The organism is Streptomyces ziwulingensis, assembly GCF_039542605.1.
GTDB classification, from domain to species: domain Bacteria; phylum Actinomycetota; class Actinomycetes; order Streptomycetales; family Streptomycetaceae; genus Streptomyces; species Streptomyces ziwulingensis.
The window spans coordinates 1-55,958 of sequence record NZ_BAABIG010000004.1; the positions used below are offsets into that span (position 1 = coordinate 1).

Below are 55,958 nucleotides of genomic sequence, written 5' to 3' on the forward strand. Positions count from 1 at the left end.
GCCCCGGGCGCTCGCGGGCGGGTTCGGGGACCCGGCGGCGGAGCCCGCCGCGGCACCGGCCGCGGCGCCCGGCCGGGCCGCGGACTCCGTCGTGGCGGCGGCGCCGGCGGCAGTCCGGCCGGTGACCGGGCCGGACGCGGCGCGCTGCCGGGCCTCGACGGGGTGGCGGCCGCCGGTGTCCGGCTCCAGTGGCGGGGCTACGAGGCTCAGGGCGGCCGCCGCCAGAGCCAGTGCGCCGGTCACCAGCAGCGGCTTGCGCGACCCCCGCCACCCGCCGGCCCAGGACCGGGGGCGCCGGTGCCGGCCGCGCGGGCCCCGGGTGGTGCCGGCACCGCCCGGCGATGGCGCCGGCCGCCGCGGATACGTGGTCATGGTCCCTCCCCGGTGCCGCCTCCCGGGCGACGCGGCACCAGGAGCGCACGCTATGCGCCGGAGCACGCGCTGACCCGTCCGGCCGAGCGGATGTCACCCGGACGAGTGGGCGCGTCCGGTGCGGGAACCGGTCCGGGCCCGCTTCTGCGGACGCGCTCGGCCTGCGATGATCGGAACGGTCAGAGGTGTTAACCGACGTTAACCGGGAGGGTGTCATGGGCGAGGAGCGGTTCGGGGAGTTCGTGCGGGTGCGGCGGCACGGGGAGGGGCGGGTCGCCGAGCTGGCGCTCGACCGGCCCCAGGCCATGAACGCCGTCTCCACCGCCATGGCCGAGTCCGTCACCGCGGCCTGCGCGGCGCTCGGCGCCGACCGGGACGTACGGGCGGTGGTGCTGACCTCGACCCACGAGCGGGCCTTCTGCGTCGGCGCGGACCTCAAGGAGCGCAACTCCTTCACCGACGCCGACCTGCTGCGTCAGCGCCCGGTGGCGCGGGCCGCGTACACGGCGGTGCTGGAGCTGCCGGTGCCCGCGCTCGCGGCCGTGCACGGCTTCGCGCTGGGCGGCGGGTTCGAACTGGCGCTCTCCTGCGACGTGATCGTGGCCGACCGCACGGCGGTGGTGGGGCTGCCCGAGGTCTCCGTCGGCGTGATCCCCGGCGGTGGCGGGACGCAGTTGCTGCCACGCCGGGTGGGGGCGGCGCGCGCCGCCGAGCTGGTCTTCTCGGCGCGGCGGGTCGAGGCCGGGGAGGCCCGCGAGCTGGGCCTCGTCGACGTGCTGGTCGAGGCGGGCCGGGACACGGAGGAGGCGCTGGCGCTGGCGTCCCGGATCGCCGCCCACTCCCCGGTCGGCCTGCGCGCCGCCAAGCGCGCGCTGCGGCTGGGACAGGGGCTGGACCTGCGGGCCGGCCTGGAGGTCGAGGACGCGGCGTGGCGGACGGCGGCGTTCTCGGGGGACCGCGCGGAGGGTGTGGCCGCCTTCAACGAGAAGCGCGCGCCGCGCTGGCCCGGCGAGTAGCGCCCAGTAGTGCCCAGTAGTGCCCAGTAGTGCCGAGTAGGGCCCAGCAGCGCCCACGGGCTCGGGCGGAGGCGTCGCGGTCACTGTCGGTAGCGGTGGCGACCGCGCTTGGCGTAGCCGATGTCCTGTTCCTCCCGAATTTACCTAGCCTGAGGAAATGGGTGAGGACAGACGTCTGGCGGCCGTCGTCGCGCTGGCGCAGGGGATGGCTGCCGCGCACGGCCCGCACGAGGCGTGGCGGGCGGCGGCCGGCGGCGCCTGCCGGGCGCTGGGCGGCAGCTTCGCCGCCCTGTCGGTGTGGGAGCGGGAACTGGGGCGGCTCCGGGTGCTGGTGAACACCGGTGCCCGGACCGAGGGCGAGGAGGAGTTCCCGGAGGACGAGTCCTACCCGGTGCACCAGTTCGCCGAGATCACCGAGTTCCTGCACGAGCGCTGGGCCGGCGGCGGCGAGCCGGACGCCTGGGTGGAGACGGCCGAGGGACCGGCGGCCGGCCGGTCCGGTGACGTCCGTCAGCGTGTCGCCGCCCTGCGCCGGCGCGGCCGGGGCTGCTGCGTCGTCGCCCCGATCGTGCTGCACGGGCGCGCCTGGGGCGAGCTGTACGTGGCGCGTCCGGCGGGCGGGCCGGTGTTCGCCCGCGACGACGCCGACTTCGCCACCGTCCTGGCCTCCGTGGTCGCCGCCGGGATCGCCCAGACCGAGCGGCTGGAGGAGGTGCGGCGGCTGGCGTACACCGACGCGCTCACCGGCCTCGCCAACCGCCGGGCCGTCGACGCCCGCCTGGACGAGGCCGTGGAACGGCACCGCCGGGAGGGGGTGGTCGTCAGCCTCGTCGTCTGCGACCTCAACGGGCTCAAGCGGGTCAACGACACCCACGGGCACGCCGTCGGCGACCGCCTGCTGGAGCGCTTCGGCTCGGTGCTGTCGCTGTGCGGCGCGATGCTGCCGGGCGCGCTGGCGGGCCGGCTCGGCGGCGACGAGTTCTGCCTGCTGGCGGTCGGGGCGCCGGCCGACGCCGTGGTCGAGGCCGCCGGCCAACTGTGCTGCCGGGCCGGGGAACTGGAACTGGGCGACGGGGTCGCCTGCGGGGTGGCGTCGACCGACGACCCGATCGGTCCGGTCCGTTCCGCCCGCCGCCTCTTCCGGCTCGCGGACGCCGCCCAGTACCGGGCCAAGGCCGAGCGGGCCACCGTGCCGGTCGTCGCCGGCCGCGCGGGCCCCGACGACCCCGTCGTACGGCTGGCCGACGAGCCCTCCCGGGAGGAGGGCGGTGAGCGTCGCCGGTTCCGGGGACGGCACGCACCGTGACGCACCGGTAAGGGGTGAAACCGCTGCCCGGTGATGACAACCCTCGCATTCACTGCGTACGCTCCTGAATATGGATATGCACACTGTGGTGGTGGGGACCACCGGCGTCACCGCGTCCGACGTCCTCGCCGTGGCCCGTGACGGGGCCCGCGTCCGGCTCTCGGACGAGGCGCTCGCGGCGCTGGCGGCGGCCCGCGAGATCGTGGACGCGCTGGCCGCCAAGCCCGAACCCGTGTACGGCGTGAGCACCGGCTTCGGCGCCCTGGCGACCCGGCACATCAGCCCCGGCCTGCGGGCCCGGCTGCAGCGCAACATCGTCCGCTCGCACGCCGCCGGCATGGGCCCGGCGGTCGAGCGGGAGGTCGTACGGGCCCTGATGTTCCTGCGGCTGAAGACCCTCTGCTCGGGCCGTACCGGCGTCCGCCCCGAGGTCGCCGAGGCCATGGCCGCCCTGCTCAACGCCGGCATCACCCCGGTCGTGCACGAGTACGGCTCGCTCGGCTGCTCCGGCGACCTCGCGCCGCTCTCCCACTGCGCGCTCACGCTGCTGGGGGAGGGCGACGCCGAGGGGCCGGACGGGACCGTGCGGCCGGCCGCCGAACTCCTCGCGGAACACGGCCTGCGCCCGGTGGAACTGCGCGAGAAGGAGGGCCTCGCCCTGCTCAACGGCACCGACGGCATGCTCGGCATGCTGGTCATGGCCCTCGCCGACCTCGACACCCTCTACCGGTCCGCCGACGTCACCGCCGCCCTGACCATGGAGGCGCTGCTCGGCAGCGACCGGGTGCTCGCCCCCGAACTGCACGCCGTCCGCCCGCACCCCGGGCAGGCCGCCAGCGCCGCCAACATGGCGGCCGTGCTCAAGGGCTCGGGGCTGACCGGCCAGCACCAGGACGACGCCCCGCGCGTCCAGGACGCCTACTCGGTGCGCTGCGCCCCGCAGGTCGCCGGCGCCGGCCGGGACACCCTCGCCCACGCCCGCCTGGTCGCGGAGCGGGAACTGGCCGCCGCCGTGGACAACCCGGTGGTCCTGGCCGACGGCAGGGTGGAGTCCAACGGCAACTTCCACGGCGCCCCGGTCGGGTACGTCCTGGACTTCCTCGCGATCGCCGTCGCCGACCTCGCCTCCATCGCCGAGCGGCGCACCGACCGGCTGCTGGACAAGAACCGCAGCCACGGCCTGCCCGCGTTCCTCGCCGACGATCCCGGCGTCGACTCCGGGCTCATGATCGCCCAGTACACGCAGGCCGCCCTGGTCAGCGAGTTGAAACGGCTCGCCGTACCGGCCTCCGCGGACTCCATCCCGTCCTCCGCCATGCAGGAGGACCACGTCTCCATGGGCTGGTCGGCGGCGCGCAAGCTGCGCACGGCCGTCGGCCACCTCGGCCGGGTCCTCGCCGTCGAGCTGTACGCCGCCACCCGCGCGCTCCAGCTCCGCGAGGGACTCACCCCGGCCCCCGCCTCGCGGGCGGTCGTCGAGGCCGTACGGCGGGCGGGGGTGGAGGGGCCGGGTCCGGACCGCTTCCTGGCACCGGACCTGGCCGCCGCGGACGCCTTCGTCCGGGACGGACGCCTGGTCGCGGCGGCGGAGACGGTGACCGGGCCGCTGCGGTAGCGCGGGATCTCCGCGAGCGCCGCACCGACGTCAAATGTCGGTCAAGAGTGGCAAAGGTCTGGTCAACCCTCAGAAGCCGAGGCGCTCGCGGCGTACCGAATACACCACGAACCCGGCTCCCATGGACAGAAAGGTCGCGCCGCCGACGACGTACGGAGTGCTGTCGAAACTGCCGGTGTCGGCCAGTCTGGTCGGCCGGGTGCCGGCGGTCTGCGCCTCCGGGTCCGCCGCGGTGTCCGCTTCGGTGCCCGGCCCGGTGTCAGCTTGGATGCCGGCATCCGTGGAAGTGGCTCTCGCCTGCTGGGTGACCTGCGAGGACGGGTTCGGCGCGGGCGTGTCTGCCGCACCGGTCCGCGAGGACGCGTTGGCGGACGGGACGAACCACAGGGCGCCCAGCAGGGCACCCGCGGCGGCGGCGGTCAGCAACGGACGGCGAGCGGATGACACGGAATATCGATCCCCCTTGTGGCGCTGGCGAATTGGCCGTGTGGGGCGATGTTAGTGAAAGGCGCGGGTCACGGGAAAGTCACGGGACGCCTCGGCCGTACGCTCCGGGCATGAGCACTCCTGAGACATCACGATTTGTACGGGTCCGCGTGGAGCTGGTCCTTGAGATCGAGGACGACGAGGCGGTCACCGGGGCCGCGCTCCAGCGGGTCGCCGACGACGTCGAGCTGCCCGAGGGGGAGCGGGGCCGTGCCGAGGACGCCGTGACCGCGGACGCCGCGGAGGCGCTGGCCTACCTCGTGGACCCGTTCGACCTGGTCAGCGAGGTGCCGGGGGTCGAGCTGCAGCAGGCGTCCTGGAGCTGCGAGCAGATCGACTACGACCCCGATTCGCCCGAGTGGGACCTCGACGAGGATGATGAAGGGGAAGACGCAGCAGGCGCAGCAGACGAAGAAGACGAAGAAGACGAAGAGGACAGCGAAGACGGCGAGGAGAAGACGGTCGGCTGACGCGCTTCGGGGAAAACGTGCCCCGGGCGGCAACCGCCGTCCGGGGTTTCGTCGTCTCAGCGGACGCACCGACCGAGATCCGCACCACCCGGCCGACCCGGCCAAGTGGTGTGCCCCACACCTGACGGCGAGGTGGAACGGGATGAACCGGTCGTAGCGTTGAACGTCCTGACGGGGAATCCCGGGTTTCCGCAATCGGTAGCGATGGAGAAGCGTGTGATGACGAACAGCAAGCGGCGCAAGGGCCTCGCGGCCGCGTCCGCTCTGCTCGGCGGGGTGCTGGTGCTCTCGGCGTGTTCCGGCGGCGACGACGACGCCTCGGGCGGGGGTGGTGACGCCTCCCAGTCCCAGCAGGTCGACAAGGCGGCGGCCGAGAAGACCTCCGAGGCCCAGATCAAGATCACGCCGAAGAACGGCTCGTCCAACGCCTCCATTAACAACGACGCCGCCGTGACCGTGAGCGAGGGCACGCTCACCGAGGTGAAGATGACCACCGCGGACGGCACCGCGGTCAGCGGCGAGATATCCGCGGACAAGACGAGCTGGAAGCCCAGCGCCCAACTGGAGCGGGCCACCAAGTACAAGCTGTCGGCCACGGCCGAGGACTCCGAGGGCCGCGCCGCCCACGAGAACTCGTCCTTCACCACGGTCTCCCCCGACAACAGCTTCATCGGCACCTTCACGCCGGACGACGGCTCCACGGTCGGTGTCGGCATGCCGGTCTCGATCAACTTCGACAAGGCGATCAGCGACAAGGCGGCCGTGCAGAAGGGCATCACGGTCACCAGCAGCGGCGGCCAGGAGGTCGTCTGCCACTGGTTCAACGCCAACCGCATGGACTGCCGCCCGGACGAGTACTGGCAGGAGGGCTCCACCGTCACCCTCAAGCTCGCGCTCGACGGCGTCGAGGGCGCCGAGGGTGTCTACGGCGTCCAGCAGAAGACCGTCACCTTCAAGATCGGCCGCAACCAGGTCACCTACGTCGACGCGAAGACCAAGCAGATGAAGGTCACGCAGGACGGCAAGACCGTCAAGACGATCCCGATCTCCGCCGGTTCCCCCGACAACAAGACCTACGAGGGCCAGATGGTGATCTCCGAGAAGTACAAGGAGACCCGGATGGACGGCTCGACGGTCGGCTTCACCGATGACGACGGCAAGGGCGAGTACGACATCAAGGACGTGCCGCACGCCATGCGGCTGAGCACCTCCGGCACCTTCGTCCACGGCAACTACTGGGGCGCCAAGTCCATCTTCGGCAGCGCCAACACCAGCCACGGCTGCGTGGGCCTGTCGGACACCAAGGGCGCGAACGACTCCGGCACGCCGGCCGCCTGGTTCTACGACCACTCCCTCATCGGTGACGTGGTCGTGGTCCAGAACACCGGCGACAAGACGATCGCCCCGGACAACGGCCTGAACGGCTGGAACATGGACTGGGCCCAGTGGAAGGCCGGTTCGGCGGTCTGATCCGACCCGCCCGAGCGGCCCGCGCCGGCCCGCACGGCCTCGATGCCGTCGTCCGCCCTCGAAAAGGGGCGGGCGGCGGCATCGGTCGTTTCCCGCCCCTACTCAGACATTTCCGTCCTTGCTCACAGGCTTTCCCCGCCTTCTCATGTTTCTCTTATCCGCGCCTTATGCGGCCATCACGCGCCGTCCCTACCTTGCGGCCATGTTCTTCACCTACCTGAGGCGCGAGCTGCGCCGCCGCAGAAAGGCGGCCCTCGTCGTCGCCTCCGGGCTCGCCCTGGGCATCGCGCTGGTCATCGTGGTCAACTCCGTCTCCGCCGGCATGGGCAAGGCTCAGGAGCAGGTCCTGCAGTCGCTGTACGGCCTGGGCACCGACATGACCGTCACCAAGGCGGCCGCCGCCCCGTCCGCCTCGGGCGGCGACTCCGGACGTCCGCGGTTCCAGTTCGACGCGCAGGACGGCGACTCCGACGACGAGCAGTCCAGCGACCGCGTCATGGTGCAGGGCTTCCAGACCCTCTCCACCGCCACCGTCGGCAAGGTCGCCGACCAGGACGGCGTCGCCGACGCGGTGGGCGGCCTCAGCCTCCAAGTCGTCAAGGTCAGCGGCCAGTTCACCCGGGGTCAGTTCCAGCAGGGCGGCAGCGGCCAGGGCGAGAGCCAGGGCCAGGGCGGCCCGAGCGGCCAGGGCGCCCCGCAGGGCGAAGTGCGGGGCGGCGGAGCCGACTTCGACGTCAACAGCTACTCCGTCTACGGCACCGACGTCACCGAGCCCGCCCTCGGCCCGCTGACCTCCTCGAAGATCACCAGCGGCCGTACCTTCAAGGTCTCCGAGACCGATGCCGAGGTCGCCGTCGTCGACTCGGCGTACGCCAAGGAGAAGAAGCTCAAGACCGGCTCCACGGTCACCGTCAAGGGCACCGCGTTCAAGGTGGTCGGCATCGCCACCGCCGACAGCGGCGACGCGGCCGCCAACCTCTACCTCCCGCTCAAGCAGGCCCAGACGCTCGGCGACGTGAAGAACAAGGTCACCACGGTCTACGTCCAGGCGTCCGACTCACAGCAGATCGACAGCGTCAAGTCGCAGATCCAGAAGAACATCTCCGGCACGACGGTCACCACCTCCGCCGACCTCGCCGACACCGTCTCCGGCTCGCTGTCCACCGCCTCCTCCCTCGCCACCAGCGTCGGCAAGTGGCTCTCGATCCTGGTCCTGGTGGCCGCGTTCCTCGTCGCCGGGCTGCTCACCTCCTCGGCCGTCTCCCGCCGGGTGCGCGAGTTCGGCACCCTGAAGGCGCTCGGCTGGAAGTCGGGCCGGGTGACCCGGCAGGTGGTCGGCGAGGCCATCGTCAACGGCCTGGTCGGCGGCGTCCTCGGTATCGCGCTGGGCCTCGCGGGCGCGTACGCCGTCACCGCGGTCAGCCCGGGCCTCCAGGCCCAGATCGGCGGCTCCACCGGCGGTGGCGGCACGGGCGGTGGCGGCGGCTTCGGCGGCGGTGGCGGCGGTGGTATGGGCGGCGCCGGCCGGCAGACCGCGTCGAAGACGCTGGAGGTCGCGCTCACCGCGCCGGTCAGCGTCACCACCATCGCCCTGGCCGTGCTCCTCGCGGTCGCCGGCGGACTGGTCGCCGGCGGCTTCGGCGGCTGGCGCGCCTCCCGGCTCCGCCCGGCCGACGCGCTGCGCCGCGTCGAGTAGCCACCCCGCCCCCCGCGTCTTCCGGGGCCTGCCGTCCACGACGGCGGGCCCCCTCCCCCGTCACGTTCCCCAGGAGTCGGACCATGTACGAACTCAGCGGCGTCACCAAGCTGTACACCCGCGGCAAGTCCACCGTGACCGCCCTCGACGGCGTCGATCTCACCATCGCCGCCGGTGACCGGCTCGTCATCCAGGGCCCCACCGGCGGCGGCAAGTCCACGCTGCTGCAGATGCTGGGCGCCCTGGACCGGCCCACCTCCGGCGAGATCGTCCTGGACGGCACCGACCTGGCCAAGCTCTCCGAGGCCCGGCTGACCCGGGTGCGCAGCGAGACCATCGGCATCGTCTTCCAGTCGTTCAACCTCATCCCCACGCTCACCGCGCAGGAGAACGTCGAGACCGCGCTCGTCCCGCTCGGCGTCAAGACCAAGGACCGGCGCGAGCGGGCCGCCGAGGCGCTGGCCTCGGTCGGGCTCGGCGAGCGGCTCGGACACCTGCCGAGCGAGATGTCCGGCGGCCAGCAGCAGCGCGTCGCCATCGCCCGCGCGCTGGTGAAGCAGCCCAAGGTGCTGCTCGCCGACGAGCCCACCGGAAACCTCGACGAGTCGATGCGCGACGAGATCATGGACGTACTGACCCGTATGTGGAAGGAGTTGGGGCTGACCTTCGTCATGGTCACCCACGACTCGGCGATAGCGAAGAAGGCCCCGCGGCTGGCGACCATCCGCAAGGGCAGGATCTCGATCCGGGAGAACGCGGAGGCGTGAACCGCGGGACGGGACGGCGGCCGCTCACCGGACCCGACCCGGTCCCGGAGGGCGCCGGCCACCGCTGACCCATCGGTGGCGTAACGGAGTTCGGGCGGGCACGTAACAGTCCGCCGACGGTTCTCTTACCTTCCTCTCATCCATTGAGCCCGTGATCACCCCCCGGCATACTGCAGTGACCGGGGGGTGCGCGCGTTCGTACAAGACCACCCCCGTCCGGGTGACCGGCTTATCGCCCGGCACATCGACCAGGGGGAACCTTGCGCAGACAAATGAAGAGAGCGGGCGTGGCCACGGTCGCCGCGGCCGCTGCCGTGGCACTCGCCGCCGGCATGACGACTCCGGCCGCGGCGAAGGGGGAGCGCCCGGCCGAGGCCGCGCCGGCCTCGCCGAAGACGGTGAAGCGCGTCACCCTGATCACCGGTGACCGGGTCGTGGTGGACGGGAAGGGCCGGGTCACCGGCCTGGAGCGGGCCAAGGGCCGTGAGCACATACCCGTGCAGGTCCGCAGGGCCGACGGGCACACCCTCGTCATCCCGGCCGACGCCGCCCGGCTGGTCGCCACCGGCAAGCTCGACCGGCGCCTGTTCGACGTCACCGAACTCAACCGCGCCACCACCCGCAAGGCCCAGCGCAACGGCCTGAAGGTCATCGTCGGCTACCAGGCGAGCGCTGCCGCCGCCGCCACGAAGGCGAAGGTCCGCGACGCGGGCACCCTGCGCCGGAGCCTGAAGTCGCTGAACGCCGACGCCGTGCAGACTCCGCACACGCAGACGCCGGACCTGTGGAAGGCGGTCACCGACGGCGAGAAGGCCGCCTCGGGCATCGCGCACATCTGGCTCGACGGCGTCCGCAAGGCCAGCCTCGACAAGTCCGTGGCGCAGATCGGCGCCCCGGCGGCGTGGGCGGCCGGCTACGACGGCAAGGGCGTGAAGATCGCCGTCCTGGACACCGGCGTGGACACCACCCACGACGATCTGAAGAACCAGGTCGTCGCCTCGAAGAACTTCTCCACCGCGCCCGACGCCACCGACAAGTACGGCCACGGCACGCACGTCGCCTCCATCGCGGCCGGCACCGGAGCCAAGGGCGGCGGCACGTTCAAGGGCGTCGCGCCCGGCGCCCAGTTGCTCAACGGCAAGGTGCTCGACAACGACGGCTACGGCGACGACTCCGGCATCCTGGCCGGCATGGAGTGGGCGGCCGAACAGGGCGCCGACATCGTCAACCTGAGCCTCGGCGGCGGCGACACCCCGCAGATCGACCCCCTGGAGGCGGAGGTCGACAAGCTCTCCGCCGAGAAGGGCATCCTCTTCGCCATCGCCGCCGGCAACGAGGGCGAGTGGGGCGAGCAGACCATCGGCTCCCCGGGCAGCGCCGCCGCGGCCCTCACCGTCGGCGCCGTCGACGACAAGGACGCGCTGGCCGACTTCTCCAGCACCGGTCCCGGCCTGGACGGCCAGATCAAGCCCGATGTGACCGCCCCGGGCGTCGACATCACCGCGGCCGCCGCGAAGGGCAGCCTCATCGCCCAGGAGGTCGGTGAGAGCCCGGCCGGCTACCTCACCATCTCCGGCACCTCGATGGCCACCCCGCACGTCGCGGGCGCCGCGGCCCTGCTCAAGCAGCAGCACCCGCAGTGGACGTACGCCGAACTGAAGGGCGCCCTCACCGCGTCCACCAAGGGCGGCAACTACACCCCGTTCCAGCAGGGTTCGGGCCGCGTCCAGGTCGACAAGGCGATCACCCAGACGATCATCGCCGACCCGGTCTCGGTCAGCTTCGGTGCGCAGCAGTGGCCGCACACCGACGACAAGCCGGTCACCGAGGAGCTGACGTACCGCAACCTCGGCACCGAGGACGTCACGCTCAAGCTGGCCTCGACCGCCACCGACCCCAAGGGCAAGGCCGCCCCGGCCGGCTTCTTCTCCCTCGCCGCCGACACGGTCACCGTCCCCGCGGGCGGCACCGCCTCCGTCGGCCTCACCGCCGACACCCGCCTCGGCGGCACCGTCGACGGCGCGTACTCGGCGTACGTGACGGCGACGGGCGGCGGCCAGAGCGTACGCACCGCCGCCGCGGTCCAGCGCGAGGTGGAGTCGTACGACCTCACGCTGAAGGCCATCGGCCGCGACGGCAAGCCGTCCGCGAACTACCAGGCCACCCTGGTCGGCCTCAGCGGCCTGGGCACCGACAAGGAGTACTCCCCCTACGAGGCCGACGGCACCGTCACCGTGCGCGTCCCCAAGGGCGGTTACGTCCTCGACTCCGCGGTCTACGTCAGCGCCGACCCGGCCGCCGACGAGGGCGTCGACTGGCTGGCCCAGCCCAAGCTGGACATCACCAAGAACACCACGGTGACGCTGGACGCGCGCAAGGCCAAGCCGGTCGACATCACCGTCCCCGACAAGGCCGCCAAGCAGGGCCTGGGCTCCGCCGACTACTCGCTGGACACCGCGGACTACGGCATGAGCTTCGGCTGGTTCGTCAGGTCCTACGCCGACTTCCGCACCGCCCACCTCGGCCCGCAGATCACCGACGGCTCGCTGAGCCAGCAGTGGGACACCCACTGGGCCAAGGGCGCCACGGAGCAGTACGACACCGTCGCGGGCAGCGTGGTCAAGCAGCTCGGCACCGGCTACACCCACCACTACAAGGCGAGTGAGCTGGCCACGGTGAAGGTCGGCATGGGCGCCTCCGCGAGTGGCAAGAAGGGTGACCTGAGCCCGTTGGGCTGGCTCCCGACCTCCTTCGGCGCCTCTTCGTTCAGCGTTCCGCAGACCCTCCCCGGCACCCGCACCCTGCACCTGTCCACCGCCTCCGGCGTCAAGTGGGACATGTCGTTCACCCAGTACGGCGGTGTCGACGACGAGGGCTACCTGATCGCGGACGCCGGCTACTCGCTCAACTCCGCGCAGACGTACAAGGCGGGCAAGAGCTACTCGGCGACCTTCAACACGGCCGTCTTCGGTCCCCGCGTCACCTCCGACTACGGTCTCTACCGCGACGGCAACAGCATCGGCGGCATGCTGCCGCTGTTCGCCGACGGCAAGGGCAACGCGGGCTCCTCGGACTTCACCTCGGCCACCACGACGCTCTACCGCAACGGCACCAAGGTCGGCTCGAACAAGGACCCGCTCTTCGGCGACGAGGAGTTCACCGTCCCGTCCGGTGACGCGGAGTACAAGCTGACGACGTCGGTCAAGCGCTCCGCCAAGGTCGCGGCGGCCTCCAGCCGCATCGACGCGACCTGGACCTTCCGCTCCAAGAAGACCGCCGACTTCACCATGCTGCCCGCCTCCTCGGCCCGCTTCGCCGCGACCGTGACGCTGGACAGCAAGAAGACGGCCGGCCAGACGGCCTCCATCCCGGTCACCGTCGAGGGCGCCGCCAAGGGCTCCAACCTGAAGTCCCTGGTGGTGTACGCCTCCTACGACACCGGCAAGACCTGGAAGAAGGTCACCGTCACCAAGGGCAAGATCAGCGTCAAGAACCCGGCGAAGGGCAAGGGCATCTCCTTCCGCGCCAAGATCACCGACAAGAAGAACAACACGTCGATGATCTCGATCCACAACGCCTACTACGGCAAGTGATCCGCTTCCCGTAGAGCACGGCCGAACGGCCCGTTCCGGACCCCGGGTCCGGGGCGGGCCGTTCTCTGTTCCCCGGCCTCGGGGTTTCGTAGGGTGGAGCGGGGGTGAGTGATGAGCGAGGAGCCGCGAGCCGACAGACCGGCCGGATCAGGACCGGCGGGAGAGAGAACCGGCGCGGGCGCGAGTGCCGGTGCGGGCGCGGGCGCGGGCGGGAGGATCGTGCGCACCGCTCCCGAGAGCGGCGTGGTCGAACGCCTGGCCGCCCTCCAGCACCTGTCGGGGAACACCGCCGTCGTACGCGTCCTGCGCGCACCGGGACGCCGGAGTGCGCCGACCGGAGCCTGACCGGTACGACCGGCTTGTCATCCGGGGCGCTGAAGTCTGCCCCGGCGGCCCTTCCTCCGAAACGTGGTCCGTCGTAGAACTGGCGGTCGAGACCGCGTGTCGTCGATTCGTCGAGGAGGTAACACCCGTGCGCTCCCTGGAAGGACAGGACCGCCGAACCGGTGACCGGACGGCGAGTCCGCCCCGTACCGGGCGGCCGCCCGCGGCGGTGACGGGCGCGTGGGTGAACCATCTCCAGCGTCTCGCCGCGGACCCGGGCAGCACCGCGCGGCCCGAATCGGCGCCCGGCCCCGCCCCGACCGCGACCGCGACCCCGACCGCGACCGCGACCGTGCAGCGGACCGGTCGGAGCACCGCCGCGGACGCGGCCGAGCAGTCCGCCCCGGCGGCGCAGTCGGGGGAGGAGGCCCGGGGCGAGGACCGGGGTGCCGAGGTGATCGCCCGGCTGAGCGTCTCGATCGAACAGCACACGGTGCAGAAGAAGATGAAGCGCAACGTCTTCGCGCCCGGCACCTGGTGGCCCGAGCAGTGGATGCGGGAAGGGCCGTCCCGGCTGCGGAAGGTCCTGGACCGGCGGGTGCTGCGGGGTGAGGTGTTCAGCGGGCAGGACCTCGCGGACATCCAGCACCTGTCCACCGTGAACCCGGAGTGGCTCGACAAGGTCGGCATCGGCACCTACGAGCAGGCCCAGCAGTACACCAACGGCCCGTTCAAGGACTGGCTGGGGCTCCCCGCGGGCAAGCGGGTGCTCACCGCGACCCTGGCCCTGCGCGCGAACCACCCGGTCGTCCGCGAGGCGGGCCAGGCCCCGCCGACCTCGCCGGACTACACCCTGGGGCGGTTCTTCACCACCCAGGCCCCCGGCGTCCCGCCCCAGGACAAGCGGGTGCTGGAGGAGGAGCGGGACGAGCAGATCCGCCAGACGGCCGTCGACACCCTGCACCCGGCCGGCCTCGCACCCGAACGCCGGCACCCCGAAGCTGGCTCCGAGGCCAACCAGCAGTTCGCGGCGAAGGACCGCGGCGCCCGCGAGATGCTCACCAACATCCTGCTGGTCCTGCGGCACGGGCTGCAGCTCTACGACGCGGGCCGCGAGGCACATGTGGACGACCACGGGCAGGACGTCATCCGGGCGCTCGCCCACGGCGGCCGGGTCAACATCCGCATCCCGGCCCTGAGCGCGGGCGAGTCGCCGACCGCGCTCACGGAGGCCCTCGGCATCACCCGGCCGCGGCAGGACAGGCCCGGCAAGAGCGAGCCCGCGCCCGGTGTGGAGCCCCGGGGGTTCGCCACCCACCGGATCGCGGTCGGAGAGAACAAGGGCGAGGAACGGGGGAAGTTCGAGGAGAAGGGCGAGATCCCCGCCTCGCTCACCAACATGCTCGCGCCGCCGGTGGCCGGCCTCGGACCGGACCGTCCGACCCTGCTGGGGCAGGACATCTCAGGCGGCGGCTTCGGCTCCAAGGACTGGAACGGCGACGTGGTCCTGCCGAACGGGTCCTACGGCCACATGCTGCTGGTCTTCCAGGCCCCGACCGGCAGCAAGGACGGCTACCTGATGGTCGGCATCGAGACCATCGGCCCGGGCAAGCCCAGCCCGGTCGGTTACGAGCACGACTTCCGTTCCAGCGAGGCCACGAGCAACCCCGAGAGCATCCTGCACGGCCACAAGGCGGACAAGGTCGGTCAGGGCAAGCTGAAGGTGAACCAGCGGTACGTGGACCTCGCGGAGATGGGCGCCCGGCACGAGAGCGGGGACTGGAAGGTCTTCCTGGACGAGATCAAGAAGCAGTGGGTCGAGAAGCTGGCGCGGACCGAGGACGGTTCACCCGAACGGGCGGCGCTGTTCCGGGAACTGGTCGGACCGCGCGCCGCGTGACGCCCGTCTCGTCCTGCCCCGTCCCGTCCCATTGCGTCCCGTCCCGTTGTGTCTCGTCCCGTTGTGTCTCGTCCCGTTGTGTCTCGTCCCGTTGTGTCTCGTCCCGTTGTGTCTCGTCCCGTTGTGTCTCGTCCCGGCCGGCCGGGGCCAGGCCGGGACGGGTCAGGTGGGCTGCCGGGCCGCCGCGTCCACTCCCCAGCTCGCCAGCAGCCGCAGCGCCTCCGCCGACGCCGAGCCCGGCTCGGCGTGGTAGACGCAGAGGAACTGCCCGGCGTCGTCCGGCAGATGAAGCGTCTCGTAGGCCAGGGACAGCTCACCGACGAGCGGGTGCCGCATCCGTTTCACGCCGTGGCCCTTCTCCTTCACGTCGTGCGTGGCCCACAGCCGCCGGAACTCCTCGCTCTTCACGGACAACTCGCCCACCAGCGCCGACAGCTCCGGGTCGTCCGGGTTCTGGCCCGCGTACAGCCGCAGATAGCTGACCATGTCGGTCGCCTTGGTGTCCCATTCGAGGAACAGCTCGCGGTAGCCCGGGTCGAGGAAGGTCAGCCGCGCCCAGTTGCGCTCGCCGGCCGGCAGCCCGCCCCAGTCCCCGAAGAGGGCCGCCGCCATCCGGTTCCAGGCGAGGATGTCCGAACGCGCCCCGCCGATGTAGGCGGGCACCCCCTCCATCGTGTCCAGGAGCTGTTGCAGCGCCGGCCGCGCGTGCTGCCGTCGCGGCGCCCGCGGCCTCCTGCGCTGCTGCCGCGGCCTGGCCAGACGGCTGAGGTGGGCCTGCTCGGCGTCGGTCAGCCGCAGGGCGCGCGCGATCGCGTCCAGTACCTCCGTCGACACATTGCGCCCGTTGCCCTGCTCAAGACGGGTGTAGTACGCCACCGAGACCCCGGCGAGCTGCGCCAGCTCCTCGCGCCGCAGTCCCGGCACCCGGCGGCGCCGGGGGAGCGGCGGCAGCCCCACGTCCTCCGGCTTGAGCCGGGCCCGCCGGGTGCGCAGGAACTCGCTCAGCTCGGCCCGCCGGTCGAGACCGGAGGCCTGCTCGTCGTCCGTGGGGTGCGGGGCGGGGCTATGGTCCATGCTGTCCAGTATTCCCGTTCCCACCACCGGGAGCCTGACCCCGTCAGTGGTAGGACCAGTAGACGTACGTAAAGCGGTGACCTGGGTAAACGTGCCGCGAAGAGGCACCGTGGACGGTATGACCACGACTGTTGCCGCATACGCCGCCCCCAGCGCCAAGGCTCCCCTGGAGCGCACCACCATCGAGCGCCGCACGGTCGGTGAGCACGACGTCCTGATCGACATCAAGTTCGCCGGCATCTGCCACTCGGACATCCACCAGGCCCGCGAGGGCTGGGGCGAGGCCATCTTCCCGATGGTCCCCGGCCACGAGATCGCCGGAGTCGTCTCCGAGGTCGGCTCCGGTGTGACGAAGTTCAAGGTCGGCGACCGGGTCGGCGTCGGCTGCATGGTCGACTCCTGCCGGGAGTGCGAGAACTGCAAGGCGGGCCAGGAGCAGCACTGCGTACGCGGGAACGTCGGCACGTACAACGCCGTCGGCCGCGACGGTGAGCCCACCTACGGCGGTTACTCCGAGAAGGTCGTCGTCGACGAGAACTACACGGTGGGCATCCCCGAGGGCCTCTCCCTCGACGAGGCCGCCCCGCTGCTCTGCGCCGGCATCACCACCTACTCCCCGCTCAAGAAGTGGGGCGCGGGCCCCGGCAAGAAGGTCGCGGTCGTCGGCCTGGGCGGCCTCGGCCACATGGGCGTCAAGATCGCGCACGCGCTCGGCGCCGAGGTGACGGTCCTCTCGCAGTCCCTGCGCAAGAAGGACGACGGCCTCAAGCTGGGCGCCGACCACTACTACGCCACCAGCGACCCGAAGACCTTCGAGGAACTGGCGGGCTCCTTCGACGTGATCCTCTCCACGGTCTCCGCGCCCCTCGACTTCGGCGCGTACCTCGGTCTGCTGAAGACGGGCGGCGCGCTGGTGAACGTCGGCGCCCCCGAGGAGCCGATCGCCCTGAACCTGTTCTCCCTCATCGGCGGCAACAAGACCCTCGCCGGTTCGATGATCGGCGGCATCGCCGAGACCCAGGAGATGCTGGACTTCTGCGCCGGGCACGGCATCGGCGCCGAGATCGAGCTGATCGGTGCCTCGGAGATCAACGAGGCGTACGAGCGGGTGCTGGCGAGTGACGTCCGGTACCGGTTCGTGATCGACACGGCGACGATCTGACCGTCCCGCCCCCTCGCGTCACGCCACACCACGCCGATGCCCCGGACCGTTCGCCGGCCCGGGGCATCGGCGTGAGCCGTGCCGCGAGCGCCTCGGCCACCGCGCGGACGGCGCTTCTGCGGCGCTTCTGCCCCGCCGGACGGCTGTCCGGGCCGGCCGGAGGGGCACGGAATCGCTCGGCACCCCCGCGTGTTGAGGAGGGTGGGCGAGTGGGCCGGTAGGTGAACCGGGCAGCCCGAGAGATCGAGCCGACAGATATGGGAGGGCCGCAATGGCTGGGCAGACGCAGAGGGCCGTACTGGCGGGCGGATGCTTCTGGGGGATGGAAGAGCTGATCCGCCGGCTTCCCGGCGTGACGGCGACCCGGGTGGGATACACCGGGGGCGACGTACCGAACGCGACGTACCGCGACCACGGTACGCACGCGGAGGCCATCGAGATCCTCTTCGACCCGGAGAAGACCGACTACCGGGCGATCCTGGAGTTCTTCTTCCAGATCCACGACCCGAGCACGAAGAACCGCCAGGGCAACGACATCGGCCTCAGCTACCGTTCGGCGATCTACTACGTGGACGACGAGCAGAAGCGGATCGCCGAGGACACGATCGCGGACGTGGACGCCTCCGGACTGTGGCCGGGCAAGGTCGTCACCGAGGTGGAGCCGGTCGGCCCCTTCTGGGAGGCCGAGCCCGAGCACCAGGACTACTTGCAGCACTACCCGAACGGCTACACCTGCCACTTCCCGCGCCCGGGATGGCGACTGCCGGTCCGTACCGAGGGCTGACGGCGGGACGGCCCGGCGGCGGCTCCGGGAGCCACCGGGCTGGCGGGGACGACCGGGCTGACCGGGCTCTGACCGGGTATTGACCGGGGTCTTCGGGGTGTCCCGAGGACCCCGGTCAGCGTGCGTCGCGCAGCCGGAGGAGGTACGTCGCGGTCAGCGCGACGGCACGGTCCCCGTCCTGCGACAACTCCTCAAGAGCACGGGAGGCGGTGCTCCCCGGGATGTCCGCCAACGCCTGGGTCAGCCGTACGCGCGCGGGCGCCCGCGTGGTCTCGTCGGCGAGGCGGCCGGTGAGACCGGTGGCGATCCGGTCCGCCGCCGCGCCGTCGCCGGCCAGCACGCTCAGCGCGTCGGCCGCGTCGGTGTCGTTGCGCCCCGCCACGATCATGTCGAGGAGGATCGGGACCGCCTCCGCCGCTCCCCGCGTCCCGAGCGCCAGCGCCGCCTGGCCCCGGACCACGGCATCGGGGTGTGCGAGAGCGTCCCGCAACTGGGCGGTGGCCGCGCCGTCGGGCATCTCGGCGAGGGACTGGACGGCACGTTCCCGCACCGCGGCCACCGGTGAACCGAGGCCCTCCGCCAGCAGCGCCGTGCCACCGCCGCCCGATCGCGCCAGCGCCCAGCGCAGGGCTCCGGCGACGCTCGGGTCCTCCTCCCTGAGCACCGCCTCGACCAGGGCCTCCACGGGCACCGGGACCTCGCCGGCCGAGGAGAGCGCCGCGCGCTGGCGCGCGGCGGCGCTCTTCGAACCGAGCGCCTGGAGAGTGGCGACGACCTGGAGGACGTCCTCCCAGCCGGCCGGTTCCGCGGCGTCGATCCGGCGGAGCCGCGTGAGCAACTCGGTCTCGGCCGCGATGCGTTCGCGGGTCTGGCCGATGAGGTCGTCGACGAGCGCCGAGGGCGTGAAGCCGGGATCGTCGAGGGCGCGCCCGATCTCACGCAGCGAAAGCCCCAGCGACCGCAGGCTCTCGACATGGAAGATCCGCCGGATGTCCTCGCCGGAGTACTCCCGGTAGCCGGAGCCGGTGCGCCCCGAGGGCCGCAGCAGGCCGAGCGACTCGTAATGCCGGAGCATGCGGGCGCTGACGCCGGACCGTCGCGCCACCTCACCGATCAGCACCGCCTACCGCCCCTCCCGGCCGGACCCGCCGAGGGCCACCACGCGCTTCGCCTCCTCGATCGCCCACTCGAATCCGGCGTCCGGATCGCGCACCAGCCGTTCCGTGGCGAGCGCGTGCGCACGCCGGTCGGGGGCCGACGCCGCGGCCGCGGCCCGCAACGCCGGCAGCACGGCCGCACCCAGCGCCACCAGCGCCCGGCTGAGACTCAACTGCGTCTCCCGCGCACCGCGCCCGAGCTGCGTCGCCAGCACCGCGGCCAACCCGGTCTCCGCACCTTCCGGTACCAGGACGACCGCGGTCCGCCAGGCGCTCCGCGCCACCTCCTCGTCGGCGTCGCTCAGCAGCGCCTCGGTGATCGCCGGCCACGCCCGCCGGTCCCCGATCTTGGAGAGCGTGTGCAGCGCCTGGCTCCGGGCCCGCGCACGCTCCGAACGGAGTTCGCGCAGCAGCACGGGGAGCGTCACGGAGACCGGGTGGCGGGTGAGTGCCCAGGTCAGCATGTCGCGGACGAAGAACTCGGGCTCGCTCGCACACCGCTCGACGAGCTTGCCGACGTAGCGCGGATCCGGCGTCGTGCCGACCGCCAGCGCCGCCCGCAGCCGCACGGACGAACGGCCGTCGTCCAGAGCCCGGAACGCGCGTACCGCCTCCGACTCCCTCTGCCTCTCCCTCTCCGCCGCTGTGTCCTGTTCCGTCATGGCCATCGCGACCACCTCCTCGGCAAGCAGTGAAGTCCTTGTCACCGTGTCAAGGTCAACGGGGCTCGGTGCGGCTGGTGGCTGATAGCTGATGGTGTCTGGTGCGTCTGGTGCGTCTGGTGCGTCTGGTGCGTCTGGTGGGTCTGGTGCGTCTAGTGCGGCAAGGTCGCCGGGTTGCCGCCGTTCGCCTCGTAGCCGGCCACCGCCAGGGCCCGGTAGACCGCGAACTCCGCCGCCGGGTCGGCGGCCAGCGTCCAGGGCAGGGCGCCGACATGGCCGTCGATGTGCAGGAGCTGGTTCATCGCCTCCGCCCAGCGCTCGGCGCGGACCAGGAAGAAGAGCAGCAGGTGGCGGACGTGCGCGAGCATCGGATCGTCGGGACGGGCCGAGTGCACCGCGTGCAGCGCGCCGTGGAGGGCCTTGGTCACGACCTCGCTCCGGTAGAAGCTGCTGACCAGATTGACCTCGGGCAGGTGCTCGAAGACCGCGAACAGCGGCATCGCGGCCAGCAGCGAACCCCGGGGCGCGCGGGCCGCCGCGGCCTCCGCGAACGAGTACGCCAGCTCACGGGAGCCGTGCCACTTCTCGCACCAGTAGTGCAGCGCGGCCAGATGCGCCCCCATGTGCGCCGGAGCGCGGTCCAGGATCTTCAGCCAGAGCTGTTCGAAGTCCGACCGCGGATAGCCGAGGCCCCGGGCCACCGACAGCTCGATGATGTGGGGGATCGGGTCGTCGGGAGCGAACAGCGCCGCGTCGCCGCAGGCGGCCCTCGCCTCCTCCATGATGATCCGGAACTCGTCCGTGCCCGGCGTCGACGTCCGCCACGCCTGCTGGACCAGGAACTCCGCGTGCACCGCGGCGCCGCCCGCGTCCTTGGGCGCCTCGGCCCGCCAGACCCGCAGCCACTGGCCGCCCGGAGTCTGTCCGACCCCGCCCGGCCGCTGCCGCAGCTCCAGCGAGGCGGCCCCGGCGAACGCCTGCACCCGCTGCCAGCGCCGCTCGCCCTCCGCGCCGGTCCCGGCGAGGAGCTGCCGCGCCGCACGGTAGTCCTGCGTGTGCTGCACCACGTCCAGGACGTCGAGCAGGTCCTGGTCGGGGCCGGGCATGCGGATGTCCAGCTCCTCCTCCAGGGCGAAGCCGTAGTCGGCCGGGTCCGCCGCGTCCGGATGACCCGGCGCCACCTGCTCGATCATGCCGCGCCGGCGCCTGAGGACGGGGAGCAGCACGAAGCCGAGCAGGACCAGCGCCATCAGGACCCAGAGAATCTCCATGCCCCAAGCGAACCAGACCGCGCCGACAATTGGCCAACCTGCGTCCCGGCCCTGTGGAAAACTCCCGTCCGCCTCCCCGTCCTCACCGACGCGGACGCCGACCACTACCCTCGGTGCGCATGAGCGACAGGCAGATCAGTCAGCACTTCGAGACGCTCGCGATCCACGCGGGCAACACCGCCGACCCCCTGACGGGCGCGGTCGTCCCGCCCATCTACCAGGTGTCGACCTACAAGCAGGACGGTGTCGGCGGCCTGCGCGGCGGCTACGAGTACAGCCGCAGCGCCAACCCGACCCGCACCGCCCTGGAGGAGAACCTCGCGGCCCTGGAGGGCGGCCGGCGGGGGCTGGCGTTCGCGTCCGGACTGGCGGCGGAGGACTGCCTGCTGCGCGCGCTGCTCAGCCCCGGCGACCACGTGGTCATCCCCGACGACGCGTACGGCGGCACCTTCCGGCTCTTCGCCAAGGTCGCCTCCCGGTGGGGCGTGGAGTGGTCGGTCGCCGACAGCTCCGACCCCGACGCCGTCCGCGCCGCCCTCACCCCGCGGACCAAGGCCGTGTGGGTGGAGACGCCCTCCAACCCGCTGCTCGGCATCACCGACATCGCCGCCGTCGCGCAGGTCGCCCGGGACGCCGGAGCCCGGCTCGTCGTCGACAACACCTTCGCCACGCCCTACCTCCAGCAGCCGCTGGCCCTCGGGGCGGACGTCGTCGTGCACTCCCTCACCAAGTACATGGGAGGGCACTCGGACGTCGTCGGCGGCGCGCTGGTCGTGAGCGACCCGGAACTGGGCGAGGAACTGGCCTTCCACCAGAACGCGATGGGCGCGATCGCCGGGCCGTTCGACTCCTGGCTGGTACTGCGCGGCGCCAAGACCCTCGCCGTGCGCATGGACCGGCACAGCGAGAACGCCGGGAAGATCGCCGACATGCTCGGCCGGCACCCGCGCGTGACACGCGTCCTGTACCCGGGGCTGCCCGAGCACCCGGGGCACGAGGTGGCCGCCAAGCAGATGAAGGCGTTCGGCGGCATGGTGTCCTTCCAGGTGGCGGGCGGCGAGCAGGCCGCCGTCGAGGTCTGCGACCGCACGCGCGTGTTCACGCTGGGCGAGTCCCTGGGCGGCGTCGAGTCGCTGATCGAGCACCCCGGCCGGATGACGCACGCCTCCGTGGTCGGCTCGGCCCTGGAGGTGCCCGGCGACCTGGTGCGCCTCTCGGTGGGCATCGAGAACGTCGACGACCTGCTGGCGGACCTCCAGCAGGCGCTCGGCTAGCCGGACCGGCCGGGCGTTCACCAGCCGGTCGGCGGTGGGGTCGTCTCCGAGGGCGGCTCCACCCAGGGCTGGACGGTCAGCGCCCAGAGGGTGAAGGCCACGGCCGCGGCGAGCAGCAGCAGCCACAGCAGGCGGCGGACCGCGGCCCTGCGGCGCAGCACCCGGCCCCCGCGCCGGACGACGTCCGGGTGGAGGCCGGGCGGCACCCGCGGTGGCGACTGCTCCATGATCCGCCGCACCGCCGCCTCGCGCTCGGACCGGTTCACGTCCGGCTCCGCGAGCCGGCGGCGTTCCCCCGGGTGCGCCTCATGGGCGCCCCACGGTGCGGGTGGAGCCCGCCGCGCCCGGGGCGTCCGGCGAATCCGGCGAATCCGGGGCGGCGGGAGCGCCCGGTGACGTCCGTGGCGTCCGCGGCGGGTGCAGGAGGGTCGCCGTGGCCCGGTCGCAGAGGACGCGGACGCGTTCGCGGGGGAGGCCGAGCAGGGCCGCGGTCTGCTCCTCGGCGACACCCTCGTACAGGCGCAGCACCAGGATCAGGCGCTCCTGCGGCGGGAGTACGGCCAGCGGCCCCGCCGGGCGGGGACGGGCGGTCACCAGGGGGCCGCGGCGGTGCCGGACGTCGTGGGCGAAGCGGGTGGCGAGATACCGCCGGGTCCGGTCGTACGGGTCCTCGCCGCGCAGCCGTTCCCAGTGCGTGAAGGTGTGGACGAGGGAGCGGGTCAGCAGGCGCCGGGCGCGCGGGTTGGCGTCGGGCGCCTCGGCCGTGAGCAGGGTGGCGGCATGCAGCAGCCGCCCCGCCGTGCCCGCGACGAACGCCTCGAACTCCCGGGCCCGGCGGGCGCCTCGCGACGCATGCCGTTCGCGCACCGCGCCTCCCGCGTGAGGGCGACCCCGCCCGTCTCATCTGAGGCCAGGGGCGGTCCGCCGGTCAAGAGCCGGGAACACATCCGTACGCACGCGTGGTGACCGACCGCGTTCGGCCGGGCGGCGATTCAGGAGACGGGCGGTGTCTCCGCGCCCGGGACTTCCCCCACCGCCTGCGGGAACTTACGGGCGGACAGCGCGCCGTTGAAGCGCGTGAGGAGCGTGCAGAACGCCTCGCGCTCCTCCGGCGCCCAGTCCTGGGTCAGCTCGGCCATCAGCCGGCGGCGCGAGGAGCGCACCTCCTCCAGCCGCGACGCCCCCCGGGGGGAGAGCTGGAGCACGACCGCGCGCCCGTCCTCGGGGTGCGAGGTGCGCTTGACGAGACCGGTGTCGACGAGCGGGGCGACCTGCCGCGTGACGGTCGAGGAGTCGATCCCCATACTCGCGGCGAGCGCCTTGACGCCCATCGGGCCCTCGCTGTCGAGGCGGTTGAGCAGCAGGTACGCGGCGCGGTCCATGGAGTTGCGGACCTGCCCGACGCCGCCGAGCCGGGTCTGCTCGGCCCGCCGTGCGAAGACCGCCACCTCGTGCTGCAGCGTGTCGAGAAGACCGGTGTCACCGGCGGTCGTCATGTCCATCGACATTTCAGGTGTTGTGGGCATGGCCGGGGGCTCACTTCGTGAAGGGCTGCTGGTTGGGGGACAGGGTACGCGGCCCGGACCCGAGCCGTACCGGCGCTGCGCAAAGCCGGTCTCGGACGTTGGTCACAACGGTCGCCCCCGGCTGTGAACTGCGATGCTGGTGTCATGAGCTACAGCACGGCTGACTCCTTGCGGCCCGTCACCCTCGACGACGTGCGCGGCGCCCAGAAGATGCTTTCGGGCGTGGCGCGGGTGACCGCGATGGAGGGCAGCAGGCACCTGTCCCAGCTCGTCGGCGCGCCGGTGCACTTCAAGTGCGAGAACCTCCAGCGGACGGGCTCGTTCAAACTGCGCGGCGCCTACGTGCGGATCGCCGGGCTGCTGCCGGAGGAGCGGGCCGCGGGCGTGGTGGCCGCGAGCGCCGGCAATCACGCCCAGGGTGTGGCGCTGGCGTCCTCGCTGCTCGGGGTCGAATCGACGGTGTTCATGCCCCAGGGCGCCCCGCTGCCGAAGATCAGCGCGACCCGGGACTACGGCGCCGAGGTGCGCCTGCACGGTCAGGTCGTCGACGAGACGCTGGCCGCCGCCCAGGAGTACGCGGAGCAAACCGGCGCGGTGTTCATCCACCCGTTCGACCACCCCGACATCATCGCGGGCCAGGGCACGGTCGGACTGGAGATCCTGGAGCAGTGCCCCGAGGTCCGCACGATCGTCGTCGGGATCGGCGGTGGCGGGCTGGCGGCCGGGATCGCGGTGGCGGTGAAGGCGATCCGGCCGGAGGTGCGAATAGTGGGCGTGCAGGCGGAGGGCGCGGCGGCGTACCCGCCGTCGCTGGCGGCGGGGCGGCCGGTGGCCCTTGAGCACCCGGTGACGATGGCAGACGGGATCAAGGTGGGACGGCCCGGCGACGTGCCGTTCGGGATCATCGGCGACCTGGTGGACGAGGTCCGCACGGTCACCGAGGACCAGTTGTCCACGGCGCTGCTGCTCTGCCTGGAGCGGGCCAAACTGGTCGTGGAGCCGGCCGGCGCGAGTCCGGTCGCGGCGCTCCTCGGGGCGCCCGGCGCCTTCGAGGGCCCGGTGGTGACGGTGCTGTCCGGGGGCAACGTCGACCCGGTGCTGATGCAGGGCGTGCTGCGGCACGGCATGGCCGCGCAGGGCCGCTATCTGGCGGTCCGGCTGCGGTTGACGGACCGGCCGGGAGCGCTCGCCACGCTGCTGGGGGTGCTGTCGGTGCACGATGCCAACGTCCTCGACGTGAGCCATCTGCGGACCGATCCGCGGATCGGGCTCACGGAGGCGGAGGTCGAGCTGCATCTGGAGACGAAGGGCCCCGAGCACTGCGTCGAGGTCGGCCGGGCACTGCGCGACGCGGGCTACACGGTCATGCGCTAGCCGGGCGCTCCCCCCCGGAACCCTCACCGGGCCCGTTCTGTCACTCGTTCGGGAAAGTCCGTTGTGAGACGCGATACATCGCGTTACGGTGTGTCGAGTCGCACCTTTCCTCGCGTCACCCGGCGGTCCTCCGCGCAGGGCGAGCGGGGCGGGGACGGCGTACCTAGGCTTGCGAGAAGCCGGCTCAGCGAAGAATCCCCGACGACGTGGAGACTCACATGCCAGGCGCCATCTATGCCGAAGGTCTGGTGAAGACCTTCGGTGACGTGAAGGCTTTGGACGGCGTCGATCTCGACGTGCCCCAGGGCACGGTCCTCGGCCTGCTCGGGCCCAACGGCGCGGGCAAGACCACCGCCGTCCGCTGCCTGACGACCCTGCTGCGGCCCGACAGCGGACGGGCGGTCGTCGCGGGCATCGACGTCCTGGCGCAGCCCGACGCCGTGCGCCGCTCCATCGGCCTCTCCGGCCAGTTCGCGGCGGTCGACGAATACCTGACCGGCCGGGAGAACCTCCAGATGGTCGGCCAGCTCTACCAGATGCGGTCCAGGACGGCGAAGCGGCGGGCGGCCGAGCTGCTGGAGCAGTTCCACCTCACCGAGGCCGCGGACCGCCCCACCAAGACGTACTCCGGAGGCATGCGCCGCCGGCTCGACCTCGCCGCCGCCCTCGTCGTCTCGCCGCCCGTGATGTTCATGGACGAGCCCACGACCGGCCTCGACCCGCGCAACCGCCAGCAGTTGTGGGAGGTCATCAAGGACCTCGTCTCCGGCGGCACGACCCTCCTGCTGACCACGCAGTATCTGGAGGAGGCCGACCACCTCGCCCACGACATCGCGGTCGTCGACCACGGCCGGGTGATCGCCCAGGGCACCTCCGACCAGCTCAAGGCCCGCACCGGCGGCGAGCGCGTCGAGGTCGTCGTGCACGACCGCGAGCACATCCGCACCGCCTCGGAGGTGCTGCGCGCACTCGGCAAGGGCGAGACGACGGTCCAGGAGCACATGCGCAAGATCACCGTGCCCGTGACCGGCGGCGCCAAGCTGCTCTCCGAGGTCATCCGCGAACTGGACGGCCGCGGCATCGAGATCGACGACATCGGCCTGCGCCGCCCCACCCTCGACGACGTGTTCATCTCCCTGACCGGCCATCTCGCCGAGGCCCGGGCGGCCGAGGCCGAAGCGACCGAGGAGGCCGCCAAGTGAGTACCACCACCGACGCCGTCCGCGGGGAACCGTCCCGCAACGCCGTGGTCCGGTCCGTCCGGGACTCCATGGTGGTCGCCCGCAGGAACCTGATCAGGATGACCCGGATCCCCGAGATGGTCCTGTTCGGGGTCATCCAGCCGGTGATGTTCGTGGTGCTGTTCACCTACGTCTTCGGCGGCTCGATGAAGATCGGGGACAGCACCGACCCGGACGTCTACAAGGACTTCCTGATGGCGGGCATCTTCGCGCAGACCGTCACCTTCGCCACCGCGGGTTCGGCCGCCGGCATCGCCGACGACATGCAGAAGGGACTCGTCGACCGGTTCCGCTCGCTGCCCATGGCCCGGGGCGCGGTGCTCACCGGCCGTACCGTCGCCGACCTCGTGCAGACGTCCATCACGATGCTCGTCCTCGCGGCCGTGGCGCTCATGGTGGGCTGGCGCACCGGCTCCGCGGAGCCGACCAACGCCGGAAAGATCCTGGCCGGCTTCGGCCTGCTGCTGCTCCTCGGTTACGCCTTCACCTGGATCGGCGCCCTGATCGGCCTGACCGTGCGCACCCCGGAGGCGGCGACCTCGGGCGGGATCATCTGGCTCTTCCCGGTGACCTTCGTGTCCAACGCGTTCGTGGACGCCGGCCAGATGACCCCCTGGCTGCGGCACGTCGCCGAGTGGAACCCCTTCAGCGCCACCGTCCAGGCGTGCCGCGAACTGTTCGGCAGCCCCGGGGTCTCCACCTCCGACGCCTGGCCCATGCAGCACCCGGTCTGGGCCTCGCTGATCTACTCGGTCCTGATCGTCCTGATATTCAGGACGCTGGCGGTCCGCAAGTACCGCTCGGCATCCGCCTGACAGCCGGCCTGACACCGCGGGCCGCCGCACGACGAAACCCCCGGCGTCACGGGGACGCCGGGGGCCGTCGCGGACAGCGCGGTGGCCGGATCAGCCGTTGTACGGCTCGGCGGTGAGGATCCGCACGGACGCCTTCTTGCCGTTGGGCAGCTCGTACTGCGCGTCGTCGCCGACCTTGTGGCCGATGACGCCGGTGCCCAGCGGGGACTGCGGCGAGTAGGTCTCGATGTCGGAGCTGGCGTACTCGCGGGAGGCGAGCAGGAACGTCAGCGTGTCGTCCTCGTCACCGTCGAAGGCGATCGTGACGACCATGCCGGGCGCCACCGAACCGTTCGCGGCCGGGGCCTCGCCCACCTTGGCGGACTCCAGGAGCTGGGTGAGCTGGCGCACGCGGAGCTCCTGCTTGCCCTGCTCCTCCTTGGCCGCGTGGTACCCGCCGTTCTCGCGCAGGTCGCCCTCCTCGCGTGCCGCGGCGATCTTGGCAGAGATCTCCGTGCGCGCAGGACCAGTAAGGTAGTCAAGCTCCTCCTTGAGCTTGTTGTACGCCTCCTGGGTCAGCCAGGTGACGTTCTCGCTGGTCTGGGTCACAGGTGCTCCTCGTCGGTACCGGATATACAAAGCGTCGCCCTGCCAAGAAGCATGTTCCTTCAGGGAAGGGCGAAACCACGAGCCTAACAATTCCGGGGCGAAAGGGGGAGGACATAAGCGCGCAGAATCACGTCGGCGCAGGTCAGCGCCGAGGGATCGGTGCGACGGTCAGTTCGCGTGACAGCCGAGCAGTTCGGCCGTCGTCCCCCGGGCCTTGGTGCGGAGCGTGACGACCTCGTCGACGCGGGTGTCGTCGCCGTCGAAGCGGAAGTCCGCGCGGCCCACCTCGGCGCCGTCCTCCGACTGGGAGCGCAGGGTGCAGTAGCCGTCGGTGCCGGCGTCCTTGCGGACCTCCAGGTGCACCTCGACCGACTCCGCGCCGGTCTCGAAGCTGATCACTTCGCCGCTGATCTTGTTCTGGCCGACGTAGTGGTAGCCGAAGTAGGCGATCAGGGCGAGCAGAGCGACGCCGAGGACGGCGCCGACGGCCTTGAGGGTGCGGTCGGCCCGCTCGTCGGAGGAGCGGCCGTAGCGGCTCTCGGGCGGTCGCTTGATCGCCGTGCTCATGATCGTCCTCTCGGCAGGAACGGAACGGATGTCCCGAACGGGGCCCGAGGACGGGGCCCCGGAATTTTTCGCCCCCCGATTCGGTCACTATAGAAGCCGCCGATCGCGCTCGAACACAGCGGGGCGCCGACACAACCGAGGATCGAGTCTTGACTGACCAGCTACGACTGATGGCCGTCCACGCCCACCCCGACGACGAGTCGAGCAAGGGCGCGGCCACCATGGCGAAGTACGTGTCCGAGGGGGTGGACGTGCTGGTCGTGACCTGCACCGGCGGGGAACGCGGCTCCATCCTCAACCCCAAGCTGCAGGGCGACGTCTACATCGAGGAGCACATCCACGAGGTGCGCCGCAAGGAGATGGACGAGGCCCGGGAGATCCTCGGCGTCAAGCAGGAGTGGCTCGGCTTCGTCGACTCCGGCCTGCCCGAGGGCGACCCGCTGCCGCCGCTGCCGGAGGGCTGCTTCGCCCTGGAGGACGTCGACAAGGCGGCCGGTGAACTGGTGAAGCAGATCCGCACCTTCCGTCCCCAGGTGATCACCACCTACGACGAGAACGGCGGTTACCCGCACCCCGACCACATCATGACCCACAAGATCACGATGGTGGCGTTCGAGGGTGCGGTGGACACCGAGAAGTACCCGGAGGGCGAGTACGGACCGGCGTACCAGCCGCTGAAGGTCTACTACAACCAGGGCTTCAACCGGCCCCGCACCGAGGCGCTGCACCAGGCGATGCTCGACCGCGGCCTGGAGTCGCCCTACGGGGACTGGCTCAAGCGCTGGGACGAGTTCCAGCGCGCCGAGCGCACGCTGACCACGCACGTCCCGTGCGCCGACTTCTTCGAGATCCGCGACAAGGCGCTGATCGCGCACGCCACGCAGATCGACCCCGAGGGCGGCTGGTTCCGGGTGCCGCTGGACCTCCAGCGGCAGGTCTGGCCGACCGAGGAGTACGAACTGGCGAAGTCGCTCGTGGACACCTCCCTCCCCGAGGACGACCTCTTCGCGGGCATCCGGGACAATGCCTGACATGAGTGCAAGCGCAAGCCTGGCAATGACGCACCTCGTCACCCTCGCCGAGATCGACGAGAACAAGGTCACCCCCGGTGTCCTCGGCTTCATCGTCTTCGCGGTGATGGCCCTGGCCGTGTGGGGGCTGATGAAGTCGATGACTCGGCACATGCACAAGGTCGACTTCAAGGAGGCCGCCGACCCCGAGGCGGACGCCGCCGGCAAGACGGCCGGCGGACCGGGCACGGCCTCGTCGGCCAAGGGCTGACCGGAGGGCTGGCCGAGGGGCCGGCCGAGGGGCGGACACCGGCCGCACCCGAGCCGCGGCACAGTCGTGCCGCGGCTCAGTCCTGGGTGACCTCGACCGCCACGCCCATCACCTCGCGGGCGTGGCGGCCGGGGACCATGCCCAGGCGCCACGCCTGCCAGCCCGCCTCCAGCTGGACACCGCGTTCCAGCAGGAGCCGGTAGGCGGCCAGGTAGCCGTCCATCTTCTCGTCCCGGGCCGGATGGCCCGCGCGGGCCAGCCGGATCACCTCCTCCTGCGCCACCGCGGTGCCGATCTCGACACCGCCGGGAGCGGCGTACGGCAGCAGGGTGCAGCGCAGGAAGCGGGCCCAGTCCTCGCCGCGGCGGTCGCCGTACGAGGCGAACAGGGTCACCGCCTCGTCGCACAGGGCGAGCGCCTGCGCCGCACGCGTGTTGCCCGCGTCCACCACCGCCAGTTCCAGACAGGTCCACGCCTCGCCGTGGGCGACGCCGATGCGCCGGAAGTCGGCGCGCGCGTCGACCAGCAGTTGCCGGGCGAAGCCGGAGTTGCGCAGGGAGCCCGTCTGGGCGGCGCGCAGATCGCGGGTGGCCCGGGCCGAGTGGTGGCGGGCACAGGCCAGGCCGTAGACGTCCCGCATCCGGGAGAACATCGTGCGGGAGCGTTCCAGCTCACGGACGGCCTGCTCCAGGTCGCCGGTCTCCTCCAGCGCCTGGCCCAGGTAGTAGACGGTCCACGCCTCACCGCGCGCGTCCTCGTTGTCCCGGTGCCGGGCCGCCGCCCGGCGCAGCTCCTGGACCGCCTCCGGGGCGTCACCGGCGACCAGCCGGGCCCGCGCGAGCTGGGTCAGCGCCCACGCCTCGCCACGCCGGTCCTGGGTACGGCCGTACAGTCCGAGGGCGGTGCGCAGATCGGCCTCCGCGCCCGGTACGTCACCCCGGCGCAGGTGGAGCTGGCCCAGTTGGAAGTGGGCCCACGCCTGGCCGTGCACGGACTCGCCCGCGCGGTGCAGCACCAGCGACTCCCGGAGCAGCTCCAGCGCCTCGGCCAGCCGCGAGCGGTCACGTTCCACCGCGGCCAGCGCGTGCAGCGTCCAGGCCCGGTCCGCGGCCAGGTCCGGGGAGGACTGGAGGTCCAGCGCCTCGCGGAGCTTGGCCATCGCCTCGTTCAGGTTGCCCTGGTGGTGCAGGGTGATGCCGAGCGAGGTCAGCGCGCGGGCCGCGCCCGCGTCGTGGTGCGCCTCCAGGTAGAGGTCGACCACGGAGGTGAGGGTGGAGCGCGCCTTGTCCAGTTCGCCGAGCTGCCGGGCCGCGATGCCGGTGCGCCACTGCACCGAGCGGACCAGCAGGCCCTCGTCGACCGCCTGCGCCAGGTCGTTGATCTCGCCCAGCCGGTAGAGGTCGCCGCGGAGCAGGCAGTAGTCGCAGAGCGCGCCCAGCAGGTTCAGCACCGCGCCCCGGTCGACGCCCTCGGCGTGCCGCAGGGTCGCCGTGATGAAGCTCGACTCGTCGTCCAGCCAGCGCAGCGCCTCGTCCAGCGAGGTGAAGCCGTGCGGGCCGAACCGGTCCGAGCGGGTCGACATGTTGCCGTCCACCAGGCGCAGCACCGAGTCGGCCAGTTCGGCGTAGTTGGTGATCAGCCGCTCCTGCGCCGAGGCCCGCTCGGCCGTCTCCTCCTCGTCCAGCAGCCGGGCCTGGGCGAAGGCGCGCACCGCGTCGTGCAGGCGGTAGCGGTTGCCGCGCACCTGGTCGAGCAGACCGGCCCGGGTCAGGGCGGTCAGATGCCCGGTCGCCTCGGTCTGGTCCGTGGCGAGCAGCGCGGCGGCGGCCGCCGCCCCCAGCGAGGTCCGGCCGGCCAGCGCCAGCCGGCGCAGCAGCCGGCGGGCCGGTTCGGGCTGGTCGGTGTAGCGCAGCCACAGCGCGCGTTCGACCGGCTCCACCGGGCCGTACGCGCCCAGGTCGGTGGCGAGGACGCGCGGGGAGCGGGGGCCGAGCGAGGAGCCCGCGAGGCGCAGCGCCAGCGGCAGCCCGCCGCACAACCCCCGTACGCGTTCGGCGGCCTCGGCGTCGTAGGGCCCGGAGGTGTCCTGCGCGATGGCGGCCAGCAGCTCCTCCGCGCCCGCCGCGTCGAGGGGTTCGACCGGCAGGTGGTGGACCCGGGCGTCGAGGCCGGCGGGCAGTTCCAGCGGCTCGCGCGCGGTGACCAGGACCAGGCTGTCGGATCGCTCGGGCACCAGCGTGCACACCTGGGCGACGTCCGAGGCGTCGTCGAGGACGACCGTGACGGGGACCCCGGTCAGATGCTGGTGGTACAGCTCGCTCAACCGTTTGACCTGTTGGTCCGCCGAGGACCGCTCCCGGAACAGGAGCTGCTCGCGGGGCGCGCCGAGCCGGTTGAGCAGGTGCAGCAGGGCGTCCCGGGTGGGCAGCGGCGCCTCCTCGGGGGTGTCGCCGCGCAGGTCGACGAGGCAGGCGCCGCGGAAGTGGTCGCGCAGGTCGTGGACGGCGCGCACCGCGAGGGTGGTACGGCCGCTGCCGGGTGCCCCGTGCAGGACGACCACCGTCGGCCGGGTCTCCGTGCTCGCGCGGGCCGCCCGCACCCACTGCCGCAACTGCGCCATCTCCCGGCGCCGGCCCGCGAACGCGCCCGCCGCCTCCGGAAGCTGCCCGAACGACTGTTCGAGAACCGTCCGGCCGCGGGCCGCCGCGCTCTTGTCGACGCCGCGCAGCTTCGGTCCGGTCTTCTTCGGGCCGGTGGAGGCGGCGAGCATCCGCTGCTGGTCCAGGAACGGCCGTACCCCCCGCACCTCCAGCGCCGTCAGCCACTGCAGCCGCAGTTGTTCGGGCCCGCCCGGCTGGCTCACCGCGCCGGCCCGGTGGTGGGCGGCCGGCAGATGCACACCGACCACCTTCACCACGGTCGCCGCCGCGCCGACCACCCCGACCGCCAGGCCGGCGCCCACCGCGGTGCCGGTGCCGGTGCCCAGGGCGACGTCGGCCGCCACCGCGGCGACCGCCGCCACACCGGCGACCAGCAGCGGAGTGCCGGCGCCCTCGCGGGCGTAGCGCTGGCGGAAGGTGAGCTGCCCGGCCCCGGCCTCGTCCAGGGCGTGGGTGTACGCCTCGTACTCCTCGGCGGCCGTGAGCGCCATCGAGTCCAGCGCGCCGCGTGCCCGGGACAGCAGGACGCCGCCGTCGGTACGTCCTCCCGTGCGCCGCACCTCCTCCTCCACGGCCCGCACCAGCAGCCTCTCGGCCTCCGTCCGATGACTGTCCCGCATGTCGTGTCCCCTCGAAGCGGTCCCGCGCGTCCCCCGGCCCGTCCCCCGGCCCGTCCCCGGGTCCTTCCCCACCTGACCGGCGGTTCAAGTCTCCCGCGCCGTGAATGCCCTGAGGAGAGTGCGGCGGCGGAGGGCCGGGGCGAACGCACGGTCGGCGGGAGTGGGGGGAGCGGGCGCTCGGGGGTCAGATCAGGACGACGATCTTCCCCCGCACATGCCCGCGCTCGGAGTGGGCGTGCGCCTGTGCGATCTCGTCCAGGGGGTAGGTCTGCTCGATGCGCGGGGTGTAGCGGCCCTGTGCGCCGAGTTCGCCCGCTTCGGTGAGGAACCCGGAGTCGTTGACCGCGTTGGCCATGTGCACGCCCAGTCGCTCCGCGTTCTGGTAGTCGGCGACCGTGACGACCCTGGAGGAAGCGCCGGCGATCTCGACCAGGTCGGCGAGGGAGCCGGAGCCGGCGGCGTCGAGTACGAGGTCGACCCCGTTCGGAGCCAGGCCGGTCAGGCGCTCCGCGAGGCCCGCGCCGTAGGTGACGGGAACGGCACCGAGGGAGGCGAGGAAGGCGTGGTTGCGCTCACTGGCGGTCCCGATCACCGTGGCCCCCTGGGCGAGGGCGATCTCGACCGCGGCCCCGCCGACCCCTCCGGCGGCGCCCTCGACCAGCAGGGTGCGCCCGGCCAGCGGACCCAGGGCCTTGAGCCCGCTGAGCGCGGTCACGGACGCGAGACCGGCCCCGGCCGCCTGCTCGTCGGTCCAGTTCGCGGGCGCCGGCGCCCAGGCCGACAGCACGGCCAGCTCCGCCGTCGCGCCCGTGACGCCGCCCAGCCCGAAGACGCGGTCTGCGAGGCGCACGCCGTCGACGCCCTCGCCGATCAGGTCCACCACGCCGACGGCGTCGCGGCCGGGGACCGCGGGCAGGTCCACCGGGAACACCTCACGCACCGCGCCGCCGCGCACCTTCCAGTCGACCGGGTTCACACTGGCCGCGGCGACGCGGATACGGATCTCGCCGGGGCCGGGAAGCGGGTCCGGGGCGTCCTCGACGGTGAGGGTCTCCGTACCGCCGTACTCGTGGTAGCGGGCTGCGCGCATGATGTCCTGCCTCGTGTTCGCACGGCTCGGTGTGCCGTGACGTCCACTACGCTAAAACCTGACGTCGACGTGAGGTGCAAGTCGGGGCGGCCGACCGGCGGAGCGGAGGATGTGTGCGCATCGGTGAGGTGGCCCGGCAGGCCGGAGTGAGCGTCCGGGCCCTGCGCTACTACGAGGAGCAGGACCTGCTGCCCTCCGAGCGGAGCGCCGGAGGGCAGCGCCGGTACGCGGCTTCCGCCGTCGAGCGGGTCAGGCTGATCCAGCAGCTCTTCGCCGCGGGCCTGCCGAGCAGGTCCGTGCGCGAGGTGCTGCCGTGCGTGTACTCCGGCACGGTGGCGCCCGGGCTCGTGAACCACCTGGAGGCCGAGCACGCGCGGATCAGCGAGCGGATCACCGACCTGCAAGCGGCGCGCGACCGGCTCGACGCCGTGATCGCCAACACCCGCAACCCACCCGCGCAATGCCGCCACCCCCGGGACTGACCTCGACGGTGAGAGGGGTCCGGGGACGAGGACCTTGCCGGAGCGCGCGCCCGCCGCGGCCTCCGCGCGCAGCGCCGGCGGCTCGGCCGGCGGCACCCGCCGGGCGATGCCGGCGCGCGGCGCTCCGGAGTCGACCAGCGGCAGCAGCCCCGCCAGTTGCGCGGCGTCGCTGTTGACGAAGAGGTCGACACCGCGCCCGCCGCGTTCCTCGTCGGACGGCGCGGGCGTCCACACCGTCGTGTTCACCCGATGCCGCCGTCGTGCAGGCCACCCGCCGCAGCCAGGCTCGTGTCACGATGGCGGTATGAACCGACTTGCCGATGAGCAGTCGCCCTACCTGCTCCAGCACGCCTCCAATCCTGTGGACTGGTGGCCGTGGGGGGAAGAGGCGATGGAAGAAGCCGAGCGGCGTGACGTGCCCGTGCTGCTGTCGGTCGGCTACTCGGCGTGTCACTGGTGCCACGTCATGGCCCACGAGTCCTTCGAGGACCGGGCCACGGCCGACTTCCTCAACTCGCACTTCGTCTGCGTCAAGGTGGACCGCGAGGAGCGTCCCGACGTCGACGCCGTCTACATGGAGGCCGTCCAGGCGGCGACCGGGCACGGTGGCTGGCCGATGACCGTGTTCCTCACGGCGGACGCCGAGCCGTTCTACTTCGGCACCTACTTCCCGCCCGAGCCCCGCCAGGGCATGCCGTCCTTCCGGCAGGTCCTGGCCGGCGTCCACCAGGCGTGGACCGAGCGGCGCGCGGAGGTCGACGAGGTCGCCGGGAAGATCGTCCAGGACCTGGCCGGGCGCGAGATCTCCTACGGCGACGCCCAGGCGCCCGGCGAGTCCGAGCTGGCGCAGGCGCTGCTCGGGCTGACCCGGGAGTACGACGCGCAGCGCGGCGGGTTCGGCGGGGCGCCGAAGTTCCCGCCGTCCATGGTGATCGAGTTCCTGCTGCGCCACCACGCCCGCACCGGTGCCGAGGGCGCCCTGCAGATGGCCTCGGACACCTGCGAGCGGATGGCCCGCGGCGGCCTCTACGACCAGCTCGGCGGCGGTTTCGCCCGCTACTCCGTCGACCGCGACTGGATCGTGCCGCACTTCGAGAAGATGCTCTACGACAACGCGCTGCTCTGCCGGGTCTACGCCCACCTGTGGCGCTCCACCGGTTCGGAACTCGCCCGCCGCGTCGCCCTGGAGACGGCCGACTTCCTCGTCCGCGACCTGCGTACCGCCGAGGGCGGCTTCGCCTCCGCGCTGGACGCCGACAGCGACGACGGCACGGGCCGGCACGTCGAGGGGGCGTACTACGTCTGGACGCCCGAGCAGCTCACCGAGGTGCTCGGCGCCGAGGACGCCGAACTCGCCGCCCAGTACTTCGGCGTGACCGAGGAGGGCACCTTCGAGCACGGCGCCTCCGTCCTCCAGCTCCCGCAGCACGAGGGTGTCTTCGACGCCGAGAAGATCCGTTCCGTCCACGAGCGGCTGCGGGCCGCGCGGGCGGCGCGGCCCGCCCCCGGCCGGGACGACAAGGTCGTCGCCGCCTGGAACGGCCTGGCGATCGCCGCGCTCGCCGAGACCGGCGCCTACTTCGACCGCCCCGACCTGGTGGAGGCCGCCGTCCTCGCCGCCGACCTGCTGGTACGGCTGCACCTGGACGACCAGGGCCGCCTCACCCGCACCAGCAAGGACGGCCGGGCGGGCGACAACGCCGGGGTCCTGGAGGACTACGCCGACGTCGCCGAGGGCTTCCTCGCGCTCGCCTCCGTCACCGGCGAGGGCGTCTGGCTGGACTTCGCGGGACTCCTCCTCGACCACGTCCTGACCCGGTTCGCCGACGACGAGGGTTCCCTGTACGACACCGCCGCCGACGCCGAGCGGCTGATCCGCCGCCCGCAGGACCCGACCGACAACGCCGCCCCGTCCGGCTGGACCGCCGCCGCGGCCGCCCTGCTCACCTACGCCGCGCACACCGGTTCCGCACCCCACCGCGCCGCCGCCGAGCAGGCCCTCGGCGTCGTCAAGGCGCTCGGGCCGCGCGTCCCGCGCTTCGTCGGCTGGGGACTCGCCGCCGCCGAGGCGTTCCTCGACGGACCCCGCGAGGTCGCCGTCGTGGGACCGGCGCCGGCCGACGAGGCGACCCGCGCCCTGCACCGCACGGCACTGCTGGCCACCGCCCCCGGCGCGGCGGTCGCCGTCGGCAGCGCGGGCAGCGACGAGTTCCCCCTGCTCGCCGACCGTCCCCTGGTGGGCGGCGCCCCCGCCGCCTACGTCTGCCGCGACTTCACCTGCGACGCGCCGACCACCGACCCGGAACGGCTGCGCGCCGCCCTGAACGGCTGAGACGCCCGCCCCCTGCGGGCGGCGCACCGGGCGGACACGTCGCAGGACCGCCGGGTGCCGCTCTCCAGTCGTGAAGACCCTGTCGGCGGTGGTCGCGCGGGCGCCGGCCCGGCGGGCCCGGGAGAGGAAGACGTGCGGCTCGGGGGCGAACCCACCGTGGGTCCCGGGACCGTTCACCCGGTCGGGACGGCACGGGCGCGCGGGTGCGGCCCGGGGCCCGTGGGCGGCCGGGAACGTCACCCGTGCTGGTACGCCACCAGCGAGATCCCGACGTAGTGCGCGATGAAGGCGGCCAGCGTCAGCGAGTGGAAGACCTCGTGGAAGCCGAACCAGCGGGGGGAGGGGTTGGGGCGCTTGATGCCGTAGACGACTCCGCCGACGCTGTAGAGGAGGCCGCCGACGACCACCAGGACCAGCACGGCGATGCCGCCGGTACGCGTGAAGTCCGGCAGGTAGAAGACGGCCGCCCAGCCCATGGCGAGGTAGCAGGGGGTGTAGAGCCAGCGCGGGGCGCCGACCCAGAAGACCCGGAAGGCGATGCCGGCCAAGGCCGCGGCCCAGATCCCCCACAGCAGCCACCGCCCCTCGGCCCCGGGCAGCAGCAGCATGATCAGCGGCGTGTACGTCCCCGCGATGATCAGGAAGATGTTCGCGTGGTCGAGGCGGCGCAGGACGCCGTCCATGCGGGGGCTCCAGTCGCCCCGGTGGTACAGCGCGCTGACCCCGAAGAGCAGACAGGCCGTCAGCGCGAAGATGCCGCAGGCGACGCGTCCTCTGGAGGAGTCGGCCAGGGCGGTGAGCACGAGGCCCGCGACGAGTACGGCCGGAAACATGCCCAGATGCAGCCAGCCGCGCAGCTTGGGCTTGACCGGATGCGGCAGGGAGAGCGCGACCGGGCCCCGGCCGGCGGCCGGGGACTCCGTGTGCGCGTCGGGGGTGGACGCAGTCATACGCGGCATCGTACCTACGGAACCGTAAGTCCTGTCTCGGGGCGGCACCCGGTGCCGCGCGGGGGCGGTCGACGCGGGACGAGTACCCCGTCCCGCGAGGATCTCGCGGGCATCCGCAGCCATCCGCAGGGTCTGGCCCCGTAGGTAAAAGGAGTTTCAGCCGAACTCCACGTATACGCAAAGAATCACAGGGATAAGCAGAGGTGCGTGGCGATCCTCACTCCGCTCAGGTGTGCGGCCCTCTGGACAGATGGGCGCACGCGTCGGATGATCAAATGAGTGCGGTCGGCACCGGATGAGCGCTCCGGGGATCACGGGGCAGGCATCCGGGTCGCAGCCCCCACGGGGCCTCCAACAACACATCCCTCACCTAGGAGCAATCGTGGCGCGCGACATCGCGGCTTCCCCGGTCCCCACAAAGCACCAGGAGCTGATCTCGTGGGTGAACGAGATCGCGGAACTCACCCAGCCGGACGACGTGGTCTGGTGCGACGGTTCCGAGGCCGAGTACGAGCGGCTGGCCGAGGAACTGGTGGCCAAGGGCACCTTCCGCAAGCTCGACCCGACGCTGCGCCCCCACTCCTACTACGCGGCCTCCGACCCCTCCGACGTCGCCCGCGTCGAGGACCGGACCTTCATCTGCTCCGCGAAGGAGGAGGACGCCGGCCCCACCAACCACTGGAAGGCCCCCGCCGAGATGCGGGAGATCTTCACCGGTGACCAGGGCCTGTTCCGCGGCGCCATGCGCGGACGGACCCTGTACGTCGTGCCGTTCTGCATGGGCCCGCTCGGCTCCCCGCTCTCCGCCCTCGGCGTCGAGATCACCGACTCCGCCTACGTCGCCGCCTCCATGCGGACCATGACCCGGATGGGGCAGCCGGTCCTGGACGAGCTGGGCGAGGACGGCTTCTTCGTCAAGGCCGTGCACACCCTCGGCGCCCCGCTGGCGGCCGGCCAGGCGGACGTCCCCTGGCCCTGCGACACCACCAAGTACATCTCGCACTTCCCCGAGGACCGCGAGATCTGGTCCTACGGCTCCGGCTACGGCGGCAACGCCCTGCTCGGCAAGAAGTGCTACGCCCTGCGCATCGCCTCCGTCATGGCCCGCGACGAGGGCTGGCTCGCCGAGCACATGCTCGTCCTGAAGCTGACCCCGCCGCGCGGCGAGGCCAAGTACGTCGCCGCCGCCTTCCCCTCCGCCTGCGGCAAGACCAACCTCGCCATGCTGGAGCCCACGATCTCCGGCTGGACGGTCGAGACGATCGGCGACGACATCGCCTGGATGCGCTTCGGCGAGGACGGCCGCCTGTACGCCATCAACCCCGAGGCCGGTTTCTTCGGCGTCGCGCCCGGCACCGGCGAGCACACCAACGCCAACGCGATGAAGACGCTGTGGGGCAACGCCGTCTTCACCAACGTCGCCCTCACCGACGACGGCGACGTGTGGTGGGAGGGCATGACCGAGGAGCCGCCCGCCCACCTCACCGACTGGAAGGGCAACGACTGGACGCCGCAGTCCGGCACCCCGGCCGCCCACCCCAACGCCCGCTTCACCGTCCCCGCCGCCCAGTGCCCGATCATCGCGCCGGAGTGGGAGGACCCCAAGGGCGTGCCGATCTCCGCGATCCTCTTCGGCGGGCGCCGCGCCACCGCCGTACCCCTGGTGACGGAGTCCTTCGACTGGAACCACGGCGTCTTCCTCGGCGCCAACGTGGCCTCCGAGAAGACCGCCGCCGCCGAGGGCAAGGTCGGTGAGCTGCGCCGCGACCCCTTCGCCATGCTGCCGTTCTGCGGCTACAACATGGGCGACTACATGGGCCACTGGGTCGACGTCGCCAAGGGCAGGGACCAGGCCGCACTGCCGAAGATCTACTACGTCAACTGGTTCCGCAAGGACGACGAGGGCAAGTTCGTCTGGCCCGGCTTCGGCGAGAACAGCCGCGTACTGAAGTGGATCGTGGAGCGGCTGGAGGGGACGGCCGAGGGCGTCGAGACGCCGATCGGTGTCCTGCCGACCAGGGAGTCCCTGGACACCGACGGCCTCGACCTGCCCGAGGCGGACCTGGACTTCCTGCTCGGCGTCGACAAGGAGGTCTGGCGTGAGGAGGCGTCCCTGATCCCCGGCCACCTGAACACCTTCGGCGACCACACGCCCACCGAGCTGTGGGACCAGTACCACGCCCTGGTGCGGCGCCTGGGCTGAGGACGCCCCGCCGATTTCGCGGCCGGTCCGGCTGAGCCCTGATCAGCGATGTCGTCACGAAGGCCGGCCGCGAGGGGCTCCTCCCGCTCCAGTAGCTCGATGTCCTGGAGCACCGGGAGGCGCCCCGCCAGGCCGGGTGCCGCACAACGGCGTGCGGACCACCCGGCCCTCCTTCTGCACTTCCTCACCGGGGCGCGGGGAACCGCGCGAGCGACCACGACGCGCCCGGCACCCGCCCGCCGGCCACCGCCCCTACGGCGAGGGGGCGAACCCGCTCAGGCCAACGCGGTGCACCCGCTCAGGCCAACGCGGTGCACCCGCTCAGGCCAACGCAGTGCACCCGCGCGCCGCGAGTTCCCGCGGCTCCAGCGCCGCCGCGTGCGCGTCCATCCGCCGGGCGGCCAGGATCGCCGCCGCCGTGTCCGCGCGCGAGGCGGCGACGACCAGCGCGCGTCCCGCCAGGGTGTGCGCCCGCTCGTGCAGGGCGGCGAGGTCCGGTGCGGCCGGGGCGGCGGCCGCCGGGGCGCGGGTCGGGGCCTGCCCGTCCCGCAGCCGGGCCACCTGGCCGGCCAGCAGTTCGGCGGCGGTGTCCAGGTCGGTGGCGGGCGCCGCCGCGCGGAGTTCGTCGGTCACGGCGAGCAGCGCCGCGAGATGGCCGGCGAGCTGGATGTCCAGCGCTTCCGCGCGGGAACGGTGCGGGATGCCCGTGGGGCCGTCGGCCGCCGAGTGGACCGAAGGGGAGCGGATCGGTTCGTACATGGGAACGGCCTCCTTACTAGACAGAAGCCATCCTACCTTGGATTCGTTCTAAAGTTGAGTTGTGTACTACTGTGCCGGGAGTGCCGTCAGGGCTGGCTGTAACCGTCCAGGAAACGGCTGATCCGGCCCACCGCGTCCCTGAGGTCCTGGACCGAGGGCAGGGTGACCACGCGGAAGTGGTCCGGCTCGGGCCAGTTGAAGCCGGTGCCGTGCACGACCATGATCTTCTCCTGCCGGAGCAGGTCCAGGACCATCCGCCGGTCGTCCCTGACCTTGAACACCTTGGGGTCCAGCCGCGGGAAGAGGTACAGCGCCCCCTTGGGCTTCACACAGGTCACGCCGGGGATCTGGGTGAGCAGTTCGTGGGCCGTGTCCCGCTGCTCGCGCAGCCGCCCGCCGGGCAGCACCAGGTCCCTGACGGTCTGCCGCCCGCTGAGCGCCGCGACCACGCCGTGCTGGCCCGGCATGTTGGCGCACAGCCGCATGTTCGCCAGGATCGTCAGGCCCTCGATGTAGGACTCGGCGTGCGCGCGCGGACCGGAGACCGCCATCCAGCCGACCCGGTAACCGGCCACCCGGTACGCCTTCGACATGCCGTTGAAGGTGAGCGTCAGCAGGTCGGGGGCGATCGAGGCGGTGGGGATGTGCACGGCGTCGTCATAGAGGATCTTGTCGTAGATCTCGTCCGAGCAGACCAGCAGGTTGTGCCGGCGCGCGAGGTCGGTGAGGCCGCGCAGCATCGACTCGTCGTAGACCGCGCCCGTCGGGTTGTTCGGGTTGATGATCACGAGCGCCTTGGTGCGGTCGGTGATCTTCCGTTCGACGTCGGCGAGGTCGGGCATCCAGTCGGACTGCTCGTCGCAGCGGTAGTGCACGGCGGTGCCGCCGGAGAGGGAGACGGCCGCCGTCCACAGGGGGTAGTCCGGCGCGGGGACGAGGACCTCGTCGCCGTCGTCGAGGAGCCCCTGCATCGCCATCACGATCAGCTCGGAGACGCCGTTGCCGATGAAGACGTGCTCGACGTCCGTCTCGATGCCGAGGGTCTGGTTGTGCATGACCACCGCCCGGCGCGCGGCCAGCAGGCCCTTGGCGTCCCCGTAGCCGTGGGCGGTGGCGACGTTGCGGAGGATGTCCTCCAGGATCTCGGGCGGGCACTCGAACCCGAAGGCGGCCGGGTTGCCGGTGTTCAGCTTCAGGATGCGGTGGCCGGCCGCTTCCAGCCGCATCGCCTCCTCGAGCACCGGGCCCCGGATCTCGTAACCGACGTTGGCGAGCTTGGTCGACTGGATCACCTGCATGTCCGCGAGCTTACGACCCGGTAACGACCTCCGGGTCGTGTTTTCCGACACGCGAGACGCGCCGGTTTGGGTGCCTGTGGCCCCCGAACGGCCTGTCCGGTCGCTCAGCCCGCACCGGCGCCGGGCGTGAGATCGCGCCAACACCCGTCCTGATACCGCTCCTTGTCCACCCGCCCCCCTCGCCTCACAATGCGCATGACAACGAGGTGGGCGGCCGGAAGACCTCCGGGCGCCCGCCCTCGGAAAGAGCAGCCTTCCGAAAGAGGGGACCCCCACATGAAGAAGCCTCTCCTTGCCGCGCTCGCGACCCTGGTGATCACCGGGGCCGGCGCGGCACCGGCGCTGGCGACCCCCACCGCCCCCGCCACCGCCACCGCACCCGCCCCCGCCACCGCACCTGCCACGGCCACCGCACCTGCCCCGGCACCTGCCCCCGCCGCCCAGGCCGTGACCTTCGCCGGCGCCGTCTCGCTCAGCAACTGCTCCGGCTCCGTCGTCCGCCTCCCCGCCTCCGAGGAGACCGACCCGGCGCTGGTGATGTCCAACGGCCACTGTCTGGAGACCGGCTTCCCGGCGGCCGGCGAGGTCCTCGTCGACCGTGCCTCCAGCCGTACCTTCGGGCTGCTCAACGCCTCCGGCACCCGCGTGGCCACCCTGCGCGCGGCCAAGCTCGCCTACGCGACGATGACCGACACGGACGTCTCGCTGTACCAGCTCACCAGCACGTACGCCCAGATCCGCGGCTCCTACGGGATCAGCCCGCTCACCCTCAACGACACCCGGCCGGCGGCCGGCACCGCGATCACCGTCGTCTCCGGCTACTGGAAGCGGACGTACGCCTGCAACGTCGACGGCTTCGCCTACCGGCTCAAGGAGGGCGCCTGGACCTGGAAGGACTCGGTGCGCTACACCTCCGCCTGCCAGACCATCGGCGGCACCTCCGGCTCACCGGTCGTGGACAACGCCACCGGCAAGGTCGTCGCCGTCAACAACACCGGCAACGAGGACGGCGGCCGCTGCACCGACAACAACCCCTGCGAGGTCGACGCCAACGGCACCGTCACCGTCCGCCAGGGCATCAACTACGCCCAGCAGACCTACCACATCCCGGCCTGCTTCGGCATCGGCAACAAGCTCGACCTGAGCCGCAGCGGCTGCACCCTGCCCAAGCCGTAACGAGCCGTAACCAGTGCCTTGGCGCGAGCCGTGGCGCGCGCCGCCTCAGCGGGGCGTGCGGCGCACGGAGCGTCCGGCGAGTACGTCCGTGCGCCGCCCGTCCTCGATCACGAACCGCCCGTCGACCAGGACGTGCGGGATGCCGGTCGGCAGGGCGCGCGGCGCCTCGAAGGTGGAGCCCGCGGCGACCGTCGCCGGGTCGAAGAGGACCAGGTCGGCCCGGTACCCCTCGCGGACCAGACCGCGGTCCGGCAGCTTCAGCCGGGCCGCGGGCCGCGAGGTGAGGTGGGCCACGCACTCCTCCAACGTCAGCACGCCCAGCTCGCGCACGTAGTGCCCGAGGTAGTGCGGGAAGGTGCCGTAGGCGCGCGGGTGCGGCTTCGCGCCCTGGAGGATGCCGTCCGAGCCGCCGGTGTGGACCCGGTGCCGCATGATCGCGCGGACGTTCTCCTCGTGGCCGACGTGCTGGAGGATGGTCGGCGCCAGCCGGTCGGCGCGCAGCAGACGGCGGGCCACGGCCCACGGGGTCTCGCCGCGCAGTCTGGCCGACTCCAGGACCGTACGGCCCACGTACCCGGCGAGCGCCGGGTCCGCCACGCCGGAGATCTCGATCGTCTCCCACTCCACCGGCACGCCGTGGCAGCCGTCGGAGCCGGTCTCCTCCAGGTGGTGCCGGACGCGTTCGGCGGTGTCGTCGTCGGCGAGGCGCTCCAGGACCCGCTCGGGGCCGCCCTCGTTCGCCCAGCTCGGCAGCAGCGCCACCAGGGTGGTGCAGCCGGGCGTGTACGGATAGGTGTCCAGGGTGATGTCGGCGCCGCCGGCCAGCGCCTCGTCCAGCAGGGTCAGCAGCTCGGGGGCGCGGCCCTTGTTGACGCCGAAGTTCATGGTGGCGTGCGCGAGGTGCAGCGGGCAGCCCGCCTCCCGGGTCAGCTCGACCATCTCCTCGTACGCCCGCAGCGCCCCGGCGCCGTAGGAGCGGTGGTGCGGGCAGTAGTAGCCGCCGTACGAGGCGACCACCCGGCACAGCTCGGTCAGCTCGGCGTCCGGGGCGTACATGCCGGGCGTGTACGTCAGCCCCGACGACATGCCGACCGCGCCCTGCTCCATGCCCTCGGCGACCAGTCGCCGCATCCGCGCCAGCTCGGTGCCGGTCGCCGCCCGGTCCTCCCAGCCGACCGCGAGCGCGCGGACCGTGCCCTGCGGGATCAGGTACGCGGCGTTGACCGCGATGCCCCGGTCGAGGCGGTCCAGGTACTCGCCGACCGACCGCCAGTCGAAGTCGACGTCGTCGCCGGGGCCGTTCCACCCGGAGATCGCGCGGCGCACCTCGCCCAGGGTGCGGTCGTCCACGGGCGCGTACGACAGCCCGTCCTGGCCGAGGACCTCCAGGGTGACGCCCTGCGCGGCCTTGGCGCTGTGGTCGGGGTCCCGGAGCAGCGCCAGATCGCTGTGGGCGTGCATGTCGACGAAGCCGGGGGAGAGGACCAGGCCCGCGGCGTCCAGTTCCCGGCGGGCGGCGGGCCGCCGGCAGCCCGCCCCGGCCGCCTCCTCGACGATGCCCGTGATCCGGCCGCCGTCGACCACGACGTCCGCCCGGTAGGAGGGGGCGCCGGAACCGTCCACGACGTCGGCGTCCCGGATGACCAGCTCTTCCATGTCCTTGGCTCCTGGTTCGCTCAGAAAAACGTGCGGACGTAGTCGACGACCGTGCCGTCCGCCTCGGTGACCGGGATGAGCTGCCACTTGTCGAACGACGTGCACGGGTGGGACAGGCCCATCCCGACCCAGTCGCCGACCTCCAGCTCCGCGGCCGGCGCCGTCCGGAGCCAGGCGTGCTGGTCGGAGAGGCCGGTCACCTCGACGCCGGTGGCGGGCCGCTCGGCGCCGTCGCCGCCGCGGATCACCTGGGCGAAGGGGAGGTGGAGGTCGTAGGCGGCGTCCCGCTTGCCCGCGTTGGTGAACGCCTGCTCGGGCGAGGGGCGGGAGACGACCTGGCTCCACAGGCGGAACGCGGGCTCCAGGGCGCCCTCCTCGGGCACCCGGTTGAAGGGAGTGATCTCCCGGTAGTGCCCGTCGTCGTGCGAGACGTAGGCGCCGGAGCGCAGCAGCTTCAGTACGGGGACGGAGAGCGCGGGAAGCTCGGCGAAGACGTCGGCCACCGCGTCGAACCAGGCGCTGCCGCCCGCGCTGACCACGATCTCGTCGAGGCCGGCCGCCGCGAACCGGCCCGCCGCGTCGAAGTCGGCGGCCAGCGCCACCAGCCTCCGCAGCCACGCGCGCACCTTCTCCGGGCCGGCGTCCGGCACCTCGCCCTCGTACCCGGCGACACCCGCCAGCCGCAGCGACGGGACGGCCTGTACGGCGTCGGCGACCACCGCGCACTCCGCCTCGGTCCGCACGCCGGTCCGGGCGCCCGCACCGGCGGCCAGCTCGACCACGACGTCCACCGGACGGGCGGCCCCCGCCTCCCGCAGCGCCGCGTCCATCAGTTCCACGCCGCGCACCGAGTCGACGTAGCAGAGGAAGCGGAACTCCGGGTCGCTGTCCTGTTCGGCGGCGATCCAGCGCAGGGCGGCGGCGTCGACCAGTTCGTTGGCGAGGAAGACCCGCCGGACGCCGAAGGCCCGCGCCACCCGCACCTGGTGCGGCACGGCCAGGGTGATGCCCCAGGCGCCGTGCTCGATCTGGCGCTGGAAGAGCCGCGGGGCCATGGAGGTCTTGCCGTGCGGCGCGAACAGGAGGCCGTGCCGGGCCGCGTACGTCTCCATCAGCCTCAGGTTGTGCTCCAGGCGCTCGGCGGACAGGGCCAGCACGGGCGTGGTGAAGCCGCCGGTGAACAGGTCGCGGCGCTGGGCGGTCAGCTCGCCGACGGTCAGTCCGTACGCGTCCGGCGGGAGGCCCTTGAAACGGTGGTCGACCCGCTCCTCCGCCAGCCGGGCGAGGGCGTCGGTACGGGCGTCCGTGCGGGCGGCGGTACCGGTGTCGGTACCGGTGTCGGTACCGGGGGCGAGGGCCATGGAGCCTCCCTGATCTGTTGCGTTGCAACTTGTGCAACACCCATTGCGTATGTCGCTCACTGCTGTCTAACATCTCGGCGAACGCGGGGTCAACGAATGCCGCCGCCGCGAGAGGAACAGGAGCCCATCCCATCGTGACCGCCGACGGACCCCTCGCCAACGCCCCGGACGACGCCGCGGATGCCGCGGCCCGCGTGGACGTCGTCACGCTCGGCGAGTCCATGGTCACCTTCCTGCCCTCCCGCCCCGGCCGTCTCGCCGACGTCCCCTCCTTCGACCGGGCCATCGGCGGCGCCGAGTCCAACGTCGCCTGCGTCCTCGCCGCCGCCGGGCACTCCGTCCGCTGGGTCGGCCGGGTCGGCGCCGACGGCTTCGGCGACCACCTCACCGAGGCGATCGGCTCCTACGGCGTCGACGTCACCGCCGTACGCCGCGATCCGGACCGCCCGACCGGGGTGTACTTCCGCACCGCCGGGGACCGGGCCACCGACGCGCACGAGGTGGCGTACTACCGGGCCGGCTCGGCGGCGTCCGCGATGTCACCCGACACGGTCGACCGGGCCGCGCTCCGCTCCGGCCGCGTCCTGCACCTGTCCGGCATCACCCCCGCGCTCTCCGCCGGCTGCCTGGCGCTGATGCGCGAGCTGACCGCGCGCCGGCCCGGGCGGCCGCTGCTCTCCTTCGACGTCAACTACCGGCCGGGGCTGTGGCGCGGCGCCGGGGCGGGCCCCGAGGTGCTGCTGGAGCTGGCCCGCGGCGCGGACATCGTCTTCGTCGGCGACGACGAGGCATGGGGGCTGGGCAGCCCCGAGGCCGTCCGCGCCGCGCTGCCCGAACCCGAGGTGCTCGTCGTCAAACAGGGCGCCACCGGAGCCACCGCCTTCCACCGGAACGACGCCACCTTCGTGCCCTCCCTCCACGTCGACGTCGTCGCCGCCGTCGGCGCCGGCGACGCCTTCGCCGCCGGGTTCCTCTCCGCCACCCTGCGGCACCTGCCGCCGCGCGACCGGCTGCGCCACGGCCACCTGATGGCCGCCGCCGTCCTCACCGTCCCCGGCGACCTCGCCGCGCCCCCCGCCCGGCACCACGCCGACCGGCTGGCCGCCCTGGACGACGAGGCGTGGGGGAGACTGCGACTCGGCCCCGGCTGGACCACCGGCACCGGCACGGACACGGACAGGGAGCGGGCCGAGGAAGAGGTACGCACCCCATGAGCCAGACCGTCGACCGCGCGCTCAGCATCCTGCCGCTGCTCGCCGAGGGCCCCGCCGACCTCGGCCGGGTCGCCGACCACCTCGGCGTGCACAAGTCCACGGCCCTGCGCCTGCTGCGCACCCTGCACGAACACGGCTTCGTCTACCGCCAGTCCGACCAGCACTACCGCCTCGGCGCCCGGCTGATCGCCCTCGCCCAGGAGGCGATGGAGAACCTGGACGTCCGCGAGATCGCCCACCCCCACCTCGTCCGCCTCAACGAGACCTGCGGCCACACCGTGCACCTCGCGGTCCACGAGGACGACGAGGTCCTCTACATCGACAAGGTGGAGAGCCGCTACCCGGTCCGCATGTACTCCCGGATCGGCAAACCCGTCGCCATCACCGTCGCTGCCGTGGCCAAGCTGCTCCTCGCCGACCTCCCCGAGAGCGAGCGGCGCGCCGTCGCCGAGAAGCTCGACTACCCCCTGTACACAGCCCGTTCGACACCCGGCGCCGACGCCTTCCTCAAGGAGCTGGCCAAGGTGCGCGAACAGGGCTGGGCCACCGACCTCGGCGGCCACGAGGAGTCCATCAACTGCGTCGCCGCGCCCGTCCGGGACGCCGGCGGCCGGGTGGTCGCCGCGATGTCGGTCTCCGCGCCGAACGTCGTCGTCACCGCCGACGAACTCCTCACCCTGCTCCCGCTGGTACGCCGCACGGCGGACGCCATCAGCGGCGAGTACTCCGGCCGGACCCCCGTGCAGAGCCCCGTACCGGCCCCCGCGCACAGCCCCGTACCGCCCTCCGCGCAGCCCCCCGCGCACCAGCCCGACAAGGAACGTTCATGAGTGACAAGACCGCCCTCGTCCCCGCCACCCACACCGTCCCGCCGGCGAAGTTCAGCCACGGCGTGAAGAAGGGCAACATCCTCCAGGTCGCCGGCCAGGTCGGCTTCCTCCCGCACGAGGAGGGCAAGGCCCCGACCCCGGCCGGCCCCACCCTGCGCGAGCAGACCCTCCAGACCCTCGCCAACGTCAAGGCCATCCTCGAAGAGGGCGGCGCCTCCTGGGACGACGTGATGATGATCCGCGTCTACCTCACCGACGTGGACCACTTCGCCGAGATGAACGCGCTCTACAACGCGTACTTCGAGGAGCAGGGCCTCACCGAGCCGCCCGCCGCGCGCACCACCGTCTACGTCGGTCTGCCCGCCGGACTCCTCATCGAGATCGACGCCCTCGCCGTCCTCGGCTGACGGCCCCGCACCTCACCCGCACGCCGTATCCCCCCACAGGCCGCGGCACGGCGCCCACCCCCCCCCGGGCGCCGTGCCGCGCCCCGCCCTGCCCGAAAGCAGCATGTGTTCAAGCAGAGGACCACCGCATGTCCCTCCCGTCCCTCCAGTTCGCCGCCGCCCCCGCCGAGACCCCACCGCACACCGGTGGCCTGCTCCTCCTGATCGACGGCACGGCGGGTCTGCTGACCGTCGCCGCGCTCGGCATCGCACTCCTGCTCTTCCTGATCATCAAGGTCCGGCTGCAGCCGTTCGTCGCGCTGCTCGCCGTCTCCATAACCGTCGGCCTGCTGGCCGGCCTGTCGGTCACCGAACTCTTCGGCACCGTCCAGAAGTCCGACGCCGTCTCCACCATCGAGTCCGGCATGGGCGGCATCCTCGGCCATGTCGCGATCATCATCGGCCTGGGCACCATGCTCGGCGCGATCCTCGAAGTCAGCGGCGGCGCCCAGGTGCTCGCCTCCCGGCTGCTCTCCCTGTTCGGCGAGAGGCGCGCCCCGCTCGCCATGGGCCTGACCGGCCTGATCTTCGGCATCCCGGTCTTCTTCGACGTCGGCATCTTCGTCCTCGCGCCGATCGTGTACGCCGCCGCCAAGCGCTCCGGCAAGTCGATCCTGCTGTACTGCCTGCCCCTGCTGGCCGGCCTCTCCATGACCCACGCCTTCCTGCCGCCGCACCCCGGCCCGGTCGCCGCCGCCGGACTGCTGCACGTGGAACTCGGCTGGGTCATCCTGATGGGCATCGTCTGCGGCGTCCCCGCCGTCCTCGCCGCCTGGGCCTACGCCGCCTGGATCGGCCGCCGCCTGTTCGTCGCCGTGCCGCAGGACATGGTCGAGGCCGCCGAGGAGGCCAAGGAGGCCGTCCTCGCCGAGCAGCGCGCGGCCGGCGTCCAGCCGAAGGAGAGCCCGGTGCCGCTGGGCACGGTCCTCGGCATCATCGGCACCCCGCTGGTCCTCATCCTCGCCGCGACCTTCTCCTCCATCGCCCTGGACCCCTCCACCACCCGCTCGGTGATCGAGTTCTTCGGCAGCCCGTTCGTCGCCCTCACCCTCGCCCTGCTCCTCGCCTACTACCTCCTCGGCGTCCGGCGCGGCTGGTCCCGCAAGTCCCTGGAGACCGTCTCCACCTCCTCGCTGAAGCCGGTCGGCAACATCCTGCTGGTGGTCGGCGCGGGCGGCGTCTTCGGCGCCGTCCTCAAGGGCAGCGGCGTCGCCCAGGCGCTCTCCGACACCTTCAACGGCGTCGGCCTGCCGATCATCGTGCTCGCCTACCTGATCTCGCTGGTGCTGCGGGTCGCCCAGGGCTCCGCGACCGTCGCGATCGTGACCACGGCCGGCATCGTCGCCCCGCTGCTCGCCGAGGGCGACCACTCGCAGGCGTTCGTCGCCCTCGTCATCATGGCGATCTCGGCCGGCTCCATCTTCGCCTCGCACGTCAACGACGGCGGCTTCTGGATGGTGGCCAAGTACTTCGGGATCAGCGAGCGGGACACGCTGAAGACGTGGACCGTGCTGGAGAGCGTGCTGTCGCTGGCCGGCTTCGCGGTCGCCGCCGTGCTGAGCCTCTTCGTCTGACGCCGGCCGGTCCGCGCGCGGCGCCGGGCCGTTCCGTATAACTCTTCGCACACCGTTGTGGGTCCGGCTGTGTGCGGCACAGGTTTGTCGACCATACTGCTCCGCTGTGGAGCAGCGCATAGGATCGAGCAGCCAGCCCCTGGAGGGCGCCGGGTTCGACCCGGCCTTCGTCCCCGGGCTCACGTCGCCCGCGTCCGGCCGGCCCGCGGACGCCGAACCGGCGGACGCGGCGCCGTCGACGGCCCCCGAGGACGGTGACGCCCCCGACGCCGTGCGGGCGGACGGGGCCGTCGCGTCCGCCGCCCGGAAACCCCAGGACCCCGAGGAGCCCGGAGAACCGGGTGAGCCGGGGGAGTCGGGGGAGTCGGGGGAGGAGGACCCCGACGGTCCCGTCTTCGAGGCGTCCGACCGGCGCGCCAAGGTGGTCGCCGACCACCGGGGCGTCCGGCTCGCCCTCGACGACCAGGAGTGCGAGTTCCGCTGGGACGAGATCGGGGCGGTGGAGACCGAGACGTCCCGCTTCGGCAAGCGGTTCACCGTCACCGTGCACACCCCGGACCGACGCTGGTACTACGTCGAGATCGAGGCGTCCGCGCGCGGCCGGTTCGCGGAGTGGGACGCCGCGCTGGACGCGGTCCTGGACACCTACTTCGACGACGAGGAGAAGCCGGAGGAGCGCGCGGAGGACGAAGGCGCCGGGGAGACCCGGGAGACCGAAGACGCCGTCACCGAAGACGAGTTGGAGAAGGACAAGAACCGGTCCGAGTAGCCGCATGGCGTGAAGATCCGCGCACGCCCCCTTGCCGCCCCGGCGGCTTTGGGCTTTCTTGACCTGCATGGCGGACACCACGGGCAACACCAGTGACCCCGGCGCGGCGAGCGCCACGGCTGCGGCGCCGCGCAAGTCCAGTTGGCGGCACATCGGCCCCGGCATCGTCGTCGCGGCGACCGGGGTCGGCGCCGGCGACCTGGTCGCCACGCTGATCGCGGGCAGCAACTTCGGCTACACCCTGCTGTGGGCGGCCGTCCTCGGCTGTCTGGTGAAGATCTCGCTGGCCGAGGCGTGCGGCCGCTGGCACCTGGCCACCGGCCGCACGCTCTTCGACGGCTGGGCGAGCCTCGGCCCCTGGACCACGTGGTTCTTCGCCGTCTACACCGTGGTCTGGGGCTTCGTCTACGGCGCGGCGGCGATGTCCTCCAGCGCCCTGCCGCTGCAGGCGCTCTTCCCGGACGTGATGGACCTCAAGTGGTGGGGCGTGGCCTGCGGCCTGGTCGGCCTGGCCTTCGTCTGGTTCAACAAGTACGCGGTCTTCGAGAAGGTCATGACGGTCCTGGTGGGCGTCATGTTCGTGGTCACGGTGTACCTGGCGATCCGGGTCACCCCGAACCTCGCCGACGCCTTCGCGGGCCTGCTCCCCGTCCTGCCCGACGAGAAGGACTCCGTCCTCAACACCCTCGGCCTGATCGGCGGCGTCGGCGGCACCATCACGCTGGCCGCCTACGGCTACTGGGTCAACGCCAAGGGCTGGACCGACACGAGCTGGATGAAGATCATGCGGCTGGACAACCGCGTCGCCTACGCCACCACCGGCATCTTCGTCATCGCCATGCTCTTCGTCGGCGCCGAACTGCTGCACTCGGCCGGCATCGCGATCGCCAGCGGCGACAAGGGGCTGATCCAGCTCAGCGACATCCTGGCCGACGAGTACGGCACGGCCAACGCCAAGTTCTTCCTGATCGGCTTCTTCGCCACCTCGTTCACCTCCCTGATCGGCGTCTGGCACGGCGTCAGCCTGATGTTCGCCGACTTCGTGCACCGGCTGCGGGACCGGGAGCGGCCGGAGGCGACCGGCGAGAAGGTCGCCTCCGGCGAGCGGGAACGCTCCTGGGCGTTCCGCGGCTACCTGCTCTGGCTGACCTTCCCGCCCATCGTCCTGCTCTTCCAGGGCCAGCCCTTCCGCCTGATCATCCTCTACGGCGTCCTGGGCGCGGCCTTCATGCCCTTCCTCGCCCTGACCCTGATCTGGCTCCTCAACACCGCCCGCACCCCGCGCGAGTGGCGCAACGGATGGCTGAGCAACGCCATGCTCCTCGTCGCCGGCCTGCTCTTCCTGGTGCTGTGCCTGAAGCAGATCCAGGACCAGCCCTGGTCGGAGTTCTTCTGAGGGCTGTCCCGCCAGGAATCGCGGGACGGCCCTTGGGCGCCGGTCGCTCAGTCCTTGGCGTACACCTCTTTCTGGTACGCCAGGTACTTCCTGGTCTCCTCAAGCTTCTTCGGCCCTTCGAACTGCTTCAGGTACTCCGCGGCCGTGATCGTTTCGATGTGCAACACGTACTTGGCCATTTCCTCGTTACGGGCCGCGGCGCGGAGCATTCCCTCGTCCATCGGCGTCCACTCGCCGCCGCTGACCGAATCCCGTTTCTCCACCGCGACGATCTCGTAGGGAGCGCCCTGCTGTGCGATCCAGCCGTTTTCGGCACCGGTGGCGCCCTTCGCGAGGTACTTCCGCTTGATCCGGATGGTGACCGCGTATCCGATCCGGGACTCCTGCGCGAACAGCCGCGCTATGGCGGAGTCCGTGGAGAACTCGATCAGTTTCGCGGTGTCCTCGTTGCGATTCGAGTTCACGTACTGCTTGACGTGCTCGGGGTCGGGTTTCGTGGCGTTCTCGGCGGGCGCCTGGAGCATGTGCGCGAGGTCGACGAAAGAGCCGCGGATCACCTCTCGCACAAGGTATTTCTTCTGTGTGGGTGTCACACCGCGCTGCAGGATGACTTCCTGTTCGCTGTTCTCGGGCAGTGCCGCGATGCCGTCCTCGGCGCTGAGTCCCGGAGGCGTGTCCTGGAGAGCGACCTGCCGCCCGGCCTGTTCCCCCTCGCCCGGCATCCGCTGGACGGGCTGGTGCGCGGCGCTCGCCGCGCTGCGCTGGGCGACGGCGGACGGGGCGGTCGCCCTCCCCGCGGCGTAGGCGTCGCCGTCCCGCTCGGCGGCCCGTTCCGAGTCCTGCTTCGGGTCGGTGACGGAGACTCCGGCGCCGTTGCTGCGGCCCGTCTCCGGCAGTCCCTTCAGGTTCTTGTCGACGTGGCTGAGTTCGTGGCCGATCAGCCTGTCGTCACCCGTGGGCGCGGAGAGGAAGATGTGGTGGCCGACGGTCATGGCCTGGGCGCCCATCGCCGCCGTGGCACGCTGGGCCACCGCGTCCCGGTGGACCCGGGTGGAGGCGAGCCGGTCGTTCTGGTAGAACGCCCCGGCCTTCGCCACGACCGACGAGGGCAACGACTCGCTCGGCGAGTTCATGGCGGCGGCCAGCAGGGCGCTCTGCCCCGCCGGGCTGCTGTCCTGTACGTGGTCGTGGCCGTGGTCGTGCTCCTCCTCGGCGCGCGCGACGGTGGCGCCGTCCAGCGAGCGCTGGACCGGGGCTTCCCGCGCCGGGTGCCCGCAGCCGTGACCGTGCCGGTGCTGGTCCGGCGTACCCGGGTGCCCGGCCCGCCGCAGCATCTCGACGACCGCCTGGTTCCCGGCCTGGCTCTGCGAGGCGAGCATGCGCTGCACGGCCGTCCCGGCGGACAGGGAGGCCGGGCGCGGCCGCTGAGGTGCCTGCCTGACCCCCGTGGTGGTGCTTTCGTCGCGGGCCAGGCCCATTGCTTTTCCTCCGGCACTCAAGATCGAACCCGTCACCTCACGTCTACCCGACGGACGATCTTGGTCCCAGGGCCGCGGGGGCAGACCCGCGGCCCTCCCGGGCGGCGGAGTGTCAGAGCCCGTGCACGTGCGGCCCCACCGCGTTCGACCAGGCGTTGCCGGCCGTGGCGTCCCAGTTGGTGGACCAGGTCATCGCGCCCCGCAGGCCGGGGTAGGCCGTGGCGGGCTTGAAGCTGCCGCAGTTGGTGAGCCTGGTCAGGCAGTCCAGGGCGGCGTTCACCACGGACGGGGCCACGTAACCGCTGCCCGCGCCCCGGGTGGAGGCCGGTACGCCGAGGCCGACCTGGGAGGGGGCGAGGCCGTTCTGGAGCTGGATGCAGGCCAGCGCGGTCAGGAAGTCCACCGTGCCCTGGCTGTACACCTTGCCGTCGCAGCCCAGCATCGAACCGCTGTTGTAGTACTGCATGTTGACGACCGTGAGGATGTCCTTCACGTTCAGCGCCGTCTGGAAGTAGCCGCCCGAGGTCGACTGCATGTCGATCGTCTGCGGCGCCATGGTGAGGATCATCGACGGTCCGGCCTTGGCCGAGAGCGCGCGCAGGGCCTGCGTCATGTACGTCGGGTTGAGGCCGTTCTCCAGGTCGATGTCGACACCGTCGAAGCCGTACGTCTGCATCACCGCGTGGACGGAGTTCGCGAAGTTGGTGGCGGAGGCGGTGTCGTTGACCGAGACGGTGCCCTTCTCGCCGCCCACCGAGATGATGACCTTCTTGCCGGCCGCCTGCTTGGCCTTCACGTCCGCCTTGAACTGGTCGACGGTGTAGCCGCCGAGCCCGGCCGAGTCCAGGTTGAAGGTGACGGCGCCCGGCGTCGTCGTGGCGTCCGCGAAGGCCACCGCGATGATGTCGTACGCGGCCGGGACGTCGGAGATCTTCTGGACCGTCGCCCCGTTGTCGAAGTTCTGCCAGTAGCCGGTCACGGCGTGCTCGGGCAGGGTGCCGCCGCCCCCGCCGCCCTGCTCCGCCGTGCGGGCCGGCACCGCCGCCGACTTCGCCGACTCGCCCGCCGCGTTGGTGGCCGCGACCTGGAAGGAGTAGGACGTGGCGGCCGTCAGGCCGGTCACGGTCGCCGAGGTGCCCGTCACCGCCGTCGCCCGGGTGCCGTCGCGGTAGACGGTGTACCCGGTGGCCCCGGCGACCGTGTTCCAGGTCAGCGAGACCGAGGAGGACGTGGTGCCGGAGGCGCTCAGCCCCGCCGGGGTGGCCGGAACGGTCGGCTCCGGGCCGGTGCCGCCGCCGCCGTCCGGACCGAGGACCGAGACGTCGTCGGCGAGATAGGCGGCCTGCCCGTACCAGCCGTGCGTGTACACGGTCACCGAGGTCGTCGACGCGCCGGTCCGGAAGGTCGTCGAGAGCTGCTTCCAGGAGGAGGAGTCGGGCGTCCAGGTGGACACGTCCGCGGTGCCGGTCCCGGTCGCGCCCAGATAGGCGTACCCGCCCCGCACCCAGGCGCTCAGCGTGTACGTCGAGTCGGGCCGCACGGCGACGGTCTGGGCGCACCGGGCGTTGTCCTGCCCGGCGGGCGTGGCGCGCAGCGCGGCGGCGCCGCCGTGCACGGGGGAGGAGACGGTCGCGCCGCTGCCCGCGGTACAGGTCCAGTCGCCCAGGCCGGACTCGAAACCGGCGTTGCGGACGTTGTTGACATCGGCGGCGGACGCCTGGCCGGCGCCCACGGCGGTGAGGGCCAGCGCCGCGGTGACGGCGACCGACCAGAAGCGGGCCAGGCGCCCGCGGTGTCTGCGTACGGGGTCCACTGGGGCCTCCGAAGGGGAGTGGGAGGGGAGGGGAGGGGAGGGGAGGGGAGGGGAGGGGAG

Annotated in this window: 47 protein-coding genes and 1 pseudogene; 28 read left to right on the forward strand and 20 right to left on the reverse strand. The window is 72.4% G+C overall.

The features are described from left to right. Positions 1 to 372, reverse strand: a pseudogene (locus tag ABEB00_RS01150) (hypothetical protein); the annotation flags it as partial. A gap of 215 nt (positions 373 to 587) precedes the next feature. Here ABEB00_RS01150 and ABEB00_RS01155 point away from each other — a divergent pair. From ABEB00_RS01155 to hutH, 3 genes are all read left to right on the forward strand, one after another. Next, positions 588 to 1,388: an enoyl-CoA hydratase/isomerase family protein gene (locus tag ABEB00_RS01155; protein WP_345616845.1), complete on the forward strand. Its 801-nt coding sequence runs from the start codon at positions 588 to 590 to the stop codon at positions 1,386 to 1,388. 157 nt (positions 1,389 to 1,545) lie between these two features. Then, positions 1,546 to 2,694 carry a GGDEF domain-containing protein gene (locus tag ABEB00_RS01160; protein WP_345616846.1) on the forward strand — a complete coding sequence of 383 codons (1,149 nt, stop codon included), beginning with the start codon at positions 1,546 to 1,548 and terminating at the stop codon, positions 2,692 to 2,694. Between the two features lie 76 nt (positions 2,695 to 2,770). Next, entirely contained in the window at positions 2,771 to 4,309 is a 1,539-nt protein-coding gene (gene hutH, locus ABEB00_RS01165) for a histidine ammonia-lyase (protein ID WP_345617016.1), read from the forward strand. 69 nt (positions 4,310 to 4,378) lie between these two features. Here the strand turns inward: hutH and ABEB00_RS01170 are convergent, their stop codons facing one another. Beyond that, complete coding sequence (locus tag ABEB00_RS01170; protein ID WP_345616847.1) at positions 4,379 to 4,756, reverse strand: hypothetical protein; 378 nt, start codon at positions 4,754 to 4,756, stop codon at positions 4,379 to 4,381. A gap of 110 nt (positions 4,757 to 4,866) precedes the next feature. On the opposite strand from ABEB00_RS01170, the gene ABEB00_RS01175 reads away from it, so the two are divergent. The 7 genes from ABEB00_RS01175 to ABEB00_RS01205 all read left to right on the forward strand — a co-directional run bounded on the left by ABEB00_RS01175 (position 4,867) and on the right by ABEB00_RS01205 (position 15,015). Continuing rightward, positions 4,867 to 5,265, forward strand: a complete 399-nt coding sequence (locus tag ABEB00_RS01175; protein ID WP_345616848.1) for a hypothetical protein — start codon at positions 4,867 to 4,869, stop codon at positions 5,263 to 5,265. A 219-nt stretch (positions 5,266 to 5,484) separates the two neighbouring features. Beyond that, entirely contained in the window at positions 5,485 to 6,735 is a 1,251-nt protein-coding gene (locus ABEB00_RS01180) for a L,D-transpeptidase (protein ID WP_345616850.1), read from the forward strand. Between the two features lie 202 nt (positions 6,736 to 6,937). After that, positions 6,938 to 8,431, forward strand: a complete 1,494-nt coding sequence (locus tag ABEB00_RS01185; RefSeq protein ID WP_345616851.1) for an ABC transporter permease — start codon at positions 6,938 to 6,940, stop codon at positions 8,429 to 8,431. A gap of 83 nt (positions 8,432 to 8,514) precedes the next feature. Further along, positions 8,515 to 9,198, forward strand: a complete 684-nt coding sequence (locus ABEB00_RS01190; RefSeq protein ID WP_345616853.1) for an ABC transporter ATP-binding protein — start codon at positions 8,515 to 8,517, stop codon at positions 9,196 to 9,198. Between the two features lie 272 nt (positions 9,199 to 9,470). Beyond that, positions 9,471 to 12,791 carry a S8 family peptidase gene (locus ABEB00_RS01195; protein ID WP_345616854.1) on the forward strand — a complete coding sequence of 1,107 codons (3,321 nt, stop codon included), beginning with the start codon at positions 9,471 to 9,473 and terminating at the stop codon, positions 12,789 to 12,791. 219 nt (positions 12,792 to 13,010) lie between these two features. Then, positions 13,011 to 13,136: a hypothetical protein gene (locus ABEB00_RS01200; RefSeq protein ID WP_345616855.1), complete on the forward strand. Its 126-nt coding sequence runs from the start codon at positions 13,011 to 13,013 to the stop codon at positions 13,134 to 13,136. Positions 13,137 to 13,359: 223 nt separating this feature from the next. Further along, on the forward strand, positions 13,360 to 15,015 hold the full coding sequence (locus ABEB00_RS01205) for a PE-PGRS family protein (protein WP_345616856.1): 1,656 nt from the start codon (positions 13,360 to 13,362) through the stop codon (positions 15,013 to 15,015). Between the two features lie 162 nt (positions 15,016 to 15,177). Here the strand turns inward: ABEB00_RS01205 and ABEB00_RS01210 are convergent, their stop codons facing one another. Continuing rightward, positions 15,178 to 16,089, reverse strand: a complete 912-nt coding sequence (locus ABEB00_RS01210; RefSeq protein WP_345616858.1) for a helix-turn-helix domain-containing protein — start codon at positions 16,087 to 16,089, stop codon at positions 15,178 to 15,180. A 118-nt stretch (positions 16,090 to 16,207) separates the two neighbouring features. Here ABEB00_RS01210 and ABEB00_RS01215 point away from each other — a divergent pair, with 118 nt between their 5' ends. Together ABEB00_RS01215 and msrA are read left to right on the forward strand one after the other, a co-directional pair. Continuing rightward, positions 16,208 to 17,251: an NAD(P)-dependent alcohol dehydrogenase gene (locus ABEB00_RS01215; RefSeq protein WP_345616859.1), complete on the forward strand. Its 1,044-nt coding sequence runs from the start codon at positions 16,208 to 16,210 to the stop codon at positions 17,249 to 17,251. A 271-nt stretch (positions 17,252 to 17,522) separates the two neighbouring features. Then, positions 17,523 to 18,035 carry a peptide-methionine (S)-S-oxide reductase MsrA gene (msrA, locus tag ABEB00_RS01220; protein WP_345616861.1) on the forward strand — a complete coding sequence of 171 codons (513 nt, stop codon included), beginning with the start codon at positions 17,523 to 17,525 and terminating at the stop codon, positions 18,033 to 18,035. A 115-nt stretch (positions 18,036 to 18,150) separates the two neighbouring features. On the opposite strand, the gene ABEB00_RS01225 is transcribed toward msrA, so the two are convergent. From ABEB00_RS01225 to ABEB00_RS01235, 3 genes are all read right to left on the reverse strand, one after another. Continuing rightward, positions 18,151 to 19,155: a MerR family transcriptional regulator gene (locus tag ABEB00_RS01225; protein WP_345616862.1), complete on the reverse strand. Its 1,005-nt coding sequence runs from the start codon at positions 19,153 to 19,155 to the stop codon at positions 18,151 to 18,153. Positions 19,156 to 19,158: 3 nt separating this feature from the next. Beyond that, the gene (locus tag ABEB00_RS01230) at positions 19,159 to 19,860 is read right to left on the reverse strand and encodes a HEAT repeat domain-containing protein (RefSeq protein WP_345617017.1); all 702 of its coding nucleotides are present in this window, start codon (positions 19,858 to 19,860) and stop codon (positions 19,159 to 19,161) included. Between the two features lie 146 nt (positions 19,861 to 20,006). Next, positions 20,007 to 21,125 carry a hypothetical protein gene (locus ABEB00_RS01235; protein WP_345616863.1) on the reverse strand — a complete coding sequence of 373 codons (1,119 nt, stop codon included), beginning with the start codon at positions 21,123 to 21,125 and terminating at the stop codon, positions 20,007 to 20,009. Between the two features lie 119 nt (positions 21,126 to 21,244). On the opposite strand from ABEB00_RS01235, the gene ABEB00_RS01240 reads away from it, so the two are divergent. Continuing rightward, the gene (locus ABEB00_RS01240) at positions 21,245 to 22,399 is read left to right on the forward strand and encodes a cystathionine gamma-synthase (RefSeq protein WP_345616864.1); all 1,155 of its coding nucleotides are present in this window, start codon (positions 21,245 to 21,247) and stop codon (positions 22,397 to 22,399) included. 17 nt (positions 22,400 to 22,416) lie between these two features. Here ABEB00_RS01240 and ABEB00_RS01245 read toward each other — a convergent pair whose 3' ends face one another. The 3 genes from ABEB00_RS01245 to ABEB00_RS01255 all read right to left on the reverse strand — a co-directional run bounded on the left by ABEB00_RS01245 (position 22,417) and on the right by ABEB00_RS01255 (position 23,907). After that, positions 22,417 to 22,665, reverse strand: coding sequence for a hypothetical protein (locus ABEB00_RS01245; RefSeq protein WP_345616865.1), 249 nt, complete (start codon positions 22,663 to 22,665; stop codon positions 22,417 to 22,419). A 40-nt stretch (positions 22,666 to 22,705) separates the two neighbouring features. Beyond that, positions 22,706 to 23,266 (reverse strand): sigma factor-like helix-turn-helix DNA-binding protein, encoded by a 561-nt coding sequence (locus ABEB00_RS01250; RefSeq protein ID WP_345616866.1) that lies wholly within the window; start codon positions 23,264 to 23,266, stop codon positions 22,706 to 22,708. Between the two features lie 125 nt (positions 23,267 to 23,391). Beyond that, positions 23,392 to 23,907 (reverse strand): MarR family winged helix-turn-helix transcriptional regulator, encoded by a 516-nt coding sequence (locus tag ABEB00_RS01255; protein ID WP_345616868.1) that lies wholly within the window; start codon positions 23,905 to 23,907, stop codon positions 23,392 to 23,394. A gap of 162 nt (positions 23,908 to 24,069) precedes the next feature. Here ABEB00_RS01255 and ilvA point away from each other — a divergent pair, with 162 nt between their 5' ends. The 3 genes from ilvA to ABEB00_RS01270 all read left to right on the forward strand — a co-directional run bounded on the left by ilvA (position 24,070) and on the right by ABEB00_RS01270 (position 27,355). Next, entirely contained in the window at positions 24,070 to 25,299 is a 1,230-nt protein-coding gene (gene ilvA / locus ABEB00_RS01260) for a threonine ammonia-lyase (RefSeq protein WP_345616869.1), read from the forward strand. 218 nt (positions 25,300 to 25,517) lie between these two features. Further along, on the forward strand, positions 25,518 to 26,501 hold the full coding sequence (locus tag ABEB00_RS01265; RefSeq protein WP_345616871.1) for an ATP-binding cassette domain-containing protein: 984 nt from the start codon (positions 25,518 to 25,520) through the stop codon (positions 26,499 to 26,501). Further along, positions 26,498 to 27,355: an ABC transporter permease gene (locus ABEB00_RS01270; protein ID WP_425586410.1), complete on the forward strand. Its 858-nt coding sequence runs from the start codon at positions 26,498 to 26,500 to the stop codon at positions 27,353 to 27,355. Before ABEB00_RS01265 ends, ABEB00_RS01270 begins: the two co-directional genes overlap by 4 nt. 90 nt (positions 27,356 to 27,445) lie before the next feature. Here the strand turns inward: ABEB00_RS01270 and greA are convergent, their stop codons facing one another. Together greA and ABEB00_RS01280 are read right to left on the reverse strand one after the other, a co-directional pair. Next, positions 27,446 to 27,943, reverse strand: a complete 498-nt coding sequence (greA, locus tag ABEB00_RS01275) for a transcription elongation factor GreA (RefSeq protein ID WP_345616872.1) — start codon at positions 27,941 to 27,943, stop codon at positions 27,446 to 27,448. A 168-nt stretch (positions 27,944 to 28,111) separates the two neighbouring features. Beyond that, positions 28,112 to 28,510 (reverse strand): DUF4307 domain-containing protein, encoded by a 399-nt coding sequence (locus ABEB00_RS01280; RefSeq protein ID WP_345616873.1) that lies wholly within the window; start codon positions 28,508 to 28,510, stop codon positions 28,112 to 28,114. Positions 28,511 to 28,659: 149 nt separating this feature from the next. Between ABEB00_RS01280 and mca the strand changes: the two genes are divergently transcribed. Next, complete coding sequence (gene mca, locus ABEB00_RS01285) at positions 28,660 to 29,541, forward strand: mycothiol conjugate amidase Mca (protein WP_345616874.1); 882 nt, start codon at positions 28,660 to 28,662, stop codon at positions 29,539 to 29,541. After that, positions 29,534 to 29,791 carry a hypothetical protein gene (locus ABEB00_RS01290; RefSeq protein WP_345616875.1) on the forward strand — a complete coding sequence of 86 codons (258 nt, stop codon included), beginning with the start codon at positions 29,534 to 29,536 and terminating at the stop codon, positions 29,789 to 29,791. The genes mca and ABEB00_RS01290 overlap by 8 nt, the downstream gene beginning before the upstream one ends. Positions 29,792 to 29,867: 76 nt before the next feature. Here ABEB00_RS01290 and ABEB00_RS01295 read toward each other — a convergent pair whose 3' ends face one another. Continuing rightward, entirely contained in the window at positions 29,868 to 33,071 is a 3,204-nt protein-coding gene (locus tag ABEB00_RS01295; protein ID WP_345616876.1) for a tetratricopeptide repeat protein, read from the reverse strand. A 184-nt stretch (positions 33,072 to 33,255) separates the two neighbouring features. Next, the gene (locus ABEB00_RS01300) at positions 33,256 to 34,161 is read right to left on the reverse strand and encodes an NADP-dependent oxidoreductase (RefSeq protein WP_345616877.1); all 906 of its coding nucleotides are present in this window, start codon (positions 34,159 to 34,161) and stop codon (positions 33,256 to 33,258) included. A gap of 113 nt (positions 34,162 to 34,274) precedes the next feature. On the opposite strand from ABEB00_RS01300, the gene ABEB00_RS01305 reads away from it, so the two are divergent. Further along, positions 34,275 to 34,643, forward strand: coding sequence for a MerR family transcriptional regulator (locus ABEB00_RS01305; protein WP_345616878.1), 369 nt, complete (start codon positions 34,275 to 34,277; stop codon positions 34,641 to 34,643). Between the two features lie 304 nt (positions 34,644 to 34,947). Beyond that, positions 34,948 to 36,975 (forward strand): thioredoxin domain-containing protein, encoded by a 2,028-nt coding sequence (locus tag ABEB00_RS01310; RefSeq protein WP_345616879.1) that lies wholly within the window; start codon positions 34,948 to 34,950, stop codon positions 36,973 to 36,975. 236 nt (positions 36,976 to 37,211) lie between these two features. On the opposite strand, the gene trhA is transcribed toward ABEB00_RS01310, so the two are convergent. After that, positions 37,212 to 37,925 carry a PAQR family membrane homeostasis protein TrhA gene (trhA, locus tag ABEB00_RS01315; protein WP_345616880.1) on the reverse strand — a complete coding sequence of 238 codons (714 nt, stop codon included), beginning with the start codon at positions 37,923 to 37,925 and terminating at the stop codon, positions 37,212 to 37,214. 382 nt (positions 37,926 to 38,307) lie between these two features. Here trhA and ABEB00_RS01320 point away from each other — a divergent pair, with 382 nt between their 5' ends. Further along, positions 38,308 to 40,128, forward strand: coding sequence for a phosphoenolpyruvate carboxykinase (GTP) (locus ABEB00_RS01320; protein WP_345616881.1), 1,821 nt, complete (start codon positions 38,308 to 38,310; stop codon positions 40,126 to 40,128). Between the two features lie 321 nt (positions 40,129 to 40,449). On the opposite strand, the gene ABEB00_RS01325 is transcribed toward ABEB00_RS01320, so the two are convergent. Both ABEB00_RS01325 and ABEB00_RS01330 read right to left on the reverse strand, forming a co-directional pair. Next, positions 40,450 to 40,887, reverse strand: a complete 438-nt coding sequence (locus ABEB00_RS01325) for an SCO4983 family protein (RefSeq protein WP_345616883.1) — start codon at positions 40,885 to 40,887, stop codon at positions 40,450 to 40,452. A gap of 86 nt (positions 40,888 to 40,973) precedes the next feature. Beyond that, positions 40,974 to 42,185 carry a pyridoxal phosphate-dependent aminotransferase gene (locus ABEB00_RS01330; RefSeq protein WP_345616884.1) on the reverse strand — a complete coding sequence of 404 codons (1,212 nt, stop codon included), beginning with the start codon at positions 42,183 to 42,185 and terminating at the stop codon, positions 40,974 to 40,976. Between the two features lie 276 nt (positions 42,186 to 42,461). On the opposite strand from ABEB00_RS01330, the gene ABEB00_RS01335 reads away from it, so the two are divergent. After that, complete coding sequence (locus ABEB00_RS01335; RefSeq protein WP_345616885.1) at positions 42,462 to 43,361, forward strand: S1 family peptidase; 900 nt, start codon at positions 42,462 to 42,464, stop codon at positions 43,359 to 43,361. A gap of 45 nt (positions 43,362 to 43,406) precedes the next feature. Here the strand turns inward: ABEB00_RS01335 and ABEB00_RS01340 are convergent, their stop codons facing one another. Together ABEB00_RS01340 and ABEB00_RS01345 are read right to left on the reverse strand one after the other, a co-directional pair. Next, positions 43,407 to 45,017 carry an N-acyl-D-amino-acid deacylase family protein gene (locus ABEB00_RS01340; RefSeq protein WP_345616886.1) on the reverse strand — a complete coding sequence of 537 codons (1,611 nt, stop codon included), beginning with the start codon at positions 45,015 to 45,017 and terminating at the stop codon, positions 43,407 to 43,409. Positions 45,018 to 45,037: 20 nt separating this feature from the next. Beyond that, positions 45,038 to 46,378 (reverse strand): amino acid deaminase, encoded by a 1,341-nt coding sequence (locus ABEB00_RS01345; RefSeq protein ID WP_345616887.1) that lies wholly within the window; start codon positions 46,376 to 46,378, stop codon positions 45,038 to 45,040. 134 nt (positions 46,379 to 46,512) lie between these two features. Between ABEB00_RS01345 and ABEB00_RS01350 the strand changes: the two genes are divergently transcribed. The 6 genes from ABEB00_RS01350 (at position 46,513) to ABEB00_RS01375 (ending at position 52,607) form a co-directional block, all read left to right on the forward strand. Continuing rightward, positions 46,513 to 47,592, forward strand: coding sequence for a sugar kinase (locus ABEB00_RS01350; RefSeq protein WP_345616888.1), 1,080 nt, complete (start codon positions 46,513 to 46,515; stop codon positions 47,590 to 47,592). Then, on the forward strand, positions 47,589 to 48,422 hold the full coding sequence (locus tag ABEB00_RS01355) for an IclR family transcriptional regulator (protein ID WP_345616889.1): 834 nt from the start codon (positions 47,589 to 47,591) through the stop codon (positions 48,420 to 48,422). The genes ABEB00_RS01350 and ABEB00_RS01355 overlap by 4 nt, the downstream gene beginning before the upstream one ends. Next, positions 48,419 to 48,829, forward strand: coding sequence for a RidA family protein (locus tag ABEB00_RS01360; RefSeq protein ID WP_345616890.1), 411 nt, complete (start codon positions 48,419 to 48,421; stop codon positions 48,827 to 48,829). The genes ABEB00_RS01355 and ABEB00_RS01360 overlap by 4 nt, the downstream gene beginning before the upstream one ends. A gap of 128 nt (positions 48,830 to 48,957) precedes the next feature. Next, entirely contained in the window at positions 48,958 to 50,442 is a 1,485-nt protein-coding gene (locus tag ABEB00_RS01365; protein WP_345616891.1) for a GntP family permease, read from the forward strand. 106 nt (positions 50,443 to 50,548) lie between these two features. Beyond that, positions 50,549 to 51,211: a hypothetical protein gene (locus tag ABEB00_RS01370; protein ID WP_345616892.1), complete on the forward strand. Its 663-nt coding sequence runs from the start codon at positions 50,549 to 50,551 to the stop codon at positions 51,209 to 51,211. 67 nt (positions 51,212 to 51,278) lie between these two features. After that, the gene (locus ABEB00_RS01375) at positions 51,279 to 52,607 is read left to right on the forward strand and encodes an Nramp family divalent metal transporter (protein WP_345616893.1); all 1,329 of its coding nucleotides are present in this window, start codon (positions 51,279 to 51,281) and stop codon (positions 52,605 to 52,607) included. Between the two features lie 47 nt (positions 52,608 to 52,654). On the opposite strand, the gene ABEB00_RS01380 is transcribed toward ABEB00_RS01375, so the two are convergent. Beyond that, positions 52,655 to 54,085 (reverse strand): eCIS core domain-containing protein, encoded by a 1,431-nt coding sequence (locus ABEB00_RS01380; RefSeq protein WP_345616894.1) that lies wholly within the window; start codon positions 54,083 to 54,085, stop codon positions 52,655 to 52,657. A gap of 112 nt (positions 54,086 to 54,197) precedes the next feature. Further along, positions 54,198 to 55,898 carry a chitinase gene (locus ABEB00_RS01385; RefSeq protein ID WP_345616895.1) on the reverse strand — a complete coding sequence of 567 codons (1,701 nt, stop codon included), beginning with the start codon at positions 55,896 to 55,898 and terminating at the stop codon, positions 54,198 to 54,200. Positions 55,899 to 55,958 lie beyond the last annotated feature (60 nt).

Coding starts and splice junctions, on each gene's coding strand:
- ABEB00_RS01295 (WP_345616876.1), bottom strand. CDS start 33,071: ATGCGGGACAGTCATCGGACGGAGGCCGAGAGGCTGCTGGTGCGGGCC.
- ABEB00_RS01185 (WP_345616851.1), top strand. CDS start 6,938: ATGTTCTTCACCTACCTGAGGCGCGAGCTGCGCCGCCGCAGAAAGGCG.
- ABEB00_RS01365 (WP_345616891.1), top strand. CDS start 48,958: ATGTCCCTCCCGTCCCTCCAGTTCGCCGCCGCCCCCGCCGAGACCCCA.
- ABEB00_RS01235 (WP_345616863.1), bottom strand. CDS start 21,125: ATGGAGATTCTCTGGGTCCTGATGGCGCTGGTCCTGCTCGGCTTCGTG.
- ABEB00_RS01175 (WP_345616848.1), top strand. CDS start 4,867: ATGAGCACTCCTGAGACATCACGATTTGTACGGGTCCGCGTGGAGCTG.
- ABEB00_RS01330 (WP_345616884.1), bottom strand. CDS start 42,185: ATGCAGGTGATCCAGTCGACCAAGCTCGCCAACGTCGGTTACGAGATC.
- ABEB00_RS01355 (WP_345616889.1), top strand. CDS start 47,589: ATGAGCCAGACCGTCGACCGCGCGCTCAGCATCCTGCCGCTGCTCGCC.
- ABEB00_RS01345 (WP_345616887.1), bottom strand. CDS start 46,378: ATGGCCCTCGCCCCCGGTACCGACACCGGTACCGACACCGGTACCGCC.
- ABEB00_RS01265 (WP_345616871.1), top strand. CDS start 25,518: ATGCCAGGCGCCATCTATGCCGAAGGTCTGGTGAAGACCTTCGGTGAC.
- ABEB00_RS01290 (WP_345616875.1), top strand. CDS start 29,534: ATGCCTGACATGAGTGCAAGCGCAAGCCTGGCAATGACGCACCTCGTC.
- ABEB00_RS01325 (WP_345616883.1), bottom strand. CDS start 40,887: ATGTACGAACCGATCCGCTCCCCTTCGGTCCACTCGGCGGCCGACGGC.
- ABEB00_RS01340 (WP_345616886.1), bottom strand. CDS start 45,017: ATGGAAGAGCTGGTCATCCGGGACGCCGACGTCGTGGACGGTTCCGGC.
- ABEB00_RS01375 (WP_345616893.1), top strand. CDS start 51,279: ATGGCGGACACCACGGGCAACACCAGTGACCCCGGCGCGGCGAGCGCC.
- ABEB00_RS01230 (WP_345617017.1), bottom strand. CDS start 19,860: ATGGCCATGACGGAACAGGACACAGCGGCGGAGAGGGAGAGGCAGAGG.
- ilvA (WP_345616869.1), top strand. CDS start 24,070: ATGAGCTACAGCACGGCTGACTCCTTGCGGCCCGTCACCCTCGACGAC.
- ABEB00_RS01215 (WP_345616859.1), top strand. CDS start 16,208: ATGACCACGACTGTTGCCGCATACGCCGCCCCCAGCGCCAAGGCTCCC.
- ABEB00_RS01255 (WP_345616868.1), bottom strand. CDS start 23,907: ATGTCGATGGACATGACGACCGCCGGTGACACCGGTCTTCTCGACACG.
- ABEB00_RS01310 (WP_345616879.1), top strand. CDS start 34,948: ATGAACCGACTTGCCGATGAGCAGTCGCCCTACCTGCTCCAGCACGCC.
- msrA (WP_345616861.1), top strand. CDS start 17,523: ATGGCTGGGCAGACGCAGAGGGCCGTACTGGCGGGCGGATGCTTCTGG.
- ABEB00_RS01210 (WP_345616858.1), bottom strand. CDS start 16,089: ATGGACCATAGCCCCGCCCCGCACCCCACGGACGACGAGCAGGCCTCC.
- ABEB00_RS01160 (WP_345616846.1), top strand. CDS start 1,546: ATGGGTGAGGACAGACGTCTGGCGGCCGTCGTCGCGCTGGCGCAGGGG.
- ABEB00_RS01300 (WP_345616877.1), bottom strand. CDS start 34,161: ATGCGCGCAGCCCGCTACCACGAGTACGGCGGTACGGAGACCCTCACC.
- ABEB00_RS01380 (WP_345616894.1), bottom strand. CDS start 54,085: ATGGGCCTGGCCCGCGACGAAAGCACCACCACGGGGGTCAGGCAGGCA.
- ABEB00_RS01155 (WP_345616845.1), top strand. CDS start 588: ATGGGCGAGGAGCGGTTCGGGGAGTTCGTGCGGGTGCGGCGGCACGGG.
- ABEB00_RS01240 (WP_345616864.1), top strand. CDS start 21,245: ATGAGCGACAGGCAGATCAGTCAGCACTTCGAGACGCTCGCGATCCAC.
- ABEB00_RS01280 (WP_345616873.1), bottom strand. CDS start 28,510: ATGAGCACGGCGATCAAGCGACCGCCCGAGAGCCGCTACGGCCGCTCC.
- ABEB00_RS01335 (WP_345616885.1), top strand. CDS start 42,462: ATGAAGAAGCCTCTCCTTGCCGCGCTCGCGACCCTGGTGATCACCGGG.
- trhA (WP_345616880.1), bottom strand. CDS start 37,925: ATGACTGCGTCCACCCCCGACGCGCACACGGAGTCCCCGGCCGCCGGC.
- ABEB00_RS01360 (WP_345616890.1), top strand. CDS start 48,419: ATGAGTGACAAGACCGCCCTCGTCCCCGCCACCCACACCGTCCCGCCG.
- ABEB00_RS01190 (WP_345616853.1), top strand. CDS start 8,515: ATGTACGAACTCAGCGGCGTCACCAAGCTGTACACCCGCGGCAAGTCC.
- ABEB00_RS01180 (WP_345616850.1), top strand. CDS start 5,485: ATGACGAACAGCAAGCGGCGCAAGGGCCTCGCGGCCGCGTCCGCTCTG.
- hutH (WP_345617016.1), top strand. CDS start 2,771: ATGCACACTGTGGTGGTGGGGACCACCGGCGTCACCGCGTCCGACGTC.
- ABEB00_RS01195 (WP_345616854.1), top strand. CDS start 9,471: ATGAAGAGAGCGGGCGTGGCCACGGTCGCCGCGGCCGCTGCCGTGGCA.